60 protein-coding genes (1 of these 60 only partly in view) are annotated in these 53,724 nt (G+C 69.2%); 22 read left to right on the forward strand and 38 right to left on the reverse strand.

The window, feature by feature from the left end; genetic code table 11:
- A partial coding sequence (locus Q664_RS11395; protein WP_235216659.1) for an ankyrin repeat domain-containing protein occupies positions 1-677 on the forward strand: 677 nt, incomplete at its 5' end.
- A gap of 32 nt (positions 678-709) precedes the next feature.
- On the opposite strand, the gene Q664_RS11400 is transcribed toward Q664_RS11395, so the two are convergent.
- The 6 genes from Q664_RS11400 to glgC all read right to left on the reverse strand — a co-directional run bounded on the left by Q664_RS11400 (position 710) and on the right by glgC (position 4,953).
- Positions 710-1,588 carry an alpha/beta fold hydrolase gene (locus Q664_RS11400; protein ID WP_200883689.1) on the reverse strand — a complete coding sequence of 293 codons (879 nt, stop codon included), beginning with the start codon at positions 1,586-1,588 and terminating at the stop codon, positions 710-712.
- Between the two features lie 52 nt (positions 1,589-1,640).
- Positions 1,641-2,090: a hypothetical protein gene (locus tag Q664_RS11405; protein WP_043393512.1), complete on the reverse strand. Its 450-nt coding sequence runs from the start codon at positions 2,088-2,090 to the stop codon at positions 1,641-1,643.
- On the reverse strand, positions 2,080-2,610 hold the full coding sequence (locus Q664_RS11410; RefSeq protein WP_052517963.1) for a dioxygenase family protein: 531 nt from the start codon (positions 2,608-2,610) through the stop codon (positions 2,080-2,082). Before Q664_RS11410 ends, Q664_RS11405 begins: the two co-directional genes overlap by 11 nt.
- 117 nt (positions 2,611-2,727) lie before the next feature.
- Positions 2,728-2,961: a hypothetical protein gene (locus Q664_RS11415; protein WP_043393515.1), complete on the reverse strand. Its 234-nt coding sequence runs from the start codon at positions 2,959-2,961 to the stop codon at positions 2,728-2,730.
- The gene (locus Q664_RS11420; protein ID WP_043393518.1) at positions 2,958-3,479 is read right to left on the reverse strand and encodes a hypothetical protein; all 522 of its coding nucleotides are present in this window, start codon (positions 3,477-3,479) and stop codon (positions 2,958-2,960) included. Before Q664_RS11420 ends, Q664_RS11415 begins: the two co-directional genes overlap by 4 nt.
- Positions 3,480-3,699: 220 nt before the next feature.
- Positions 3,700-4,953, reverse strand: coding sequence for a glucose-1-phosphate adenylyltransferase (gene glgC / locus Q664_RS11425; protein WP_043393520.1), 1,254 nt, complete (start codon positions 4,951-4,953; stop codon positions 3,700-3,702).
- Positions 4,954-5,224: 271 nt separating this feature from the next.
- On the opposite strand from glgC, the gene Q664_RS11430 reads away from it, so the two are divergent.
- The 4 genes from Q664_RS11430 (at position 5,225) to Q664_RS11445 (ending at position 8,588) form a co-directional block, all read left to right on the forward strand.
- Entirely contained in the window at positions 5,225-5,815 is a 591-nt protein-coding gene (locus Q664_RS11430) for a hypothetical protein (RefSeq protein WP_043393523.1), read from the forward strand.
- 83 nt (positions 5,816-5,898) lie between these two features.
- On the forward strand, positions 5,899-7,536 hold the full coding sequence (gene pgm, locus Q664_RS11435; RefSeq protein WP_043393524.1) for a phosphoglucomutase (alpha-D-glucose-1,6-bisphosphate-dependent): 1,638 nt from the start codon (positions 5,899-5,901) through the stop codon (positions 7,534-7,536).
- A gap of 93 nt (positions 7,537-7,629) precedes the next feature.
- Positions 7,630-8,052, forward strand: coding sequence for a hypothetical protein (locus tag Q664_RS11440; protein ID WP_043393527.1), 423 nt, complete (start codon positions 7,630-7,632; stop codon positions 8,050-8,052).
- 272 nt (positions 8,053-8,324) lie between these two features.
- Entirely contained in the window at positions 8,325-8,588 is a 264-nt protein-coding gene (locus tag Q664_RS11445; protein WP_235216660.1) for an RpnC/YadD family protein, read from the forward strand.
- A 3-nt stretch (positions 8,589-8,591) separates the two neighbouring features.
- Here Q664_RS11445 and fdhD read toward each other — a convergent pair whose 3' ends face one another.
- The 3 genes from fdhD to Q664_RS11460 are packed head-to-tail and all read right to left on the reverse strand — an operon-like array spanning position 8,592 to position 11,217.
- Positions 8,592-9,476 carry a formate dehydrogenase accessory sulfurtransferase FdhD gene (fdhD, locus tag Q664_RS60770; protein WP_052517964.1) on the reverse strand — a complete coding sequence of 295 codons (885 nt, stop codon included), beginning with the start codon at positions 9,474-9,476 and terminating at the stop codon, positions 8,592-8,594.
- Positions 9,473-9,976 (reverse strand): molybdopterin-guanine dinucleotide biosynthesis protein B, encoded by a 504-nt coding sequence (mobB, locus tag Q664_RS60775; protein WP_043393530.1) that lies wholly within the window; start codon positions 9,974-9,976, stop codon positions 9,473-9,475. The genes fdhD and mobB overlap by 4 nt, the downstream gene beginning before the upstream one ends.
- A complete protein-coding gene (locus Q664_RS11460) occupies positions 9,976-11,217 on the reverse strand; it encodes a molybdopterin molybdotransferase MoeA (protein WP_043393534.1) in 1,242 nt (413 codons plus the stop codon). The genes mobB and Q664_RS11460 overlap by 1 nt, the downstream gene beginning before the upstream one ends.
- A 109-nt stretch (positions 11,218-11,326) precedes the next feature.
- Between Q664_RS11460 and mobA the strand changes: the two genes are divergently transcribed.
- Together mobA and ygiD are read left to right on the forward strand one after the other, a co-directional pair.
- Positions 11,327-12,034, forward strand: a complete 708-nt coding sequence (gene mobA, locus Q664_RS11465) for a molybdenum cofactor guanylyltransferase (RefSeq protein ID WP_084609752.1) — start codon at positions 11,327-11,329, stop codon at positions 12,032-12,034.
- A 262-nt stretch (positions 12,035-12,296) separates the two neighbouring features.
- Positions 12,297-13,094: a 4,5-DOPA-extradiol-dioxygenase gene (gene ygiD, locus Q664_RS11470; RefSeq protein ID WP_043393537.1), complete on the forward strand. Its 798-nt coding sequence runs from the start codon at positions 12,297-12,299 to the stop codon at positions 13,092-13,094.
- A 1-nt stretch (position 13,095) separates the two neighbouring features.
- Here the strand turns inward: ygiD and Q664_RS57590 are convergent, their stop codons facing one another.
- Positions 13,096-13,272 carry a hypothetical protein gene (locus tag Q664_RS57590; protein WP_152622038.1) on the reverse strand — a complete coding sequence of 59 codons (177 nt, stop codon included), beginning with the start codon at positions 13,270-13,272 and terminating at the stop codon, positions 13,096-13,098.
- On the reverse strand, positions 13,269-13,388 hold the full coding sequence (locus tag Q664_RS57595; RefSeq protein WP_152622039.1) for a LysR family transcriptional regulator: 120 nt from the start codon (positions 13,386-13,388) through the stop codon (positions 13,269-13,271). Before Q664_RS57595 ends, Q664_RS57590 begins: the two co-directional genes overlap by 4 nt.
- A gap of 113 nt (positions 13,389-13,501) precedes the next feature.
- On the opposite strand from Q664_RS57595, the gene Q664_RS11475 reads away from it, so the two are divergent.
- Complete coding sequence (locus Q664_RS11475) at positions 13,502-14,284, forward strand: SDR family NAD(P)-dependent oxidoreductase (RefSeq protein WP_043393542.1); 783 nt, start codon at positions 13,502-13,504, stop codon at positions 14,282-14,284.
- Here the strand turns inward: Q664_RS11475 and Q664_RS11480 are convergent.
- The 3 genes from Q664_RS11480 to Q664_RS62630 form a co-directional block, all read right to left on the reverse strand.
- Complete coding sequence (locus Q664_RS11480; RefSeq protein ID WP_043393545.1) at positions 14,281-15,342, reverse strand: hypothetical protein; 1,062 nt, start codon at positions 15,340-15,342, stop codon at positions 14,281-14,283. The two genes, Q664_RS11475 and Q664_RS11480, sit on opposite strands and share 4 nt — an antisense overlap.
- A gap of 102 nt (positions 15,343-15,444) precedes the next feature.
- Positions 15,445-16,548, reverse strand: coding sequence for an esterase/lipase family protein (locus Q664_RS11485; protein ID WP_043393549.1), 1,104 nt, complete (start codon positions 16,546-16,548; stop codon positions 15,445-15,447).
- Positions 16,549-16,937: 389 nt separating this feature from the next.
- On the reverse strand, positions 16,938-17,867 hold the full coding sequence (locus Q664_RS62630; RefSeq protein ID WP_043393551.1) for a peptidoglycan-binding protein: 930 nt from the start codon (positions 17,865-17,867) through the stop codon (positions 16,938-16,940).
- A 186-nt stretch (positions 17,868-18,053) separates the two neighbouring features.
- Here Q664_RS62630 and Q664_RS58970 point away from each other — a divergent pair, with 186 nt between their 5' ends.
- On the forward strand, positions 18,054-18,575 hold the full coding sequence (locus Q664_RS58970) for a hypothetical protein (RefSeq protein WP_160174385.1): 522 nt from the start codon (positions 18,054-18,056) through the stop codon (positions 18,573-18,575).
- A gap of 111 nt (positions 18,576-18,686) precedes the next feature.
- Here the strand turns inward: Q664_RS58970 and Q664_RS11500 are convergent, their stop codons facing one another.
- From Q664_RS11500 to Q664_RS11515, 4 genes are all read right to left on the reverse strand, one after another.
- Entirely contained in the window at positions 18,687-18,890 is a 204-nt protein-coding gene (locus Q664_RS11500) for a hypothetical protein (RefSeq protein WP_043393558.1), read from the reverse strand.
- A gap of 159 nt (positions 18,891-19,049) precedes the next feature.
- On the reverse strand, positions 19,050-19,772 hold the full coding sequence (locus Q664_RS11505; protein WP_043393562.1) for a hypothetical protein: 723 nt from the start codon (positions 19,770-19,772) through the stop codon (positions 19,050-19,052).
- A 73-nt stretch (positions 19,773-19,845) separates the two neighbouring features.
- A complete protein-coding gene (locus Q664_RS11510; protein ID WP_084609754.1) occupies positions 19,846-21,741 on the reverse strand; it encodes a serine/threonine-protein kinase in 1,896 nt (631 codons plus the stop codon).
- 248 nt (positions 21,742-21,989) lie between these two features.
- Entirely contained in the window at positions 21,990-23,597 is a 1,608-nt protein-coding gene (locus tag Q664_RS11515; RefSeq protein ID WP_043393565.1) for an FAD-binding oxidoreductase, read from the reverse strand.
- Positions 23,598-23,727: 130 nt separating this feature from the next.
- On the opposite strand from Q664_RS11515, the gene Q664_RS11520 reads away from it, so the two are divergent.
- The gene (locus tag Q664_RS11520) at positions 23,728-24,729 is read left to right on the forward strand and encodes a DUF2804 domain-containing protein (protein WP_043393568.1); all 1,002 of its coding nucleotides are present in this window, start codon (positions 23,728-23,730) and stop codon (positions 24,727-24,729) included.
- A 34-nt stretch (positions 24,730-24,763) separates the two neighbouring features.
- On the opposite strand, the gene nrfD is transcribed toward Q664_RS11520, so the two are convergent.
- From nrfD to Q664_RS57605, 14 genes are all read right to left on the reverse strand, one after another.
- On the reverse strand, positions 24,764-25,969 hold the full coding sequence (gene nrfD / locus Q664_RS11525; protein WP_063934683.1) for an NrfD/PsrC family molybdoenzyme membrane anchor subunit: 1,206 nt from the start codon (positions 25,967-25,969) through the stop codon (positions 24,764-24,766).
- Complete coding sequence (locus tag Q664_RS11530) at positions 25,962-26,762, reverse strand: 4Fe-4S dicluster domain-containing protein (protein WP_043393571.1); 801 nt, start codon at positions 26,760-26,762, stop codon at positions 25,962-25,964. Before Q664_RS11530 ends, nrfD begins: the two co-directional genes overlap by 8 nt.
- A 6-nt stretch (positions 26,763-26,768) precedes the next feature.
- Entirely contained in the window at positions 26,769-30,029 is a 3,261-nt protein-coding gene (fdh, locus tag Q664_RS11535) for a formate dehydrogenase (protein WP_084609756.1), read from the reverse strand.
- Positions 30,030-30,159: 130 nt separating this feature from the next.
- Positions 30,160-30,678 (reverse strand): hypothetical protein, encoded by a 519-nt coding sequence (locus Q664_RS11545; protein ID WP_043393580.1) that lies wholly within the window; start codon positions 30,676-30,678, stop codon positions 30,160-30,162.
- A gap of 92 nt (positions 30,679-30,770) precedes the next feature.
- Positions 30,771-31,298 (reverse strand): hypothetical protein, encoded by a 528-nt coding sequence (locus Q664_RS11550; protein WP_043393582.1) that lies wholly within the window; start codon positions 31,296-31,298, stop codon positions 30,771-30,773.
- Positions 31,299-31,349: 51 nt separating this feature from the next.
- Positions 31,350-32,342, reverse strand: a complete 993-nt coding sequence (locus tag Q664_RS11555) for a HEAT repeat domain-containing protein (RefSeq protein WP_043393586.1) — start codon at positions 32,340-32,342, stop codon at positions 31,350-31,352.
- Between the two features lie 14 nt (positions 32,343-32,356).
- Positions 32,357-33,580, reverse strand: a complete 1,224-nt coding sequence (locus Q664_RS11560; protein ID WP_235216661.1) for a hypothetical protein — start codon at positions 33,578-33,580, stop codon at positions 32,357-32,359.
- 149 nt (positions 33,581-33,729) lie between these two features.
- Positions 33,730-34,254: a hypothetical protein gene (locus tag Q664_RS11565; protein WP_043393592.1), complete on the reverse strand. Its 525-nt coding sequence runs from the start codon at positions 34,252-34,254 to the stop codon at positions 33,730-33,732.
- Between the two features lie 127 nt (positions 34,255-34,381).
- Entirely contained in the window at positions 34,382-34,906 is a 525-nt protein-coding gene (locus tag Q664_RS11570; RefSeq protein WP_043393596.1) for a hypothetical protein, read from the reverse strand.
- Positions 34,907-35,040: 134 nt separating this feature from the next.
- Positions 35,041-35,574: a M23 family metallopeptidase gene (locus Q664_RS11575; RefSeq protein WP_043393598.1), complete on the reverse strand. Its 534-nt coding sequence runs from the start codon at positions 35,572-35,574 to the stop codon at positions 35,041-35,043.
- Positions 35,575-35,624: 50 nt separating this feature from the next.
- The gene (locus Q664_RS11580) at positions 35,625-36,623 is read right to left on the reverse strand and encodes a HEAT repeat domain-containing protein (RefSeq protein ID WP_052517967.1); all 999 of its coding nucleotides are present in this window, start codon (positions 36,621-36,623) and stop codon (positions 35,625-35,627) included.
- 16 nt (positions 36,624-36,639) lie between these two features.
- Positions 36,640-37,854 (reverse strand): hypothetical protein, encoded by a 1,215-nt coding sequence (locus tag Q664_RS11585; RefSeq protein WP_043393603.1) that lies wholly within the window; start codon positions 37,852-37,854, stop codon positions 36,640-36,642.
- 472 nt (positions 37,855-38,326) lie between these two features.
- Positions 38,327-38,539: a hypothetical protein gene (locus tag Q664_RS59975; protein WP_043393612.1), complete on the reverse strand. Its 213-nt coding sequence runs from the start codon at positions 38,537-38,539 to the stop codon at positions 38,327-38,329.
- Positions 38,536-40,599: an AAA family ATPase gene (locus Q664_RS57605; RefSeq protein ID WP_160174386.1), complete on the reverse strand. Its 2,064-nt coding sequence runs from the start codon at positions 40,597-40,599 to the stop codon at positions 38,536-38,538. The genes Q664_RS59975 and Q664_RS57605 overlap by 4 nt, the downstream gene beginning before the upstream one ends.
- 272 nt (positions 40,600-40,871) lie before the next feature.
- Here Q664_RS57605 and Q664_RS58975 point away from each other — a divergent pair, with 272 nt between their 5' ends.
- The 3 genes from Q664_RS58975 (at position 40,872) to Q664_RS11615 (ending at position 42,459) form a co-directional block, all read left to right on the forward strand.
- Complete coding sequence (locus tag Q664_RS58975) at positions 40,872-41,039, forward strand: hypothetical protein (RefSeq protein ID WP_160174387.1); 168 nt, start codon at positions 40,872-40,874, stop codon at positions 41,037-41,039.
- Between the two features lie 394 nt (positions 41,040-41,433).
- On the forward strand, positions 41,434-41,913 hold the full coding sequence (locus Q664_RS11610; RefSeq protein ID WP_043393618.1) for a hypothetical protein: 480 nt from the start codon (positions 41,434-41,436) through the stop codon (positions 41,911-41,913).
- Between the two features lie 3 nt (positions 41,914-41,916).
- The gene (locus tag Q664_RS11615; protein WP_052517969.1) at positions 41,917-42,459 is read left to right on the forward strand and encodes a hypothetical protein; all 543 of its coding nucleotides are present in this window, start codon (positions 41,917-41,919) and stop codon (positions 42,457-42,459) included.
- 56 nt (positions 42,460-42,515) lie between these two features.
- On the opposite strand, the gene Q664_RS11620 is transcribed toward Q664_RS11615, so the two are convergent.
- The gene (locus tag Q664_RS11620; RefSeq protein WP_043393620.1) at positions 42,516-43,949 is read right to left on the reverse strand and encodes a phytoene desaturase family protein; all 1,434 of its coding nucleotides are present in this window, start codon (positions 43,947-43,949) and stop codon (positions 42,516-42,518) included.
- 224 nt (positions 43,950-44,173) lie between these two features.
- On the opposite strand from Q664_RS11620, the gene Q664_RS11625 reads away from it, so the two are divergent.
- Both Q664_RS11625 and Q664_RS11630 read left to right on the forward strand, forming a co-directional pair.
- Positions 44,174-45,157, forward strand: coding sequence for an SDR family NAD(P)-dependent oxidoreductase (locus Q664_RS11625; RefSeq protein ID WP_043393622.1), 984 nt, complete (start codon positions 44,174-44,176; stop codon positions 45,155-45,157).
- 84 nt (positions 45,158-45,241) lie between these two features.
- Complete coding sequence (locus tag Q664_RS11630) at positions 45,242-45,826, forward strand: Uma2 family endonuclease (RefSeq protein WP_043393624.1); 585 nt, start codon at positions 45,242-45,244, stop codon at positions 45,824-45,826.
- A gap of 370 nt (positions 45,827-46,196) precedes the next feature.
- Here Q664_RS11630 and Q664_RS11640 read toward each other — a convergent pair whose 3' ends face one another.
- Positions 46,197-46,574, reverse strand: coding sequence for a hypothetical protein (locus tag Q664_RS11640; protein ID WP_043393629.1), 378 nt, complete (start codon positions 46,572-46,574; stop codon positions 46,197-46,199).
- Positions 46,571-46,951: a hypothetical protein gene (locus Q664_RS11645; RefSeq protein WP_075207412.1), complete on the reverse strand. Its 381-nt coding sequence runs from the start codon at positions 46,949-46,951 to the stop codon at positions 46,571-46,573. Before Q664_RS11645 ends, Q664_RS11640 begins: the two co-directional genes overlap by 4 nt.
- A 50-nt stretch (positions 46,952-47,001) precedes the next feature.
- Between Q664_RS11645 and Q664_RS54715 the strand changes: the two genes are divergently transcribed.
- The 6 genes from Q664_RS54715 (at position 47,002) to Q664_RS11665 (ending at position 50,147) form a co-directional block, all read left to right on the forward strand.
- Positions 47,002-47,469: a metallophosphoesterase gene (locus Q664_RS54715; RefSeq protein WP_235216666.1), complete on the forward strand. Its 468-nt coding sequence runs from the start codon at positions 47,002-47,004 to the stop codon at positions 47,467-47,469.
- Between the two features lie 95 nt (positions 47,470-47,564).
- A complete protein-coding gene (locus tag Q664_RS62125) occupies positions 47,565-47,885 on the forward strand; it encodes a hypothetical protein (protein WP_200883693.1) in 321 nt (106 codons plus the stop codon).
- Positions 47,886-48,034: 149 nt separating this feature from the next.
- Positions 48,035-48,916, forward strand: a complete 882-nt coding sequence (locus Q664_RS11655) for a DUF2381 family protein (protein WP_160174388.1) — start codon at positions 48,035-48,037, stop codon at positions 48,914-48,916.
- A 178-nt stretch (positions 48,917-49,094) separates the two neighbouring features.
- Positions 49,095-49,532 (forward strand): hypothetical protein, encoded by a 438-nt coding sequence (locus Q664_RS11660; protein ID WP_052517970.1) that lies wholly within the window; start codon positions 49,095-49,097, stop codon positions 49,530-49,532.
- 10 nt (positions 49,533-49,542) lie between these two features.
- Entirely contained in the window at positions 49,543-49,695 is a 153-nt protein-coding gene (locus tag Q664_RS62905) for an HNH endonuclease (protein ID WP_084609758.1), read from the forward strand.
- Positions 49,692-50,147 carry a DUF4265 domain-containing protein gene (locus tag Q664_RS11665; protein WP_043393641.1) on the forward strand — a complete coding sequence of 152 codons (456 nt, stop codon included), beginning with the start codon at positions 49,692-49,694 and terminating at the stop codon, positions 50,145-50,147. Before Q664_RS62905 ends, Q664_RS11665 begins: the two co-directional genes overlap by 4 nt.
- Before the next feature lie 220 nt (positions 50,148-50,367).
- On the opposite strand, the gene Q664_RS11670 is transcribed toward Q664_RS11665, so the two are convergent.
- Positions 50,368-50,997, reverse strand: coding sequence for a YigZ family protein (locus Q664_RS11670; protein WP_043393643.1), 630 nt, complete (start codon positions 50,995-50,997; stop codon positions 50,368-50,370).
- A 117-nt stretch (positions 50,998-51,114) separates the two neighbouring features.
- Between Q664_RS11670 and Q664_RS11675 the strand changes: the two genes are divergently transcribed.
- Entirely contained in the window at positions 51,115-51,519 is a 405-nt protein-coding gene (locus Q664_RS11675) for a DUF6968 family protein (protein ID WP_425117417.1), read from the forward strand.
- A gap of 106 nt (positions 51,520-51,625) precedes the next feature.
- On the opposite strand, the gene Q664_RS51945 is transcribed toward Q664_RS11675, so the two are convergent.
- Both Q664_RS51945 and Q664_RS11685 read right to left on the reverse strand, forming a co-directional pair.
- A complete protein-coding gene (locus Q664_RS51945; protein WP_052517971.1) occupies positions 51,626-53,014 on the reverse strand; it encodes a hypothetical protein in 1,389 nt (462 codons plus the stop codon).
- An 82-nt stretch (positions 53,015-53,096) separates the two neighbouring features.
- Positions 53,097-53,724, reverse strand: the 3' portion of a protein-coding gene (locus Q664_RS11685; protein WP_200883690.1) for an NADP-dependent oxidoreductase. It continues 347 nt past the right edge of the window; only the last 628 of its 975 coding nucleotides appear in the window; the start codon falls outside the window, past its right edge — the gene reads right to left on this strand; it ends in the stop codon at positions 53,097-53,099.

Consider the following 53,724-nt stretch of genomic DNA (forward strand, 5'->3'; position numbering starts at 1 on the left):
TGCGCAACCCAATCAGGCTCTGGTTGTCCCCCGACGTGCTCGCACGGAGTGAATCGATGCTGCGCAAGGTGATGGTGTTTCTGGGTTCCGTGGCCCTGCTGCTGTTGTTGGGCACGGCGCTGGTGTTGGGCTACCTCTTCACGGGAGGGCGTCCCGCCGAGGGCCGGGTGCTGGCCGTGAGTGATGCGGAGCGCTACCTGCTGGCCGCGGCACGCGAGGGAGACGTGGAACTGGTACAGGGGCTGGTGAAGGCCGGGACGCCGGTGGACGTACAGAATGACCGGGGTTTCTCGCCGCTCATCCTCGCGGCGTACCACGGCCACACCGAGGCGGTGCGGGTGCTGCTATCGGCGGGGGCGGACGCGTGTGCGGGGGACTCGAGGGGGAACACGGCGCTGATGGGCGCGGCCTTCAAGGGGCACGCGGACATCGTCGAGCTGCTGCTGAAGCAGCCCTGTGCGGTGGACCAGTCCAACGGCGTGGGCCAGACGGCGCTGATGTTCGCCCGTCTCTTCGGCCGCGAGCAGGTGGCGGAGCGTCTGCGCGAGCACGGCGCCTCGGAGGCGAAGCGGGACGCGAGCGGACGCACCGCTGGGGACTGGGCGCGCACACAGTCCGCCCCAGCACCCATCGCCGCGCCGGCGTCCGTGGTGGGCTCGGCCTCCACGGTCCAGTGAGGACCCGGTCAGCTGCCGTGGGGTGACGCCGCCTACCCCGTGGCGTGGCTCCGGAGTCTCACGAGGATGTCCCGAGCACGAGTCCAGAGGATCGACCCGCCCTCCAGGGGCTCCAGGAAGCGGGTGGAGTGGGGCAGGCGCGTGGCGAGGGTGGCGCCGGAATCGGGCGAGTGGACGGTGCTGGTGTCCGCGCCGCCGTACCAGAGGTCCACGGGGACGGTGACGTGCTCGGGCTCCAGCAGCCAGGGACCCAGGGCGTTGACGAGGTCCCTCGCGTACCCCTGAGGGCCCTGGGAGAAACCCTCGCGCAGGGAGCGCTGGTATGCCGGGCCGAACGAGTCACTCAGGTAGAGCGCCCGGTCACGCTCACCACTCATTCCGATGATGAGCTGCCACAGGCCATCCCACGTGGCCATCCGTGAGAAGGACTGCTCGAAGCCGGCGGGGTCCTGGCGGGCGGCGCGGACCATCGCGGCGACATCGGGGTGCAGGCGTGGGGCGAGGGAGGGCCAGGCGAGGTCATCCTGCCCGGACACGAGGGCCACGGCCTTCACGAGCCCTCTGCCCGCGAGGGCCAGGGCGAACGGTGCACCCTGGGAGAAGCCCACGGCGGTGACGTCGCGCAGCGCATGCGCGGTGAGGAACTGGCGCACGTCCTCCACCCAGGAGGAGAAGGTCTTCTCCGGATGAGGGGTGGACGCGCCGAGGCCGGGCCGGTCGATGGCGAGGAGCCGCAGGCCGAGGTCCGCGAGCGCATCCGCGCCGAAGCCGAGCGAGCCGCTCATGGCGGCGCCGGTGCAGAACAGGACGGGGAGGCCGTGGACGGGTCCCCACTCGGACCAGGCGAGGGTGCGGCCGTCATGGAGCCGCAGGGTTGTCTGTCTTTCGGGAGGCGTGACACCCAGGTTCATGCGGGGGGGGATGATAGCGGCGTCCCCGAGGCACGGAGTGCGGGAAAGGGCGTCAGGTCCGCGTGTCCGCTCGCAGGACGGCGTCCTCCCGTTCTCCCGCGAGGTGCTCCCGGAGCTGCCGGCTGAAGAGCTCCAGCTCATGATAGGTCGTCTGGAGCTCGACCTCGGTCACGTGCTGGGACTGGGGGCGGTCGGAGGGACTGACCGTCGTCGCGACACGGACGCGGACGCCAATGTGGCCGGCGGAGTCGAGCGGGTAGGCGGAGATCGCCAGATGGACCTGCTCCAAGCGGTTGTCCCGCCAGTATCCACCGGCGAGACCTGCCCGGGCCTCCTCGGTCAGGGGATACGCCGCGAGCGCCGAGGCGAAGCGCTCGAGCTGCTCCGCGCCGAACCATGCGCTGCCCTGCCCGCTGAAGCCCTGGGAACGGACGCTGGCATGAAGCTCTCCGGTGCCGTCGTCATCCTGCTGGAACCGGAGACGCAGTCCATCACCCGTCATGAGCACACCCTTCCTTGAGCCCGGAGTAGCAGCCGGGGAAGATGGTGGTGAAGGTGACGGTGCCCTCGCTGTCCGTCTCCTGCACGCCGCGCAGGTCGTTCTGGCTGGTGAGGTTGTACATCGAGTACTTGCCATCGCGGTCGCAGTGCCAGAGGTAGATGGCATACCCGGCGAGCGGGCCGCAGCTGTCGTTGCCGTTGACGAGGGGCAGCTTGACGGTGAGTGGAACGCCCTCGGCGGTGCCGGTGGAGCCGGCGATGCTGGAGCGGATGTCATTGCGCACGATGCCCGCGAGCACGAGTGCGTTGGGCCCGTTGGAACCATCCCCGGGATAGGGGCCGGCGGTCTCCTCGGGAATCGTCGCGCACTCCGAGGAGCCACCGGTGCCACCACAGCCGACGAGCGGAAGGAGGGCCGCGCCCGCCATCCACCGCAGGAGCTGCCGGCGGTCCGTCATCCCCGCCAGGGTCTTCAAGTCGTGTTCGAGGCCCTTGTCGTGGTCATGCGTGTCGTCGTGCATGGTGTCTCCCAGTGATGGCTGGAAGGTACCCGGAAACTCCTTGAGCAATTCTGAAGAGCACGGCGCGGCCCGCCGGGGAGCCGCTCGTCCGGCTGCCCCTCGCGGGTCACCTCATGGCTACGGCGTGAAGACCGACACGCCGATGGCGTCACCGGGCACCAGGCCGATCAGCACCCAGTGCTCGCCGACCTTGCGAAGCGTGCCGGGCGCCCCCTTGAAGACCCAGGCACCATCCTTCTTCTCCAGGGGGTGGTTGGCGCTTTTCGACCACTGGGAGGTCCCGCTCTGGATGTAGCCGGGCAGCGTCACGTTCGCCTTCTGTCCCGCGAAGAAGGCCTCGTAGTCCTTCACCAGGTGGTGGTGGTCTCGGGATTGCGGAGGAGCCACCGGTTCAGGGCGATGAGGCGCTGCGTGGGCGACGAGGGATTGAGGATCTGCGGCCTCCTCAGCGACGTGGCTTCCCACCGGGGCCGGGTGTAGCGGACGGAGACGGCGGCTTGGCCGTTGCCATAATCCACCTCGCGTTCCACCGTGCACTCGACGAACCGGGACAGCGCGGCGTAGAGGCCGGGCCTGTCGAGGTCCGTCTCCGACAGGTACCAATGATGACGCCGGAGGAAGTCGAGGTCCTCCTGCCGGATGAGCTCGGAGGGGCGGTAGTGCTCCGGGAGGCGCGAGAGCACGGGGTCCGGCAGCAGCTGGTACTGACAGAGGACCCGCGCGATCTGGGACAGCGTCAGCTCCGGGTGCCGCGCCGGGAGGCGCTCGGGGCTACCGGTGACGGCGGTGCTTCCCACGGAAGCGGAGGGCGCCGCACACCCTCCGAGCAGAAGCACGAGCCAGGTCAGCCACGAGGAGGAGCGGAGCATGCGATGGAGCCTCGCCCGGCATTCTAGAGCGCCTCTGACCCCCCGCGCTGCCAACGCGGCCATTTCCCCTCGCCCTCCGGGAGAGGGACGGGGTGAGGGTGCCACGGATGCCGGGTTGAACCCCTGTCCACCCTGTGGGCCACGGGTTGAATCACGGGGGCAGGCACCCTCACCCTGACCCTCTCCCGAGGGGAGAGGGAATATCCGCGGCCCGTCCCTCTCAGTCGAACTTGTAGCCCTTGGGCACCACGACGATGCCGTTGTCGGTGACGGTGAAGCCGCGCGCCTTGTCGGCCGCCAGGTCGTAGCCGATGCGGGCGTTGGGCGGCACGCGCACGTCCTTGTCGATGATGGCGTTGCGCACCTTGGCGTGCCGGCCGATGTCCACCTCGTCGAAGATGACGGAGCGCTCCACCGTCGAGTACGAGTTCACCCGCACCCGGCGGAAGAGGATGCTCTCGCGCACCGTGCCGCCCGAGATGATGCAGCCACCGGCCACCATGGAGTTGAGCGCCCGGCCCACGCGCTCGCCCGCCTCGTGGACGAACTTGGCCGGCGGGCTGTACTCCACCGCCGTGCGCAGCGGCCACTCCGGGTTGAAGACGTCGAACTCCGGATCCACCGACACCAGGTCCATCGAGGCCTCGTGGTACGCCTCGAGCGTCCCCACGTCGCGCCAGTACGTGTTGGCGCGCGTCTGGCCGGGGATGGGGTTGGAGTGAAAGTCATACGCGTGGATGTGGTAGCCATCGCGCAGCGCCCGCGGCAGCACGTCCTTGCCGAAGTCGTGCTGCGAGCCCTCGGTGCGCGAGTCCACCTCCAGCAGCTCGCTGAGCACCCGGCGGCTGAAGATGTAGTTGCCCATGCTGCACAGGGCCATGTTCGGCTTGCCCGGCATGGCCAGGGGCTCCTTGGGCTTCTCCTGGAACCCGGTGACGCGCCCGCGCTCGTCCACCTGCATCACGCCGAAGCGCGAGGCGTCCGCCAGCGGCGTGGGGTAGGCGGCGATGGTGATGTCGGCGCGGTGGGCCTCGTGCTGCTCCAGCATGTGCGCCACGTTCATCTTGTAGATGTGGTCGCCGGAGAAGATGGCCACGTCGTCGGCGCGGTAGTTCTCCACCAGGTGGAGGTTCTGGTAGATGGCGTCCGCCGTGCCCCGGTACCACACGTTGCCCAGCTGCTCGTAGAGGTACATCTGCGCGGGCGCGAGCGTGATGAAGTAGTCGGCCAGCAGGCCCGAGCCGAAGCGCCAGCCTCGCTGGATGTGCTCGGTGAGCGACTGGGCCTTGAACTGCGTCAGCACGTAGGTGGCGTAGACGCCCGAGTTGAGGAAGTTGCTGAGGGCGAAGTCGATGATGCGGAACTTGGAGCCGAACGGGACGGCCGGCTTGGAGCGCTTGGACGTCAGGGGCGCCAGGCGTGTGCCCTGACCCCCCGCGAGAATCATCCCGAGGACGCGTTTGCGACTGCTCATGTGGTGGAGAACCCCCTGCCGGCGACCAGTATAGGAGGCTTCCCGGGAAAGGCGCGGTTTCGGCCGAAGCGCCTCGCGATGGTGGTGCAGTGTTGAGAAGCCAACCCTGGCGCGGGTGGCCGCCGGGTTCATCGAAGTGACAGTCGGTGTGCGGCAAGGGTTTTGACGCGCCGCCCCGATGAGCGGCCGGTCAGGAAGGCGCTCCCTGCGGGAAGGCCGATGGCTCCCCACGTTCCCGGCGAGCAGCGGCTTTCTCGAAGGGAGACAATCCATGACCCGGAGCAAGTTCATCCTGGCGGGCCTCATCGCTGGCGCCATGGCGTTCGGCACCGCGTGCAAGTCGGACAAGGCGGCGGAGATGCCGCCGGCGGATCCCTCCACCACGGAGAGCACCCCGCCTCCAGCCACGGACGAGGGAGGTACCACGATGCCTCCTGCCGGCACGGGTGGAGCCGGTATGGAATCCGGCGTCGCCGCGCCCATTCCCGATACGGGCGTCATGGTTCCGGAGGACTACGGCGGTTCGGGCGAGATGAACCCGGAGAACCCGGGGACGGGCGGCTCCGGCGACATCATCCAGGACGACGAGGTCCGCCAGGATGACGTCACCCTTCCCGACAGCATGGGGGGCTCCGGCCTGCAGGACGACGAGGCGGCGGGCGGTGCCGGCACCCCGGACCCGGACGCCACGCAGCGCCAGGACGAGGACACCCAGGACAAGGCGAAGGACAACAGCGGCACGGGCGGCTCGGGCCTCGAGGACGACCAGCGCTTCGAGGGTGACAGCTTCCCGAGCGACAGCGAGCGGGTGAACGAGCCCGTGGCTCCGCCGCCCGCGGGGGCTCCGGTTCCGACTCCGTAACGCGCCGCGCGAGGGGCGTGAAAGAGGCGACATCGGCACAAACAAGTGCCTGGGACGGGGCCACGTGGCGGTAGATTCGCCGCGTGGCCCATCCTCTTGCTGGCAAGCTCCCTCCCGAGTCCCTCCTCATCAACCCCGAGACGCTGCGCTCCCAGTACTACTCGGAGCGTCCGGACGTGAACGTGGCCGAGCAGCGCGTGGCCTTCGGCACCTCCGGCCACCGTGGCTCGGCCGCACGCCGGGCCTTCAACGAGGCGCACATCCTCGCGGTGACGCAGGCCGTCTGTGAGTACCGCGAGCAGCAGGGCATCGACGGCCCGCTCTTCCTCGGCATGGACACGCATGCGCTGTCCGAGCCGGCGCAGCGCACGGCGCTCGAGGTGCTCGCGGCCCACGGGGTGCAGGTGCGCTTCACCGACGGGGCCACGCCCACGCCGGTCATCTCGCACGCCATCCTCACCTACAACCGCGGGCGCGGGCAGGGGCTGGCCGATGGCATCGTCATCACGCCCTCGCACAACCCGCCCGAGGATGGTGGCATCAAGTACAACCCGCCCAACGGCGGCCCCGCCGACACGAACATCACCGGGTGGGTGGAGAAGCGCGCCAATGAATTGCTCGCCGCGGGCAACACCGGCGTGCAGCGCATTCCCTACGAGCGTGCTCGCACCTCCTCCACCGTGAAGACGTATGACTTCATCACCCCGTACGTCGAGGATCTCGGCAACGTGGTGGACCTGGAGGTGGTGCGTGGGGCGAAGCTGTCCATCGGCGCGGATCCGCTGGGCGGCTCGAACCTCGCGTACTGGGAGCCCATCGCCGCGCGTTATGGCCTGTCCATCCAGGTGGTGAACAAGACGGTGGACCCGACCTTCCGCTTCATGCGCGTGGACCATGACGGGAAGATCCGCATGGACTGCTCGTCGCCCTACGCCATGGCGGGCCTGGTCGAGCTCAAGGACCGCTACGACATCGCCTTCGGTAACGACACGGACTCGGACCGGCACGGCATCGTCACCCGCGGCGCGGGGCTGCTGAATCCCAACCACTACCTGGCGGTGGCCATCCACTACCTCTACCAGAATCGTCCTGGCTGGAAGCCCGGCACGGGCGTGGGCAAGACGCTGGTGAGCAGCAGCATGATCGACCGCGTGGCGAAGGACCTCGGCCGCCGCGTGGTCGAGGTGCCCGTGGGCTTCAAGTGGTTCGTGGACGGGCTGCTGGATGGCTCGCTCGGCTTTGGCGGCGAGGAGAGCGCGGGCGCCTCGTTCCTGCGCCGCGACGGCACCGTGTGGTCCACCGACAAGGACGGCATCATCCTGGACCTGCTGGCCACGGAGATTCTGGCGCGCACGGGCAAGGATCCGGGCGTGCACTACCAGGAGCTGACGCGGAAGTTCGGCGCGCCGCTGTACACGCGCATCGACCAGCCGGCCACGGCGGCGCAGAAGTCGGCGCTCAAGAAGCTGTCGCCGGAGGCGGTGCGAGCCACGACGCTGGCGGGCGAGTCCATCCTCCAGCGGCTCACGAAGGCGCCCGGCAACAACGCGGACATCGGCGGGCTCAAGGTGGTGACGGAGAATGGCTGGTTCGCCGCGCGGCCCTCGGGGACCGAGGACGTGTACAAGATCTACGCGGAGAGCTTCCGGGACGCGAAGCACCTGGACGCCATCGTGGACGAGGCGCGCCAGATCGTCAGCGACGCCTTCGCGCGAGGCTGAGAGGAGGAGCCGTGGACAATCCCCTCTCCCTTTGGGAGAGGGTCGGGGTGAGGGTCTTCCCCGCTTGGAGCGGGTGCCCGCGCCGGAGGTGCCATGGCTCAATCGCTGACTCCCGGGGAGACCGGAGCGCTGCTGGAGCGTTTCGGCTACTGCTACGACAGCGTCATCCGCCGCATCGAGCTCGTGCTGCCCCGGGGGCAGCCCCTTGCCCAGGTGCACATCGACATCGAGACGCGGGACGGCCAGGAGTCCTGGCGGTGGGGCCTGCTGTGCATGTCCGTCGTGGACCTCCAGCACTACCGCGTGATGCAGGCCCCGCGGATGGAACTCGGGGTTGTCTATGACGGCATGTACATCGGGTGGAAGGAGGACGGGACCGTGCGGCTCGACCTCCTGCCGGGGACGGACTACCGGAACGGACCGAACGGGAACGAGCCGCCTTCGCCGGACCACGAGTCCCCCTGCTACTTCGTGGGGCGGGAGCTCTCCTGGGAGTTCCAGCCGTACGCGGCGTGATTCACCATCCGTGGCCCCGGGGATGCTCTACAACCCCTGAGCCGCAGTCAGAGGAGGGCCGGTCTGGGAGCGCTTCGGGCCGACCGTTCTCGTGAGGCGCGAGGCGCCGTGGGCCGGGTGACGAGCAGGGAGCGCATGTTCCCGGAACCCATATCGTGGGGAGAAGTCCCCACGCCTGTGCCGGGCCGGGATGTCTCGCATTCGGGGCCGTCCACGCAGCGGCGAGGCAGGTGTTACATTCGGTGCTGGATGAGCAACGAGCGGAGGAGCTGATGGGAACCTGGGCCGAGGACATGATGGAGCGGGGAGTCCAGAAGGGTTTGGAAAAGGGTCTGGAGAAGGGTCTGGCACAGGGCCGGCTCCAGGAGCGCGCCGAGGTGGTACTCCGGATTCTCACCGCGCGGGGCGTGCCCACGGACGAGGCGGCCCGGCAGCGCATCCTCTCCTGCACGGATGGGGAGACCCTGGACCGCTGGTTCGATCGTGCCTTGAACGCCACCACGCTCCGCGACGTGCTGGAAGACCTGCCCCAGTAGCACTCAACCTTCGCGAAGGCGCTCGGGGTGGGTGTACACGTTGAATCGCCCGTTGCGCACGAAGGTGGCGAGCGTGATGCCCGCGCGCTCGGCCAGGTCGATGGCGAGCGAGCTGGCGGCGGAGACGCTGGCCACGAAGGGGCAGCGGGCCATGGCGGCCTTCTGGACGATCTCGAAGCTGACGCGGCCGCTGACCACGAGCACGGTGGGGCGCGAGTCGGCCGGTCGTGAGGCGCGCGCCGAGCGCAACCCCTGCTCGAGCACCAGCGCGCCCACCACCTTGTCCACGGCGTTGTGGCGGCCCACGTCCTCGAAGGCCGCGAGCACCTTGCCGTGTTCATCGAGCGCGGCGGCGGCATGGACTCCGCCGGTGCGGGCGAAGTTGGGCTGAACGGAGCGCAGGTGCTCGGTGGCGTGGGCGAGCACGGAGGCGGGGAGCTCGGGGCCCGGGGGAACGGGGCTGCACGAGGCCATCAAATCCTCCACGCTGCGCCGGCCGCACACGCCACAGGCCGCGGTGGTGAGCGTGCCGCGCTTCGTGGCGCCCATGTGCTCCAGGTCGATGACGAGCCCGGGAGCGGGTGTCACCTCGACGGTGTTGCCGTACCCCTCCTCGCCGGGCCTGCCGCAGTGGGCGAGTCCGCCGATGTCGTCGGCCGAGTGGATGAGGCCCTCGGCGAAGAGGAAGCCGGTGACGAGGTAGCGGTCCGCGCCCGGGGTGCGCATGGTGACGGCCACCGTGTCGCCGCTGATGCGGATGTCGAGCGGCTCCTCGAGGGCCACGGTGTCCTGTTCCTCGGGCGCGAGCTTGCCGTCCGCGGTGTAGCGCCGCACGGGCCGCCGGGTGACGCCGGGAGGCAGGGGGGCCAGGTGTCTGTCTTCGCTCATCGCGAGAGCACTCCATCGCGCAGGCACTGCTGGAGGAAGGTGGCAATCCCTTGCACCTCCTCCGGGCCGAAGCGTGTCATGCCCTCGGGCACCGGGGCCTCGCCCACCACGGCGAGCACGTCCCGCCGCTCCGCCGCGAGCAGGGGCCCCAATCCCTCGCGCCACACCTCCAGCTTGGGCAGGGGCCCGTGCTTCCACCCCTCGACGAGCACCAGGTCCACGGTGCCGGCGAAGCGCTCGAGCAGGGCCAGCACCTGTTCGGGAGGCTCGGGGAAGGAGAGCTGCACACCCGCGGGGTTGGCGAAGGCGACGAAGGCGGCACCGGACTCCGCGTAGCGGGCGGTGTCACTGCCCTCGCGGTGCAGCGGATGCGCATGAGACGAGTGCTTCACCACGCCCACGCGCAGGCCGCGCTGGTGCAGCTCGGGCACGAGCCGGGTGAGGAGCGTCGTCTTCCCCGAGCCGGACCAACCCACCACGGAGAGCGCGGGCGGACGCATCAGGGCACCACGGGGAGGAAGCGGGGCCGGTCGAAGCGCTCGAAGTCCACCTCGTCGCCCACGGCGAAGTCGGCGCGGCCCGGGGGAAGGACGGCATGGCCCTCGGCGCCGATGTTCTGCAGGTGCTGCCCGGCGCCCTGCGAGCGGATGCGGGCCCACACCTGGCCGTCCTCGCGGGTCTCCAGGGTACCGCTGACGAGGTAGGTGAAGCCGGCCTGCTTGTGCCGCGCGTCATCGAGCCGGACGCGCAGGCGCTGACGCTCCTCGGAGACGCCCTGGAAGCGCAGGAGGAGGGGCCGGGCGAACTGGTCGAAGGCGACGGTGGCGGCGCCGGGGTTGCCGGGGAGCACGACGACGGTGGTGGTGCCGAGCCTCGCGACGGCCACGGGCTTGCCGGGCTTGAGGGCCACGCCATCCACGAGGAAGGAGGCGCCGAGGCCGGCGAGGAGACTCTTCACGCGGTCCTTGTCACCCACGGAGGCGCCGCCGGTGGTGACGAGCACATCGGCCTCACCGGCCAGCCGCCGCAGGGCGGAGCGCAACACCTCGTCGTCGTCGCGGGCGCGCTCCTGGGCGACGACGAGGGCACCAGCCTCGCGAGCCAGGGCGGCGACGAGGATGAGGTTGCTCTCGTACACCTGGTGGGGCAGAGCGGGCGCGCCGGGAGGCACGAGCTCATCGCCGGTGGCGAGCACGGCGACGCGGGGGAGGGGACGCACGAGGGCGTGGGTATCGCCCAGGGAGGCGAGCACGCCGAGCATGGAGGCATCGATGCGCTGACCGGCGCGGAGCAGGGGCGTGCCGGCGAGGAGGTCCTCTCCGGTGGGGCGGATGTCCTTGCCGGGAGGAACGCCGACGCAGACATCGACGAGCCCCTCGCTGGGGACGATGGTGGCCTCCTGGCGGACGATGGCGTTGGAGCCCTCGGGGAGGGGGGCGCCGGTGAAGATGCGCGAGGCCTCGCCGGGCTGGAGGGAGCGTGAGGGGAGGTGGCCTGCGTAGACGGTGTCGACGACGCGCAGACGGGCGGGACGGTCGCGATTGGAGCCGGAGGTGTCGTCGGCGCGGACGGCGTAGCCATCCATGGCGGACACGGGGCAGCCGGGGAGGGAGCGCGAGGCGACGACCTCCTGGGCGAGGAAGCGGCCGAGGGCGTCGAGGAGGGGAACGCGGGTAGGGGACGCGGGTTGGAGCGCGTCGAGGGAGGCCGTCCGGGCGGTGGCGAGCGGAGAGAGGGACATGCGAGGAGACGTCGTCCGGAGAGCTTTAGCGCAAGGGCGGGGCGAGCGGGGGCTGGAGTGGAGGTAGCCTTCACCAGAGGACGGAGCACGGGGCGCGAGGAGGCCTGGCGTGAGCGATAGGGAACGAAGCGGGCCGGAGTCCGCGGACGTGACACTGGCGGTGATCGCGGGCGGCAAGGGCGAGCGGCTGGGCGGGGTGGCGAAGGGCCTGCTGGAGGTCGAGGGCCGGACGGTGCTGGAGCGGGTGTTGGAGTTGGGGCGGCGATGCGGAGACGTATTGCTGGTGACGAACGAGCCGGGGCCCTACGCGCGCTTCCATCTGCGGACGGTGGAGGACGTGGTGAAGGGGAGGGGCGCGCCGGGAGGGGTGCACGCGGCGCTGGTGGGGGCGAGGACGGAATGGGTGCTGGCGGTGGCCTGCGACATGCCGTTCGTGTCGGAGGTGGCGGTGCGGGTGCTGTTGGACGCGCGAGCCCCCGAGGTGGACGCGGTGTGCTTCACGGTGGGAGGCCGGGTGGAGCCATTGCTAGCCCTGTACCGGAGCGCCCTGGCGGACGAATGGGGAGAGGCGCTGAAGAAGGAAGAGCCCTCCCTGCGAGCCCTGCTCTCCCGCTGCCGGACGAAACTGCTCCCAGAGGAGTCACTGAGAGCCGTGGATGCGGAGTTGAAATCCGTGGTGAGCGTGAACACGCCAGAAGACCTCGCGCGCCACGGGGTCGCACGTCCACCGGCTTCAGAGGGTCCACAGGGTCCACAGGGTACCCCCGCCACCACTCCGCCCAATCTCCCCTCGCCCCCCGGGAGAGGGACGGGGTGAGGGTATCCGGGCCCCGGGTTGAGCCCCTCCACCGTGTCACATGGGCATTCCTCCACTGTTCCACCCGGGGAACAGTGATTTGCCCGGAGGGCCTCTAGTGGAACAGGGGCACACGGAGCATCCTTACCCCATGTCTTCGTCCCGACCAGACCGGCGCACGCTCCTGAAGGCCGCTGTGCTCGGTGTGGCCTCGACCCTGCCACTGGTGGGCTGCCGCGATTCAGCCCGTACCGCGCGTCCATCCCAGGAGGGAACCTCCGCCATGACCCCTGCTTCCACCGAGCCGCGCATGCCGGTGCTCTTCATCGGGCACGGCTCGCCGATGAACGCCATCGAGGAGAACACCTGGACACAGGGCTTCCGCTCGCTCGCCCGGCAGTTGCCCAGGCCCAAGGCCATCCTCTCCATCTCCGCGCACTGGTTCCTGCCTGGCACGCATGTCACGGGGAACGAGCACCCGCCCACCATCCACGATTTCGGCGGCTTCCCCCGGGCCCTCTACGAGATGCAGTACCCGGCGCGAGGCAGCGTGGAGCTCGCGAATCGCGTGGTGGGGTTGCTCGGAGCCTCGAGGGCCTCGGTGCAGCACGACTGGGGCCTGGACCACGGCACGTGGACGGTGCTCCACCACCTGCGGCCCGAGGCGGACGTCCCGGTGGTGCAACTGAGCATCGACGCGCGGCTCGCCCCCTCCGAGCACTTCACTCTCGGCCGGGCGCTGGCCGGGCTGCGGGACGAGGGCGTACTGGTGATGGGCAGTGGCAACGTGACGCACAACCTGCGTCACGCCTTCACGAGCATGCGCTCGGGGGACACCACCACCCCGGCGTGGGCCGAGCGCTTCGATCAGGACGTGGCCCGTGCGCTCGAGCAGCGGGACGGAGCCTTCCTGGCGCGCGTCATCGAGACGGACGCGGGCCGGATGTCGCACCCGAGCATCGACCACTACCTCCCGCTGCTGTACGCGGCGGGGGCGGCGGGGGACGGGGGCACGGTGCGTTTCCCGGTGAGCGGATTCGATCTCGGCTCGCTGTCGATGCGCTCGGTCCTCTACAGCTGACTCAGCCGCCGGAGGACGGAGACGCGGAGAGGGGCCGTCCCTTGAGGAACTCGAGCAGGAAGTCGCGGAAGGCGGACACCTTCCGGGGGACGTGCTGGGTGCGCGGGTACAGCATCACGAGGGACGTGGACGGCTGCGTATAGCGGGGCAGCACGCGGACGAGCTGCCCGGAGCTCACATCCGCCTGGGCGAGGAAGGTGGGGAGGACTTGGGCAGCCCGAGCCCGCGGGCCGCCTCCGAGAAGCTGCCCGTCTCCGCGACGGCGATGAAGAGGCCCAGCAGGTTCAAATCCATTGAAACTCCAGTCCCTCTCGAAAATTACACAGTCAGAAAGGTCCGCAAGTCGGGTAACGTGCGTTTCAACCCGGACGTCCCTCCGGGTGGAGAGGGCAGGTGGTGCGGCCTCTATGAGTCGATTGAAGGACAAGGTGGCCCTCGTGACGGGGGCGGCTTCGGGAATCGGTCGTGCCACGGCGCTCCTGTTCGGCCGGGAGGGCGCGCGGGTGGTGGTGACGGACATCTCTCCGGCGGGCGAGCAGGTGGCGCAGGAGATACGGGCGGCTGGAGGGCTGGCCTTCTTCGTGGTGCACGACGTCACGGATGAAGTCACCTGGCAGAAGGTGATGGCGCGCACGCTGGATGTGTATGGCCGGCTGGACGTGCTGGTGAACAACGCGGGCATCGCCATTTCGCGCTCGGTGGCGGAGATGAGCATGGCCGAGTGGCGCGAGCAGATGGCGGTGAACCTGGACGCCGTCTTCCTGGGCACCAAGTACGCGGTGCGCACCATGCGGCTGGGCAAGCGCGGGGGCTCCATCATCAACGTGGCCTCGGTGTCCGGGCTCGTGGGCAGTCCGGGGACGGCGGCCTACTCGGCGAGCAAGGGCGGGGTGCGCATGTTGAGCAAGGCGGTGGCCATGGAGTGCGCGCCGGACAGCATCCGCGTCAACTCGGTGTTCCCGGGCGGGGTGCGCACGCCCATCTGGCAGAACGCGGACTGGTGGGAGGGCTTCGTCCAGCAGGTGGGCAGCGAGGACGAGGCGTGGAACAAGCTCGAGGGGGCCTCGCCGCTGGGCCGCATGGGCGAGCCCGAGGACATCGCCGAGGCCATCCTCTACCTGGCCTCGGACGCCTCGCGCTACGTCACCGGCGCCGAGCTCGTGGTGGACGGCGGCTACACCGCGCGCTAGTTGCGGCCCCACTGCCGGGGGCGGGTGAAGCGGTAGAAGCCGCTCTGCTCCTCCTCGGCGATGGTTCGCGCCTCGTCGGAGAAGTAGCGCGCGCGCAGCTCCGTCAGCCGCGCCTCCAGCTCCGGCCCCGCGTACTGCTGGGCCAGCGCCTCGCGCTCGGACATGTACTGCGAGCCCAGCTCCCAGCGCGCGTCCCGCATCCGGTCCAGCTCGTCCCAGCGCTGGAGGGCCTCCTCGTCCAGGCCCATCTCCTGGCGGATGGTGCGCAGGTTCTGCGCGCGCTGCTCGGGCGCCATCGCCATCAGGTCCTTCTGCACCGAGCCCAGGTCCAGGAAGCGGTTCATCAGCTCCTGCTGGTGGGCCTGCACGTAGGCCTGCGACTTGTCACCGTACGTCTTCTCCAGGCTCTGCTTGTACTGCGCCATCCGGTCGCTCACGGTGGCGTTGGGGAGCGTGTCGATGCTCTTGAGCGCATCGGTCACGGCGGTGTTGCGCAGCTCGGCCACCCAGAGCTTCTCCGCCACCTCCTTGCCGAACAGCCGGTTGCGCTCCTCCCAGATGGCGGCGCGGCGCTCGGCCTCCGGCTTGTCCTTGAGCTCGGCGCGGTGCTCCTTCACCCACGACTCGTAGTCCAGGCGCTGGCGCAGCCGCTGGGCGAGCTCGTCATACAGCTCGGGGAAGGCCTGCTCGAGCAGGGCGAGCAGCTCCGCCTCCCAGCCGGTGGGGTTGAGCTTCTGGAAGTGGCGCATGAGCTGCTCGAGCATGCGCATCTGCGTATGGGGCTCCCGGATGCGCGAGCCGTAGCGCGAGCGCAGGTAGGAGACGAGGTCCCCGGTGGGCGGTTCCATGCCCTCCGCGCCCTCGGGGGCTCCGGCGGTGGGGGCCGCCCGGTTCCTGGCCGCGAGGGCCTGGGCCTCGGGAGTGGCCGCGGCCCGGGCGCGCGCCGGGTCCGAGTCGGGCGCGGCGTCGCCGCCGGGACGCGCCTTGAAGACGAGCAGGGCGGAGCCGGCCAACAGCAGGGCGAGCGCCACCAGGAGGGGGGCCTTCCGACGGTTCATGGGCGGCATCATCTCGGGGAGGGGGGGCGGAAGCAGGGCAAGGCTACCCCCGGAAGGCCCTCGCGCGCGATGGGGGGCCCTCCGGGGGGGGAGGCGGGGGCGTCAGTCGTAGGTGGCGATGTACTGGAAGATGGCGGCGTAGAACTCGGGCTCGTCGAAGGTGTCCGGGCCCACGCCGATCACGTCGATGTGGTCCTGGTTGATGACGCTCGAGGTGGAGGTCATCTGCGCCGAGGTGGGCGCGTTGATGTTGCCCAGGTAGGCCACGGCGGTGTCGTTGGTGACGGAGTCGAAGCCGAAGGTGGACTCGGAGTAGCGCAGCCGGTAGCCCATCTGCTGCGAGTTGATGCCCACCAGGCCGTCGTCATCGGTCTCGTTGGCGTAGCCGTCGCCCTTGCCCGCGGCGCCGTCGTTGTCGCAGTCGTCCACGCAGTAGCCGTCGCCGTCGATGTCGTAGAAGAACTCGCTCACCAGGTAGAGGGCGGGGTTCACGCTGGCGCCGTTCTGCGCGGTGATGAGCGACACGTAGCGGGAGGCGTAGCGCGAGTCGATGGGGTTGTTGACGTTGAAGTTCTTGGCGCCGGTGGTGAGGCCGTCGGTGGCGCTGTAGTCGTTGTAGACGAGCTGCTTGGCGGCGCCGAAGGCGTCATTGCCCGACTTGTAGATGACGTTGCCGTAGATCTCCGCCAGGGCGGCGATGACGCTGGAGACGCCGGGCTTCAGGTCGAGGATGTACTTGGCCACGGGCGAGCCGCGGTGGGGCGAGGACACGCTGACGAGCACGCTCACCACGGTGTAGCCCTTGCGGGTGTAGAGCACCTTGGCCGCCTTGCGCGCGTCCAGGCCGCCCTGCGAGTGGCCGATCAGGTTCACGCGCGTGGCGCCCGAGCTCGCCATGTACCCCTCGATGTCGTTGGCCAGGTCCAGGCCACGCACCTCGGAGTTGTGGAAGGGCTGCACCTGGCCCACGAAGCTCTTCTGGCCGCCGTCGATGTCCTCGTTGCAGGGCACCTCGAAGAGGCTGCAGGTGTCGCCGACGAACATGCCGTAGTCGTCGCCCCAGTAGTCGTAGCCGAGGATGTCGTCGAAGCCGGCCATGCCGTGGGCGAACACCACGGGGTAGGTCGTCTTCGCGGCGCCGGCGTTCGCCTGGGTGGTGAGCCCGAGCGCGCACAGCGCCATCAAGAGGGTGTGCAGCTTCTTCATGGGGACTCCTTGGGTGTCCCTGCCGGGAGCCCGGTCAGGGCAGTGGGGGTATGGCGGAGCAACCCTCAGCAATCCTCGCGCCAGACCCGTTGCGTCATCGCTTCGGGGATGACGCGTTGCGTCGTGTAGGGGAAGTGGAGCATTGATGCTCCAGTCAACCACGCGCCCCGAGCATCCCAGGGGCCTCTCGGAGGCCAAGAATCCAGGAGTCTCCGGGGGTTACACCGAGACCTCACCAACTGTCCTGATTGAGGACAGTAGATGACGTGGTTTCGGACAAGGGAGCGAGGGGCCCGGAGGGGGGAAAACGAAAACCCCCGCGCCTCGGGGAGAGGGGCGGGGGTCCGTGGGGGGGGGCCGCGGTGGGGGTCAGTGAGGCAGGGCCGGAATCACGGCCGGTACTCCCAGTGCCAGGGCTCGGAGGGGACGGTGCGGGCGAAGCCGAAGCGGCTCGCGTTGTTGGCCAGCCACTTATAGGTGGAGGTGCCGGTGCCGCCCACGTTGATGTCCACGGCGATGCCGCCCTGGTGGTTGGAGTATCCGGGCCTGGCGGCGAGGTTGCCGGTGCCGTTGAGGTACTTCTGGTAGAGGATGCGCTGCTCCTCCATGGAGCGGAAGCCGCTGTTGACGTGGAGGTTGATGCCGGCGGCCCTGGCGGCGGCGTGCATGCGGTTGAAGGCGGCGGCGGCGTCCGAGCGCATCTCCTTGCCGTTGGGGATGGAGGAGAGCTTGATCTGCCGGGGCGAGCCGTTGACGTAGCCGGTGACGGTGCGGCCGCCACCGCCGCCGGACGGGTTGGTGACGGAGCCGGTCACCTTGATGCCGAGCTTGTCCCACGTCTTGGGGCCCACGACGCCATCGGCGGTGAGGCCCTTGGCCTTCTGGAAGGCCTTCACGGCGGCCTCGGTCTTGGGGCCGAAGGCGCCATCGGCGGTGCCGGCGTTGAAGCCGAGCTGGTTGAGGCGCTTCTGCAGGGCGCGGACGGGCTCACCGCGGGCGCCCTCGCGCAGGGTGGGGCCGGAGCCACCGGAGGTGGGGGTGGAGGGCTTGGGGGCGGTGGCCTTGTTGAGGGCGTTCCACGTCTTGGGGCCCACGACGCCATCGGCCTCGAGGCCCTTGGCCTTCTGGAAGGCCTTCACGGCGGCGAGCGTCTTGGGGCCGAACTGGCCGTCGACGGAGCCGGGGTTGAAGCCGGCGGCCTTGAGCTTGTTCTGGAGGGTGGTCACCGCGGCGCCCTTCGCGTTCAGGCGCAGCGTGGGGGGCGCGGCGGCGGCGGCTCGGGGGGCGAGGGCGGCGGAGGAGCGGGCGATGGCGACCATGGCGGGGGCCTTGGGGGGTTCGAAGGGGGGAAACGTGCTCCTATTTTCGTAGGTGCCGGGAAGAAGTTTCCTGACACCTGACGATTGTTGATGAGCCACGGGAATGGAGGAAAGCGCTGCCACCTGGGGCCGGGGGCCGGTACGCTGGAGGGACGCGGGTTCCGGGAGGGGAACGTGGCGATGAGGATGAGACTCGACACGATGGCGGGGGAGACGTTCCTCCGGTTGGAGGATGGGGTGGTGCGCCAGGAGGACGGGCCGAGGCTCGCGCTGGTGACGCGAGGGGAGGAGCTGGCGCGGCTGCTGGAGGGGGCGATGGCGTGCTCCTTCTCGCACGAGGTGCCGGAGCGGGCGGAGGAGAGCGCGGTGGTGGAGCGCTTCCTGAGGGACTGCTCGGAGTACAGCGACGTGCGCGGGCTGCCGGACTCGTTGCGCGAGGAGATGGAGGAGCACTTCGCGGGGCTGTTGGACGCGCTGTGGAAGCTGGACTGGCTGGTGTTCGGCGAGGCGCGCGAGACGACGCTGGTGCCTGGGGAGGACCCGGTGCGGGGGCGAGCGGTGACGTTGTGCCTGGCGCGCTACGACAGTCCGTCGGTGCAACTGGGGGAGAAGCTGCGCCGGTACGTGGAGAGCTTCAAGGAAGCGGTGGTGCGCATCGAGGGCCGCTCCGACGCCAACGAGGGCGGAGCCGGCAATCTGTTGCACTGAACTCCCTCTCCCTCTGGGAGAGGGTCGGGGTGAGGGTTTGCCACCACTCCGGGCAGTAGGGCGAAGGCGGTGACACGAGCGGCACCGCCTCCGCCCCGGTACCACGGACTGCTACAGCCAGCAGGCGTCGGGGCTGTCACCGGTGCGGGTGGTGAGGCCCTTGGAAAGCTTCTGGCGCTGGACGACGGGGGACTGCTGGGTGCCCGTCTCGGGGGGCGAGGTGGGCTCGGACTCGAGACCACCACCGCAGGCGGCGAGCAACGGCAGCAGGGCGAGGGCGCGCGGGCCACAGCGCTTCGCGGACGGGGGGAGCATGGAATTCCTTCCGGAGGGGGGACGTCCGGACCTTATCCGGTAGTTTCCGGAGTTCCACGTTCAAGTCAATACGCTGGAATGTTACAGAATGTTTTGTCTGGCAAATGACCCTGTCCCGTGACGGGCGCGCGAGGTGGCCGTCACGGAGGGGGGAGGCGGTCAGCGGGCCTGGAAGTGCCTGGAGTAGAGGGACTCGAGGGACTGGAAGTAGCCGCGCTCTTCCCACATGGCGGTGGCGAGCCGTTCGGCGAGGGAGGCGACTTCCTGCTCCTCGCCCTCGAGGGGAGTGCGGGGAGCGCCGTTCCACGACTCGAGGGCCTTGGTGAGCTCGGAGAGGAGGAGTCGGCTGCCGGCGAAGAGACGGCGGAGGGCCTGGTTGACGGGGCGGGCGTCCAGCTCCTTGCAGGCGGCGTCGATGGCGGCGTGGACGCGGCGGGGGACGTCCTCGGTGGCGAGGGTGGTGGCGTCGAGATCTCCCCGCTCGAGGGCATGCTGGAGGAGGTAGCCGTGGTGGAGGGAGACGGAGGCCATGTCCACGCAGTCCTTCACCCAGATGGCGGTGGCCAGACGCCTGTAGGCCTTGCGCCAGGTGAGGCGCAGGGAGAAGAGGGCCGTCTTGCTGGCGAACTGCTGGAGGCGGCTGCCCTCGCGGGGGTGGAGGCCGGCGAGCACGGTGACGGTGCGATCCGGCGGGGAGAAGGAGCGCTCGCGGAGGATGGAGCGGACCATGCCCTCGCGGACGCGGCGCAGGGCGTACTCGTCGAGGAAGGGGACGGGGATGAGGGGAGTGAGGCCGGAGGCCACGGCGTACAGCGCCACACGCTGCACCTGGGGGGACACGGCGGAGGGCTGCGGCTCGGAGCCGGATGTCTGGGAGGACATAGAGGAGTCAGCGGGGAATTAGCACGGACGGGTGCGCGCCGTGAGGCTCACCGCGTGGCGGGGGCCGCGAGCGTCAGATGAGATTCACCTTGCCACCGGAGCCGGGGCCCGGACGTCCCGAGGTGCCCAGGGCCCGGCACACGGCGAGGTACTGCTTGTGCAACTCGAGCGACAGCGGATCCAGGATGAGCGCCCGCTCATAGGCCTCGCGCGCGTGGGAGAGCAGCCCGGCCTGCTGGTGCGCCTGGGCGGTGGCGAGGTGCACCCGCAGCGGCCCCTGCGCATGCGGACGCCGGGCGAGGAAGTCCCGGCGCAGCTCCTCCAACTGGGTGGCGGTGAGCCCCGCGGCCAGGCAACGCGCCACGCCCTGGAAGTTGCCCCGCTCGGCGTCGTAGGCGGCCCGGCGCTGCGGATGGCTGAGCGTCTCGGCCGCCTTGCGCACCCGGTCCAGCACCGTCTCCACCTTGGCGCGCAGCGCGGGCGAGATGGGGCGCTCGCGCAGCCGCTCCAGCGCACTGCAGGCCCGGCGCGCGCGCACCCGCAGCTCCTCGCAACCCGAGTCCGGCGGCAGCGCGAGGAAGACGTAGAGGTCCTCCGTCCCACGCTCGCGGTAGGGGGCGAGCACCTGCTCCACCTCGGCCTCGGCGGCCGGGTCCATCGGGGGGCGCAGCGTGTGGATCGGCTGTCCCAACATCAGGTGCGCCACCGCCGCCTTGAAGGAGACGGAGGGCTCCACGAATTGCACGCCGAAACCGGCGGACATGCCCCAGGCCCGCGCCTCCTCGGGCTGCACGTGCCGCACCACCTCGCACTCGCACGTGAGCTCCCCATCCGGGTGCTCCAGCGCCACCACCACGCGGGAGAGCAGCGGCGGCAGCAACGGGTCCATGCACAGGAACATGCCTCCGCGCGTCAGGTCCGTGCACGTGAGCTGCTCGGCCGCGGCCCCGGGGTGCGCCGTCATCAGCACGGGCAGGGCCAGGGCGGGGCGCACGGAGAAGGGGCCCATGGGCGGCGGCGTGCGCGCGGGGCCGGCCGGTGAGCGCACCATGTCGAGCGCCACCTGGAGCGCCCCGCGCATCGTCGAGGCGCTCTGGAAGCGGTCCCCGGGCTCCTTGGCGAGCGCGCGGAGGATGACGCTGGAGAGCGCGGGCGGCACGTCGGGGCACAGCGAGGTGGGGGGAATGGGCTGCTTCGTCTGGTGGGCGAGCAGCAGCGCGGTGAGGGAGCGCTCGACGAAGGGCAGCCGCCCGGTGACGAGCTGGTAGGCGATGACGCCCAGGGCGTAGATGTCGGCGCGGCCATCCAGGGACTCGCCGCGCGACTGCTCCGGGGCCATGTAGTCGGCCGAGCCGATGATGGCGCCCTCCTGGGTGTCGGTGCCGCGCTCGTCGCTGTCGAGCAGCTTGGCGATGCCGAAGTCGAGCACCTTGACGAAGGCGGGGCCGTGGCCGCGCTGGAGCAGGAAGAGGTTCTCGGGCTTGAGGTCCCTGTGGACGATGCCGCGCGCGTGCGTGGCCTGCAGGGCATCACACACCTGGGCGAGCAGGGCCACGGCGACCTCGGCGCGCACGGGCCCGCGGCCGAGGAGCGCGGAGAGCGGCTCGCCCTCGAGGTACTCCATGACGAGGTAGGGCCGGGGCGGCGCGGGGTTGATGTCGATGATGTTGACGATGTTCTCGTGGCCGATGAGGTTGACGGCGCGCGCCTCCATGTGGAAGCGGCGCAGCACCTGGGGCGAGTTGGCCAGGCGTCCGTGCAGCAACTTGATGGCCACGCGGCTGCCGATGTCCACGTGCTCGCCGAGGTACACCGCGCCCATGCCGCCGCGGCCCAGCAGGCGGGTGAGCTGGAAGCTGCCGATGCTCATCCCCAGCAGCGACTCCGGCCCCGCCTCCCGGCGTTGAGCCGAGGGCTCGAGGGTCGTGCGCGGATCGGCGGACTTGTCTGGGCCTGCTTCGCTGGACATGGGTCGGACGACGCTGAGGGCGTGCTGGGATGGTCCCACGAAATGTCCCCCCCGGGACATCCCCCAACCGCCTGGGTTTGGAACTCGGAAGCCATTGTCTCCCACCCGCCCGTGTAGGCGCAGTGAGCCGGGCTGTAATGATTCACTCCGGGTGCGGACTTGTGCTCGCTAGCCGACAGTGGAGGGAAGAGGCGGAGGGAGGAGCAGTAGGGTGGTGAGCACTCACCGGCGGGGCGAGGGTCAGCCGATCACGGCCCCACGAGGACGCCCGGATTGAGAATCCCCCGCGGATCCAACGCGCCCTTCACGGCCTTCAAGGCGAGAGCGAACGGCTCGGGGCGCTCGCGGTCATACCAGGGGCGATGGAGCCGGCCCACGGCGTGGTGGTGGGTGATGGTGCCGCCGTGCGCCGAGATGGCCTCACTGGCGGCCTGCTTGAGCGCCATCCACTGCTCCAGCTCGCCGCCGCGCTTCGCGGGGCCGAGGAACGTGTAATAGGGCGCGGGCCCATCCGGGTAGACGTGGGTGAAGCGGCAGCTCACGGTCCCGCCGCCGCAGAAGCGCTCGAGGGCTCCTCGTACGGCATCCAGGATGGCGCCATGGAGCGAGTCGAACCTGTCCCAGGTGCAAGCGGTCTCGAAGGTATCCGCGATGACGCCGAGGCTCACCATGACGTTCTGCAGATACGGAGCCTCGATGAAGGCCGAGCGCCAGCTCTCGGCGGCGCCACTGGCGCGCGGCTGTACCCCCGGCTCATCGGAGCGGTAGCGGGCACCTTCGCGGCACTCGCCACCGTGGGAGGCGGTGATGGCGAGCGCTCTCTCCATCCAGGCGTGCAGCGGATGATCGGCGGACTCGAAGGCGAGCACGAGCACGCTGGAACCATCCCCGGCGACGCCATTGAGGAAGGACTCCTGCGCGTCGAGGAGCCTGCAATTGGAGGGATGAAGCCCGGACTGTGAGAGCTCGCGGACGGCGCGCACGGCGGCATCGAACTCGGAGAAGTGGACGCTGGCGCTGGCGCGGAAGCGGGGGCGGGACTGGAGCCGTACCCATGCCTCGGTGATGACACCGAGCGTGCCCTCGGAGCCGAGCACGAGCCTGTCCGGAGAGGGGCCGGCGCCCGAGGCGGGAAGGCGGCGCGTCTCGTAGAGCCCGCGCGGGGTGAGCATGCGGGTGGACTGCACCAGGTCGTCGATGTGCGTGTAGAGCGTGGCGAAGTGGCCACCGGCGCGTGTGGCGATCCACCCGCCGAGCGTGGAGAACTCGAAGGACTGGGGGAAGTGGCGCAGGGTGAATCCATGCGGGGCGAGCTGGGACTCGAGCACGGGCCCGGTGGCACCGGCCTGGATGCGAGCCGAGCGCGAGATGGGGTCCACCTCGACGACACGGTCCAGGCGGCGCAGGTCCATGGACACGGCGCCACGGAAACCATTCCCGATGGCGGCCTCGACACCGCGCACGACGCTGGTGCCTCCGCCGAAGGGGATGAGGGCCACGTGGTGGTCTCCGCACCAGTCCATGAGGGCGCGCACGTCCTCCTCGGAGCGGGGGCGGGCGACGAAGTCGGGCGCGGAGGAGAAGTCGCCGTGGAAGCCGCGCACGAGGTCCCCATAGCCCTTGCCATAGGTGTGCGCGGCGCGGTCCGCCTCATCCACCGAGCACAGGGTGGAGAGGGATGGGGGCGGAGCGACACGGGGGCTCGGGAGCCGCGGGGCCGAGGCGGGCTCATGGGGCTCCAGGGAGGGGCCGCCGAGGAGCGGGGAGACCTGTTCGGCGAGGGCTCTGCGTGCCTCGGTATCGGGGAACTTGTCCGCGTAACCCCAGCCCCAGATGCTCGTCGCGCGAGTGCTCATGGGGCGCGAGCGTACGCGGATCTTCTTCCGATAGCGCGTGTCTGCTCGCGGAACTCCCGTGGCATCCGGTCTGGATTCGAACACCGTGGATTGACGATGGGCCCGGCCTCGCTGCCGTTATGGTGGTGGCATGTCGTCATCGCCGCCGGCCAGTTGCCCCGAGCTCACCACGCCCGTCGACCTGTGCCTCACCAACGGCCGCCTCAACCCGGCCGCCATCGGGTACAGCCGGCGCCCGCTGCATCGCACCCACCTCTCGGGATGGGGCCGCACCAAGCGCTGGGAGTATTGGGGCATCGTGACTCCCACCCATGTCATTGGGGTCACCGTGTCGAGCCTCGACTATGCCGGCGTGCTCCAATTCTATCTGCTCGATCGCACCACGGGCGTAAACCGCGAAGAGGGCGCGCTCGTGCCACTCGCCATCGGCGTGACGCTGCCGGATGACGAGCCGCCGCTCACCGTGACCGCGAAGGCCCGGCATCTCGACTTCGAGTTCACCGACGAGGCCGGTGGCACCCGGCTGCGAGCGCGCCTCGGGGGCCTCGAGCTGGACGTGTTCGCACAGCATGCCGGCGAGTCGCTGAGCGTCGTCGTGCCGTGGAGCGATACCCGGTTCCAGTACACCGTCAAGGATCTGTCCCGCCCCGTATCGGGCGTGCTGCGAATCGACGGGGTCGAGCATCCGATTCCCGCGGCTGGCTCGTGGGCCGTGCTCGATCGCGGCCGCGGCAAATGGCCCTACCGCATGACCTGGAACTGGGCGGCCGGCTCCGGAGTGGTCGACGGGCATCGTCTGGGATTGCAACTCGGCGGCAAGTGGACCGATGGCACGGGCAGCACCGAGAACGCGCTCATCGTCGATGGCGTGTTGCATTTCATTCCCGAGCAGCTGTGCTGGGAGTACGACACCGGTCTCTGGTCCGCGCCGTGGCGGATCCACGGCGAGCGTGTCGATGCCACCCTTACCCCGTTCCATGTCCGGCACGCGGCCACCAATGCGATCGTGATCGCGTCCTCGACGCAGCAGGCCTTTGGCGTGTGGTCGGGCTGGGCGACCGATACCGCCGGCAACCGGTTCAGCGTCGATGGCCTCGTGGGCTGGGCGGAGCAGGCCGCGAATCGGTGGTAGCCGGAGCGGCATCCCCGGATGGCGGGTGAATGCCTCAGGGCACGGGAATCTCCGGCTCCCAGGCCCCGCTGGCCGCCTCGGGCCGCTCTGGCCTCCTCGGTGTCTCGCGCAGCACCGGCAGCGGGAACTTGAATGGCTTCCCATCCGACGCGTGCGTGTGCCCCGTCACCTCCGCGGCGCCCATTGCCTCGCGCTGCGGCTGGAACGTGGCCTGCGGATCCCTCGCCGACGCCTTGCCCGCGTGGAACATCGCGAAGCGCGTGGCAATCGCTCCCGCCGTGCCGAGCAGCGCCCCCGCCACCTTCATCCACCGGGTCCGCCTCGGCCACAGCCCCAACGCCAGTGACGCCGCGGCGCACACCCGGGCCGCCTTCCACAGCGTCCCCGAGACTCCCTGCTTCAGCGGCCGCTCCAGCACCTCCAGGCCCGAGGCCTCGTGCCGCACCGCGACGCCCGTCATCAGCTCGCCCACCTTGCCCATCGTGCTGAACAGGTGGAGCACCTTCGCCTCGTGGCTCGAGTGCGGCAGCAACTCCAGCAGGCTTCCCGCGCTCGCCACCGCCGAGGACATGAACAACAACGGCAAGGACTTGCGCGTGGCCTGCCACACCGGCACCGCCGTATTCGCGAGCAGCACCGCCGTGTACCCCGCGAGCGGCAGCCCGAGCAGCCCCGCCGCCACCGCCGCTCCATCTCCCACTCGCCCCAGCCACCCGCGCCGGCTCGCGAACAGCACGGCCGCCGAGTTCATCGCCCCCGAGCCCACCATCACCCACGAGCCCACGCTCATCGGCGACGTGGGACGGAACACCCGCAACATGTTCAGTAAGCGCTCGGGCCGCCCCAGGTCATGGATGAGCAGCCCCGAGCTCACGATGTCTCCCACCGCTCCCACCCACCGGCACCGGTACCCCAGCTTCCTCAATCCCTCTCCACCCACCGCCTCCGCCGCCACGCCCAGCACGCTCGCCGCGCCCGCCACGCCACCCACGTAGAAGTACAGCGGGATGCTCCAGATCCACACCGGCTCCTTGAGGGCCGGTTGTCCGTAGTAGCTCGGCTCTTCCGCGTTCACCCCCGACACCGAGGGCCTCGTCCGCAACAGCGCGCGAGAGGGATTGGCCTCATCCGTGTCCTTCACCCGCTGTTGCGCGCCCTCGCCGGACAAATCGCCCAACCGCGAGTCGATGTTGCGGCCGTCCTGCCGCTTCTCCAGATCCTCGGGCCGGATGTCACCCACGCACCACCTCCCGTCCCAGCAGCACCGCCCCGAGCGCCACCACCGCCATCCCCAGCGCTCCCCATCCCGCCGACACCCACGCCTCCCGGCCCTTCATCGTCGGCACCACCGGATCCGGCGGCAGGTTGTAGACCTCGGGCTTGTCCACCAGGAGGAAGAAGGCATTCAGCCCGCCCGTGCCCGGTTGGTTCTCCGCGTCCGCGCCATACAGATACGCCTGCTCCAATCCCTTCTCATGCAACTGCTCCACCCGGCGTTGGGCCCGCTCGCGCAGCTCGTCCACGTCGCCGAACTGGATGGACGCCGTGGGGCATGCCTTGGCGCACGCGGGCGTCATGTCCTCGCCCAGCCGGTCGTAACAGAGCGTGCACTTCCACGCGCGCCCATCATCCTCGCGCCGGTCCACCACGCCGAAGGGACACGCCGCCACGCAGTAGCCGCAGCCGTTGCACACGTCCGGTTGCACGTACACGGTGTCGAACTCCGTGCGGATGATGGCGCCCGTGGGACATGCCTCCAGGCACCCGGCCCGCTGGCAGTGCTTGCACACGTCCGAGGCCATCAACCACGAGAAGTCCAACAGCCCCACCGTCTGCGTGGGCAGCGGCACCGGCCGCTCGACGAAGGCCACGTGCCTCCACGTCGACGAGCCCAGGTGCCCCGTGTTGTCGTACGACATGCCGGTGAGCTGGAAGCCATCATCCGGCAACTGGTTCCACTGTTTGCAGGCCACCTCACACGCCTTGCAGCCGATGCACAGCGTGGTGTCGGTGAAGAATCCCTTCTGTCCCATGGGGCGTTACTCCTTGTCCTGCGGCGGTTGCTCGGGCGGGCCGACGCCTTCCAAATCCCTCGGCACCTCCACCACGCCCGGGGGCAGCGGCCAGGGTTCCCAGCCAAACGCCGCGCGCCGGTCGTGGCTCCTCCTCCCGGGCAGGAGGTTGCACGTGAAGGCCTTGGACTCCTGGATGGAGACGTTCGGATCCGCCGTGAAGCCAATCAGGTCATTCGTGCTGTCACCGTGCACACGTCCCGTGTAGCCCCAGTGGTACGGCAGGCCCACCTGGTGCACCCGCCTGCCGCCGAGCCGCAGCGGCCGCATGCGCTCCGTCACCAGCACCCGGCATTCGATTTCCCCGCGTGCCGTGTACACCGTGCACCACCCTCCGTTCTCCAGCTCGGCTTCCTCGGCCAGCTCCGGAGACACCTCGACGAACAGCTCCGGCTGCAACTCGCTCAGCCAGGACAGCCAGCGCGACATGCCGCCCGCCGTGTGATGCTCGGTGAGCCGGTACGTGGTGACCACATACGGGTAGCGCGGATCCCCCCACGCCCGGTGCATGGGATTGTCCTTACGCCGCCACTCGTGCCGCGCCGGATTGCACTGCTGCCCGTAGAGGAAGTTGGGGACCGGTGACTCCAGTGGCTCGTAGTGCGTGGGCAGCGGGCCGTCCATCATCCCGCTCGGTGCGAACAGCCAGCCCTTCCCGTCCGCCTGCATGAGGAACGGATCATCCCCGGAGATGACATCCAGTCCCCGGTCGCCCTTGTCCGCCCGGTACGAGGGTGGACGGTCCGCGATGAAGTCCGGTACGTCCTCGCCCGTCCATCTGCCCCGCTGCGCGTCCCACCAGACGTACTTCTTCCGCTCGCTCCAGGGGCGGCCCTCGAGGTCCGCCGAGGCCCGGTTGTAGAGGAGGCGCCGGTTGGCCGGCCACGCCCAGCCCCACTCGGAGGCCACCCATGTCTGCTCGCGGCCCGGCTTGCGGCGCGCCGGCTGGTTCACCCCGTCCGCGTAGCACCCCGAGTACAGCCAGCAGCCGCATGCCGTGGAGCCATCGTCCTTCAGCTCCGTGAAGCCAGACACCGGCTTGCCGTCCGCCACGGTGCAGCCGTTGATCTCCCTCAGCACGGCCTCGGCCTCGGGCTCCTCGCGCGGGCCCTTCGTCGGGTAGTCCCACGTCAGGGCCTGGATGGCCCGGTCCTTCTCCTCCCTCGAGTCCGCGTAGAGCTTCTTGAGCCGCCGCCCGAGCTCGTAGAGGAAGGACAAGTCACTGCGCGCCTCGCCGGGAGCCTCCACGGCCTTGTGGTGCCATTGCAGCAGGCGCTGGGTGTTGGTGAAGGTGCCCTCCTTCTCCGTGTGCGCGGCGGCCGGGATGAAGAAGACCTCGGTTTGAATGTCCTGGGGCCGCACGTCGCCGCGGAGCACCTCGGGGGCGGAGCGCCAGAACTCGGCCGTCTCGGTGAGGGTGAGGTCGCTCACCACCAGCCACTCCAGCTTCTGCAACCCCTTGCGCTGGAGGGCGCCGTTCATCGAGCCCACCACGGGGTTCTCGCCCATGACGAAGTAGCCCTTCACCTGGCCGTCGGCCATGTTGGCCACCGTGGACATGTGCGAGTGGTCCCCGGTGAGCTTCGGTATCCAGTGGAAGCCCCACTCGTTCTTCTTCGTCGCGGCGTCGCCGTAGTACGCCTTGAGGAGCGAGACGATGTACTTGGGGAACTGGCTCCACCAGCCGCTGGCGGACTCGTTGTTGTGGATGTACTGGGCGAGCCGCTGCGCGTCCGGCGCGTGCGGCATGGGGATGTAGCCGGGCAGCAGGTTGTAGAGGGTGGGGATGTCGCTGGAGCCCTGGATGGAGGCGTGGCCTCGCAGGGCCATGATGCCGCCGCCGGGCCGGCCGATGTTGCCGAGCAGCAACTGCACGATGGCGGCGGCGCGGATGTACTGCACGCCCACCGAGTGTTGCGTCCAGCCCACCGCGTAGCAGAAGGCGCTGGTGCGCTCGCGCCCCGAGTTGTCGCAGAGCGTCTTCGCCACCTTCAGGAACAGCTCCTTCGGCACGCCGCAGATGCGCGAGACGACGTCCGGCGTGTAGCGCGCGTAGTGGCGCTTGAGCACCTGGAAGACACAGCGCGGGTGCTGGAGCGTCTTGTCCCGGGGCACCTCGGTGATGTGTTTGCCGCGCACCTTGCCGTGTCCACCCGCGCCCGGCTCGGAGAAGACCTCCTTGTGGCCCGCGGCGGGCACCACACCGTCCATGCCCTCGTACTGCCAGGTGTGCGGCCCGTACTTGCCCGTCTCCGGGTCATAGCCGCTGAAGAGGCCGTCCAGGTCCTCGGTGTCCTGGAAGTCCTCGCGGAGGATGGCGGGCGCGTTGGTGTAGTGGACGACGTAGTCGTGGAAGTAGCGCTCGTTCTCCAGGAGGTAGTGGATGAGGCCGCCCAGGAACGCGATGTCCGAGCCCGCGCGCAGCGGCACGTACGTGTCCGCCATGGCGCTGGTGCGCGTGAAGCGCGGATCCACGTGGATGAGCGTGGCGCCGCGCTCACGGGCCTCCATCACCCACTGGAAGCCCACCGGGTGACACTCGGCCATGTTGCTGCCCATGATGACGATGCAATCCGCGTTCGCCAGGTCCTGCTGGAACGTGGTGGCACCGCCCCGGCCGAACGAGATGCCCAGACCGGGCACCGTGGACGAGTGTCATATTCGGGCCTGGTTCTCCACCTGGACGATGCCGAGCCCGCCGGTGAAGAGCTTCTTGATGAGGTAGTTCTCCTCGTTGTCGAGCGTGGCGCCGCCCAGGTGGGCAATCCCCAGGGTGCGGTTGAGCGTCCTCCCCTTGTCGTCGTGAGACTCCCAGGTGGAGTCACGTGCCTGCTTCACGCGCTCGGCGATCATGTCGAGCGCCTTGTGCAGGGGGATGCGTTCCCACTGCATGGCGCGGGGACGCCGGTAGAGGACATCCGTGACGCGGTGGGTGCCGGTGACGAGCTGGAAGGAGGCGGCGCCCTTGGGGCAGAGCCGGCCACGGGAGATGGGCGAGTCCTCGTCGCCCTCGATGTCGAGAATCCTGCCGTCCTTGACGTAGACCTTCTGCCCGCAGCCCACGGCACAGTAGGGGCAGATGGAGCGGACGACCTTGTCGGCCTGGACGGTGCGCGGCGCGAGCTTCTCGCTGCGCGCGGACATCGCCGTCTCACCGAGCGCGGTGGAGTCCTTGTTCCGCAGCTGACGGAGGAGCGGCCAGCGGGAGAACAGAGCGAAGAGTCCCAAGACATGCCTCCGGAGAAGACGTGACTCCGAAGGCAAGGTGGGGCTTCAGGCACCGGGAAGCGAGAGGGTGCGAGCCTGTACCGCGGGCCCATCTCCCCTCGTCTCCAGGGCAACCAGCCAGGCTCGAATCCTAGAGGACGCCGATGACCTCGCCGCGGGTGATGAACTCACCCCGGACGGTGTAACCCGAGTACCACGCGGTGTTCCGGGTGCCGTTCTTGTCCACCTGGAAGTGGGTGAGCGCCTGGGTGACAGCGCCGGTCCCGCCGACGTTGCCGAGCGAGCACCGGTCACACGTCCTGTCGGTGGAGTTGGCGGTCCTGTTGAAGTGCCACATGCGGAACACGTTGCCATCCGCGAAGGTATGCGACACCGCGTTCTGGTTGCCGCTGCCACTGCCGGTGCAGACGGCGCTGGTGGTCCGGATGGTGAAGTTCCAGTACATGGAGCCCGCGAACATGGCGTCGACCGGGTCCAGGTTGCATCGGCCGGTGAGGTCCACCGCGCCGTGGAACGCGCCGCTCGAGTAGTACGTGGTGTCCGTCACCGTTCCGTCGTGGGGTGCGCGCACCTCGAGTGCGATCGCCACCGTGGGAATGAGCGCCAGGGACGCCAGCGCCGCGAGGGAATGCTTCAGGGTGTGAGGCATGGTTGGTTCCTTTCGTGCCACCGGCCGGAGAGCGGAACCGGACGGCTCCGCTCCCTGGCCCGGTGCCGGGCTCGAGATACGGCCCGCTCGAATCAGTCGAGGACGCCGAGCGTCTCGGTGCGGTCCACGGCCTCGCCCTTGGTGGTGTAGCCGGAGTACCAGGAGGTGTCGTACGTGCCGCTCTTGGTCTGCTGCATGTGCGTGTGGGCGCCGGTGGAGTTACCCGTGGAGCCCTCGTCGCCGACCTGGCAGCGGTCGCAGGTCTTGTCCACCGAGGCGGCCGTCTTGTTGAAGTGCCAGATGCGGAACTGCCAGCCGTCCGCCCAGGTGTGCAGCGCCTCGTTCTGGTTGCCGCTGCCGTTGCCCGAGTTGCAGTAGTGGGCGGTGGTGCGGATGGACACGTTCCAGTAGACCGAGCCCACCACGCCCGTCTCCACGCCCCAGTAGTCGCAGGTGCCGCTGGACACGTCGATGGCGCCGTGGAACGAGCCGCTCGAGTAGTAGGTGGTGGTGGTGACGGTGGCGGGGTACGGCGCCTTGACGGTGTGGGCGGTCACGGCCGCGGGGACGAGAGCCAGGGAAGCCAGGGCCGCCAGGGACAGCTTCATCGTGTTGCGCATCGTTTTTTCCTCTCGAGCCGGTGCACGGCCCTCGTGAGGGGGGGTGGACGTCTACGGAACCTGCTGCATCCGCTGCTTCTCCCTCAGGATCAGGTTCCACTCCTGAAGGTCCAGACCGAGAACTCGAATCCACGCGTCGATCTCCGGCGCCAGGCTGGGGTCGGTGCTCCGCAGCCGCTGCAGCTCGGGAATCGCTCCAATGAAGCCCAACTGGGCGATGCTCTGCAGCAGCGCCTTGCGCACCCCGGCATCCTGCTCGTCGCGGTACATGGCGAGCACGGACTGCCGGGCGCTGGCCATCTGCTCCGCGGGCACGCCGCCCAGCGCGAGCGCCGCCGCCTTGCGCACCTCGGCATCCTCGCTGCGCAGCAGGGATTGAATCTTCCCGGCCGACTCGGCGCTGATCATCTGCGTGTTCATGTTGCCGAGGATCTTCGCCGTCACCTTGGGATCGGTGGAGGCGGTGGCGGCGGACACGGCGGCATCCGAGGCCGGGCCGTGGTAGCCCGCGTAGACCTCCTGGATGTCCTCGACGATGTTCTGGGCCGCTTCCTGGCGCACCTCGGGGGAGGCGTCGCGCACCAGCTTCTCGTACGCGCCATCCGTGCTCTCCAGGGCGCTGGTGCGGCGCATGGAGCGCACGGCGGCGGCGCGCAGGGCCGGGTCACGCTCCTCGATGGCCCGCTTCGCCACGGCCTTGATGGCCTCGGGGTCCGCGCCGCGCTCGGTGCGCGCCACCAGGGCGGCCGCGAGGTGCTCGGACATGACGGGGTCCGTCTCCCGCTCGAACGCGGCGCGGAGCTCGCTGTCCGGCAGGGTGACGGCGGCCTCGCGCAGCAGCGTCCGCATGTACTTCTTGTACGCCGCGGAGTTCGACTCGAGCCCCTGGCGGATGGAGTCCATCAGGCCCTGCACCGAGCAGCGCTCGCCCTCGAGCGCGGGGCCGGGGGCGACCACCTGGGCCGCGGCCACGCCAGGCAGCAGCGCGCACAGCGTGAGCGCCAGCAGGAGGGGACGGGTGGAAAAGGAAGGGGTGCGTGTCATGGTCGTTCCCGGGCTCACTCGTGGCGGTCGAGGCAGCTGAAGGGATCCTGGTTGGGCAGGCTGTTGTAGAGCCGCACGAAGTCCAGGATGCCGCTCGCGTAGAGGCGCTCGAAGTCCTGGTAGATGGGCTGGAAGCGCGGATCCATCGTGGCCATGTTCGCCATGACGGGCAGGGCGCGCTTGCCGGCGGTGCGCGCGGAGAAGCGGAAGAGGGCCCACTTCACGCACAGCGATTGCTCGGTCTCGAAGGTCTTGGCGAACAGGTCCAACACCTTGCCCTTGTCCAGGGACAGGGAGAGGTTGTGCGCGGCCGCGTCCCGGCCCTCCTCGCTGCCCTCGCCCACGAGAATCCTGGCGAAGCGCTCGGTCTCCTCCGCGCTGAGCAGGGGCGCGGCGTGCATGGGCATCATCTGCCCCAGGTAGCGGATCTGCTCGTCGGGCGACTGGGCGCCGATGGTGAGCAGCTTGTCCATGTAGGGGCCGATGTTCTCGTTCTGCTTGAACTCGCGCTTCATGACGCGCGCGATGGTGCGGGCCGCGGCCCAGCCCGCCTCACCGGACACGGGGTCATTGGCGAAGGTGGTGAGCTTGTCGAGCGCCGCCGGCGCCAGCCGCTTCTGCGTGTCCAGCGCGGAGAGGATGCCCGCGCGCCGCTCGGTGGGGAGGGCGTTGTCCAGGCCCATGTCCAGCAGCTTCGTGGCCACCTGGGGCTGGTGGACGGCCTCGGAGTCCCGCACCGCCGTCAGGTACACCCCGAAAGGCTTGCCCGGGGCGTCGAGCGACCAGCTCAGCACCTGGAGCGCGTTGGCCGGGTCCTTGCCAATGAGCTCCGTGAGGCGCTCCCTCAGGAAGTCCCGGACGAGCCCGTCCCGCGAGTTGAGCAGCGGCTCGGCCCACTGGCGGAAGTTGTGGATCGTCACGCCCTCGTTGAAGCGCTCCAGCTCCTTCCAGCAGAGGGTCTCCTGGAAGCGCGGGGCCTTGGCCTCCTCGCCCGGGAGCGAGGGGGCGCCGGTGGGACTGGGAGTGTTCGTCTTCCGGGCCGGGCCCTGCTTCGCGGACGCCTGAGCGGCGGCGGGGCCCGTCTCCACCGGCCCTTCCTTCGCCTCACCTCCGCGGCCAATCAGCGCCACACCGGCCAGCACGGCGACGAGGCCGGCTCCGGCGGCGAGCAGCGGCTTGCGCCGGCTGGAGGTGCCTGGAGGGGAAGAGGAGGGGGGCGGCGGAGAAGTGGGAGTCATGGCGGTGGGCCCGGTCTGGGGTTCCATCTCTAGAGAGACCCCGGACCTCACCGCCATCTCACAAAAATGAATAAAACGAGAATTTCTCGGGAATTTGGAGCCTCCTGGTTTTCCCGCCAGGAGGCCGGAGGGCGGAGGAAGGCCCCCGCTCAGTCGAGGACGCCGAGCGTCTCGCTGCGGTCCACGGCCTCACCGCGGGTGGTGTAGCCGGAGTACCAGGAGGTGTCCTTGGTGCCGTTCTTCTCCTGCATGAGGTGGGCGTGGGGGCCGGTGGCCTGGCCGGTGCCGCCTTCATTGCCCACCTGGCAGCGGTCGCACGTGCGGTCATACGAGTCGCTGGTCTTGATGAAGTGCTTCTGGTGGAACTTCCAGCCGTCCGCCCAGGTGTGCACCGCCATGTTGGCGTTCTCGTAGCCGTTGCCGTTGCAGACGACGCCGGAGGTATTGATGGTCACGTTCCAGTGGACGGAGCCCACCACGGCCGTCTCGGCGCCCCAGTAGTTGCAGCGGCCGCTGGAGACGTCGATGGCGCCGTGGTACCCGCCGCTCGGGTAGTAGGTGAGGGCGGTGATGGTGCCGGGGAAGGGGGCCTTGACGGTGTGGGCCGTCACGGCCGCGGGGACGAGCGCCAGGGAAGCGAGCGCGGCCAGGGTCATCTTCATCGTGTGACGCATCGTGTTTCCTTTCGGGCCGGCTTCACCGGCCCGCGTGGGGGGACTTCACTCATTGAAGAGGGTGCTGCCGCGCCGCCATCCCAGGAAAAACAGACAGGCCATGGGATGTCTGGCTTTGACGGGGAACTCAGTCCAGCACACCGACGAGCTCGCCCAGCGAGAGGGCCTCGCCCACGGTGGAGTAGCCCGCGTACCAGGAGGTGTCCTTGGTGCCGGACTTGTCGCGCTGAAGGTGCAGGGAGTTGGCGGGAATGCCCTTGTCTCCCGCCGCGCCGATGTTGCAGCGGTCGCACGTGCGGTCAAACGTCTGGCCCGTCTTGTTGAAGTCCATCAGGCGGAAGGTGAAGCCGTCGGCGAAGGTGTGCTTCGCCACGTTCTGCGGGCCCGTCATGGCCGTGCCGCAGAGGGTGCTCGGAGTGTTGATGACCACGTTCCACGCCAGCGAGCCGGCGACGCCCGTGGTGATGGGGGTGGTGCCACACGTGCCGCCGTCGATGTCCACGGCGCCGTGGAACGCGCCGCTCGAGGAGTAGGTGGTGGCCGCCACGGTGCCAGCCAGCGGGGCGCCGACGTTGCGCGCGGCGGGAGAGGCGGCGGGGACGAGCGCGGCCAGCGCGGTGAGCGCCAGCAGGGACTTCATCGTTCGAGGCATGGCGGAGTCCTCCCGGGCCGTGCCTGCCGCCCGGGTCATGGCTGTGAAGAAGGGGGGAGGAGACGGGCTGGGAGGCCCCGGACAGGCGCGCCTCCCAGTGCACACGAGGCCCGGACAGGCCTGGTGACTACTGGTTACGTGGCGATGTTTCCGACGGTCTCGCCGCGGCTGAGGAACTCACCCCGGGTGGTGGTGCCGTCGTACCAGCCGGTGAGGTTGCTGCCGTTGCGGTCGACCTGCATGTGGGTGTGGGGGCCGGTGACGTTGCCCGTGCCGCCCTCGTCGCCGATCTGGCAGCGGTCGCACGTCTTGTCCACCGAGGCGCCGGTCTTGAGGAAGTGCCACTGGCGGAGGATCTTGCCGTTGGCGAAGGTGTGCTTCACCTCGTTCTGGTTGCCGCTGCCGTTGCCGTAGCACACGGTGCCGGTGGTCCGGATGGTGACGTTCCAGTGGAACGAGCCGTACGCGCCCGTCTCCACGCCCCAGTAGCCGCAGGCGTTGGCGCTGGAGATGTCCACCGCGCCGTGGAAGCTGCCGCTGGAGTAGTACGTGGTGGCCGTCACGGTGCCCGGGAAGGGCGAGCCGACCCGGACGTCGGCGGTCGCGGCCGCGGGGATGAACGCCAGGGAAGCCAGGACTGCCAGCGTCGTCTTCATCGTCTTACGCATCGTTGTTCCTCTGGACCGGTGGACCGGCCCCAGTGGGGGGGGGGTGTTCGCTACCGAGCCTGTTGCTGCCGCTGCTTCTCCCTCAGGATCAGGCTCCAATCCTGGTGGTTCATGTTGAGGACTCGAATCCAGCTGTCGATCTCCGACGTCATGCTCGGGTCGACAGCGCGCAACCGCTGGAGCTCGGGCACCGCGCCGGAGAAGCCGAGCCGGGCGATGCTCTGGAGGATGGCCTTGCGGACGGTGGGGTCCTTCTCGTCGCGGTACATGCCGGTCAGCGACTGACGGGCGTTGGCCATCTCCGCCACGGGCACGCCGCCGAGCGCGGTGGACGCCGCGGCGCGGACCTCGGCGGAGTCGCTGCCCAGCAGCCGCTCGAGCTTGCGCGCCGAGTCGGAGCTGATCTCCCCCGTCATGAGCTGGCCGAGCACCTTCGCCGTCACCTTCGGGTCGTCCGAGGCCGCGGCCGCCGACACCGCGGTATCCGCCGCCGGGCCATGGTGCCCGCCGTAGACGTAATGGGTGTCCTCGACGAGGTTGGTCGCCGCTTCCATGCGCACCTCGGGCGAGGGATCTCTCACCAGGCGCTCGAACATCTCCCCGCTGCGCCCCAGCGCGCCGGTGCGGCGCATGGCGCGGACCGTGGCGGCGCGCAGGCCGGGGTCCCGGTCCTCCAGCGCCCGCTTCGCCACCACCTGGAAGGCATCGTCCTCCAGGCCGCGCTCGGTGCGCGCCACCAGGGCCGCCGCCAGGTGCTCCACCATCACGGGGTCGTACTCGCGCTCGAAGGCGGCCTGGAGCTCGGCGCGCGGCAGGTTGACGGCGGACTCGCGCAGCAGCGTGCGCAGGTAGAGCTTGTAGGCCTCGGACCTGGACTTCATCCCGCGGCGGATGGAGTCCATCAGCCCCTCGACCGAGCACGTCGTGGGCTGGAGGGCGGGGGCCTCGCTCGAGGCGGACTGCCGCGCGGAAGCCAGGGCCGGCGCGAGCAGGCACACGGTGAGCGTCAGGGTGGGGAGCACGTTCATACGAAGGAAGGCGCGTGTCATGGGTGGGCTCCGGAGCTCATTCCTCGTGGCGGTCCAGGCAGCCGAAGGGATCGTCCGTGGGCAGGGAGAACCAGATGCGGTCGAAGTCGACGATGCCGCTGGCGTAGAGCTTCTCGAACTCCTGGTAGATGCCCTGGAAGCGCGGGTCCGTCATGGCCATGTCCGCCATGACCGGGAGCGCGTCCTTGCCCGCGGTGCGCGCCGCGAAGCGGAACAGGGCCCAGCGCACGCAGAGCTCCTTCTCGATTTGGAAGTTCTTGCCGTAGAGCTCCAGCGCCTGGGCCTTGTCCTCGGACATGGACAGCTCGTGCGCGGCCATCATGCGGACGTCCTCGCTGCCCTCGGTGGCCAGCAGCTTGCCGAGCCGCTCCGTGGCCTTCGTGTCGAGCGGCGCATCGGCGTCCATCCCCATCTCGGCCGCGAGGTAGCGCACCTGCTCGTCCGCCGACTGGCTGCTGATGGTGAGGAGCTTGTCGAGGTAGGGCTTGAAGTTGCCGGACTTCTTGAAGTCCTCCTTCATCACCCGGCCGATGGCGCGCGTGGTGACCCAGCCGGCCTCGCCCGAGGCGGCGTCCTGCGCGAAGGTGGCCAGCTTGTCGAGCGCCGCCGGCTCCAGCCGGGGCATGCGCTGCAGCTCGTCCAGGAAGCCCGCGCGCCGGCCCAGGTCCATCTTCTCGTCCAGCCCGAGCTCGGTGAGCCGCGCGGCCATCTTGGGCAGGGCCTTGGAGCCCCGCAGGCCGCCCATGAACAGCTTGAACTCGGCGGGCGAGGCCTCGCGCGCCCAGTCCAGCACCTCGCTGGCGCGGCCCGCGTCATCGCCGATGAGCTCGCCCAGGCGCGCCTTGAGGTAGTCGAGGACGAGCGGATCCTTCACGGCCAGCAGCGGCCTGGCCCACTCGCGGAACGTCTCCAGCGTCACCGACTCGTTGAAGCGCTCCAGGTCCTCCCAGCAGACGGTGGTGTTGAACTGCTGGGGCTTCGACTCGGCCTGCACGGGCGCGTTCTGGCCGGCGGGCCCGCCCTTGGAAGCGGAGGGGCCGGTGGACGAGGGCTGGGGCGCGGCGGCCTGGGAGGCCTCGGGCTTGCCGCCCTCCTCGGAGGCGCCACGGGAGAGGAGCGCCACCGCGGACAGCAGGGCCACGGCACCGAGCGCGATCGCCACCTTCGGGCCGCGGCGGGCCGTGTCATTCACCGGAAGGGACGCGGAGCGATGGGAGGATTCTGGAGTCATGGGTCCTTATCTGGAAGAGGCCCTGAATCCTCGCGCATCCCAAAAAAGTGAAAAATCCCGGTAAAGAAGGAAGCACTGGAAGTGAATGAGACCTGATTCCAGGGGGTTACGTGCCGGGGGCGGGGGCGGCGGAAGGGCGAGCCGGGATAATTCACGGGAAATTCAGGAGCCCCAGGCGCATCGACAGCTGGGTGCCCTCCCTGGCGCCGCCGGAGATGTCACCGCCGATGAGGTGGGGGTTGTCGGCCTCGTACTGCTTACGAGGTGTGGCTTGCCGGAGGGGTCTGCTTTTCGACGGCCGCGGCAATCAGAGGTGCCATGACGCGCAGCCCCTCCAAGGAGAGCCGGCCGGCCTGATATTGGGCATACCAAGCCCGTCGTTGGCGCAGGACTCTCTCATCATGGACGATGGGGAGGGCTCGCAGCGTGGCCTCCGCGAGGGGCCGTGCTTCCAGGGGCACCTTGCTGGTCATCACGAGCGGAAGTGATCGACCGTGCCGTTGAGGTCCCACATCGCGGTGTAGCCACAGCGGTTCTTGAAACCGTCCATGAGCTGGCCCCGGAAGGGGGACCACAGGTCGCGAGGACGCTCGGCGTGGGGGTTTCGCGAGAGCCAGTCTTGACCCGGCCGGCGGGCCCTGGCGTTGAAGTCCGGTGGTTCCGGAACGCGTGCGACGGGAATCATCGCACCGCACCGCTCGCGACCAGCCAGCGGGGCCAGAAGGGATCGTTCCCTGGGAGCGTCTCCTGGAGCTTCTGGTTGATCTTTCCGGGTGACTCGTAACCGGGCAGCGCCTCGTTGCGCATGTACGCCTCCGCGGCTTCGATGGCCTGCTCTGCTTCCTGGGAGCGTGCCTGCTTGAGGCCAAAGGTCTCGGAGACGAGCCAGTTGACCGCATCTCCCTGCATGGCCCAGGGTTGCTCCTCGACGAGGATGCGGCCCTGCTCGAGGCCGAAGTGGAAGACCTTGTCCCGCTCCGTATCGAAGTGGCGCTCCAATGAGGCCATCACCAGCGGTGAATGCGTGCTGGCGACCACCTGTACCTGGACTTCTCCCGTCAGCCGCTGGATGACGCGGAGCAGGGCGGGGAGGAACAACCGCTGCCACTTGGGGTGCAGGTGTGATTCCACCTCGTCGATGAGGAGGAGCAGTCGGTGGGTAACGGGCTGCCCGGCGAGGCGTGCGGCCTCACGGTGCTCGTTCCAGGACCAGACCAGCAGATAGGCGAGACCCAGAACGCGCCTCACCGCGGCCGATGCGTGGATGACCGGTACGGTGCCGTAGGACATCTCCAGCGTGGGGATGTCCAGGGCCTGGTGGATTGAAACACGGGCCGGGCTGCCGGGACGCAGGGGCTCGTCCGGCAGTGACAGCCCCGCGAGGACCTCCTTCAATGAATCGAAGAGGCCGGTGCGCCGGTACTGCCAATGCACCCAGTCGCGCACCAGTCCGTTGCACCAGGTGGTGCCGTGCTCGTCCAGCCCGTTCCACAGGGTCTCCGGCGTGAAGCGGTACATGGACAGTGCGTCGGCGCGGCCATTGCCGGAAGGCACGGCGTTGCGGATGGGATCCCAGACGGAGAAACCTCCATCGGCCCGGGCGTAGAGGGCGAGGGTGTGGGAGGCGGGCCACCGCGGAGGGCGCACCCACTGCTCCCTGACCGCATCGAAGTGGCCCTCCACGTCGGGGTCCGCTTTCGCGCCCACGAGAATGGCCGCCCTGGCTCGTCCCTCCTTGATTTCCGCCGACCAGCTTCCAAGGGAAACTCCATGGGTGGCCTTCAGCTCCTCGTCGCTCAGCGAGAGCCGGACGATGGACTCGGCAAGGCCCTCGCGCAGTGCGCTCGAATGGCGCAGGGTCTTGTCCTGAATGGCCGCATAGACACGCTCCTCCTTGGGCATGTCGTATTGGGGATCCAACTCCCCCAGCACTTCGAGAGCCACGTCAACGAAGGTTCGGAGCTGGGTGTCGGTGAGCTTCCCCGCCAGCCGTTTCCAGGCCTCAGCGGAAGAAGCCCATCTCCAGGACTTGCCTCCCCATCGCTCGGTGTCGGCCACGATGGGCATACCAGGCTCGCGGCTCCTGGCGGCGCACAGTTGCTCCACCTCCTTCGGGTCCGCTCCGAGCCGCCGGAGCGCCTCCTGATCAGCCTCGTTCGACGGCGTCCATGCGCCAGCCAGCAGCATGACGAGCAGTGCGGCCTCGTCCTCCCTTCCTGGGCGAGAGGGGGCCCGGTAGCCCGCCAGGGTCTGATAGGCGGACACCCGCCCTCCCGCCTCCCGGGCCAGCCGCTCCGCGTCGGCTTCTCGTACACCCGCATGGACGAGCACCTCGGCGAAGGACTTGAACGGGATGGGCTCGAGCAGGACATGGGGACGTCCACTTCCCGAGGCATCTTCCGGCACCACGACGAACGCGTTGCTCGTGACCGCTTCTCCCGGGTCGAAGTCCTCGAAGCCAGGAAGGAGGACGAGCGGCTGGGCCTGATGCGCACGCACGGCCCAACGCCATGCTTCCCGGCTCTCCACGACCAGGGCCCTCGCCAACCACTGCTCCCGCTCGGTTCGTGGGGACGTCGCCAGGGATGCGGCGACGAAGAGCAGCGCCTCCTCTCGTGTCCCGCCCCGTACATGCAGTGGCTGGGGACGAGCCCCCTTGAGCCAGTCCCGCACGAACTGCGCCGCCTTCTGTCGCTCCCGTCCCGCCACGACCAGTTCGGGGGGGCAGGGGTTGGGTCCTGCCACGACCGCTCCAGCGGTGGAGGAAGTCCTCCACATCCGTGAGCTCCGCCGCGGGTTGTTTCAGGGCGGAAGTGGAGAACCAGCATGCCACGGCCGGGGTCTGCGCCAGCCAGGCCGCGAGGTCATCCGCATCGTAGACGCGCACGTCGGCCCAGATGCCCTGGCGTCGCTTCTCGGTGACCCAGGCCTCCTTCTCCGGCTGCCCGAAACGTCGCGCGGTGACCGCGACATAGGTCGTGCGAGAGGCGTCGATGGAAGAGGCGGAGGCCTGCTGCGTGCGCTTGGTGAAGTCTTCCTCCAGCTTCGGACGGACCCTCTTCTCCACCGAGAGCTCCCAGACCGATGGGCCGGCTGGCCAGAACGGCCCGGCCCTGGCCGAGATCACGATGCCGTCCCACCCCTTCAGCCGTACGCCGCTGTCGGCGGGCATGCTGATGGATTGAAGGGGGCGCTCGCCAGCAACAACCTCCGCACCAACTCGGGTAGCATGGGCGGCGCGTCGGTGCGCTCGGCCCACTGAACGAGTGCCTCTCCTTTGATATCCCTCAATGAGGCCATGGCTTCTGCCTACCATGGCCTCCACATCCGGGGCAGTTCATGTTCCGGGGCCTGGCAGCATCCAGCATGCGCTCCTGCATCCCCGGCCGGGGAGCAAGCCCGGCGCTCCCCGGAGCAACGGACTGAAGTACTGGACCGCCACCCGCTGTGGCTCGCCCGGCACCGTCCAACCCGGAATGTTCATGGCTCTCCATTTCTGGGCGCGGGAGGGGATGGGGCCACCCGCTCCAAGGTACGATGAGCCCAGAGGCGCTCGGCGGTGGCCACAGTGGAGGGCTCATGCGGATCTGGAGATTTGTCGCCGTGGTGGCCGGGGTACTCGCCGCTGGGTGTGCCCACTCCACGGACAGCACGGCGGACGCATCCAGCAGTCGGTACCTGGAACGTCTCGAGGCCGACGCTCGAGCCGGATGCAGTTCAGTGGGTGCACGCATCAATGCGCTGATCGCGAGGGGGCAGTTCGCCGAGGCGGAAGTATTGATCGCCGAGGCGACCGCTGGAGGGCTGATTTCGCAACCGCAGGCCGCGGAGAAGCTGCAAAAGATTGCGCAGCTGAGCACCAAGGTCGGGCAGCTTTCGGCATCCCTCCAACGCGCGAAGGATTTCCCCTCGCAGCTCAAGGACCATACCCTGTTCGAGGTGAAGCAGATGCTGGAGAACAAGAACTTCAGCCTCGCGACGGAAGCTCAGTTGAAGATGGTGAAGAAGCTGCTCGAGGATCCAGAGCGGGTCATGGAGAAGATGGGCACGGTGAGGTGAATCATGGCGCACCCTGGATTGGAGGACCTGGTGGAGCGATTCCGGGAGGCCCGGCGCGAGGCCGAGGCCGACCCGGGCAACCCCGGGCAACTCGAGTTGCACAGGAGACTGGCCGAGGACTGCCCCGCATTCACCCAGAACCTCCTCTTCCTGGCCTGGCGGCTCCTCCGGTTCGAAGGTCCCGAGCGGCCGCTCGAGGACCGGCTCGCTGAAGTCCAACGTCTGTTGGAAATGGCCGTCCTGGGCTCGTACCGGAGTGCTCCCGCCGTCGTGGAGCTCGGCTTCTTCCTGGACACCTACCGCGATGCTCCCCACGAGGCCGCCCGCCTCTACGAGGAGGCCGGCGCCAGGGCCCTCGAGACGGTCAGGGAGTCCTGGCGCGGATTGATTCGATACTGGAACGACGAGCGCACGAAAGAGACGCTGGAGAAGGCGCTGAAGCTCGGTGAGCTGGCGGAGAAGCTGTTCCCGGACCACACGCCGCTCATGCTCGAGGTGCTCACGACCCGGCGGTACGCGGCCCTCGACGGGCTCCTCTCGCCGTAGCCCCCGCCGGTGCTCCCCGGTGACGTGGCCCATTGGGACGCCCATGACGAGGCCTCTCACCCCTTGCGCCACACCTCGCTGGCGAGCAGCGCGCGGGCGGCGAGGAAGCCACACAGCCCGTGCACGCCGGGCCCCGGAGGCGTGGAGGCCGAGCACAGGTAGAGGCGTGGGTCCGGCGTGGCGTAGGGGACGAGCCGCGCCACGGGCCGGGCGAAGAGCTGCGAGCCCTCCATGGCGCCGCCGGAGATGTCACCGCCGATGAAGTTGGGGTTGTAGGCCTCGTACTGCGCGGGCGAGCGCGTGTGCCGGGCGAGGATGCGCTCGCGGAAACCGGGAGCGCCGCGCTCCACCTGGGCCTCTATCCGCTCCGTCATGTCCTCGGTGCAGCCGTGGGGGACGTGGCAGTACGCCCAGCCGGTGTGCTGGCCCGAGGGGGCGCGGCTCGGGTCGAAGAGCGTGTGCTGGGCGAGCAGCACGTAGGGGCGCTCGGGAATCTCCCCGCGCGAGACGGCGGCCTCGCTGGCGGAGATCTCCTCCAGGGTGCCGCCGAGGTGCACGGTGCCGGCGCGGGCACACGCGGGGGCGCGCCAGGGAATGGGGCCGGAGAGGGCCCAGTCCACCTTGAAGACACCGGGCCCGTAGCGGAAGCGCTGGAGCTTCTCCACGTAGGACGGAGGCAGCCGGTGGCCGGCGAGCTTCACGAGCTGCCGGGGCGTCACGTCGAGCAGCACGGCGCGCGAGCGGGGCAGCTCGTCCACGTTGAGCACGCGGTGCCCCGTCTCCACCTCGCCGCCGAGCGCGCGCAGGTAGCTGACGAGCGCGTCCACGAGCTTCTGCGTGCCACCGCGGGGGAAGGGCCAGCCCACGGCGTGGCCGGAGGCGAGCAGCAGAATCCCGAAGGCGGAGGTGAAGGGCTTCTCCAGGGCGGAGAAGGAGTGCGCGGCGGAGCCGGCGAAGAGGGCGCGCGCGAGGGGCCCCTGGAAGGCCCGCGAGGCGAGCGAGTGCGCGGGACGCAGGGCGCGCAGGCCGAAGCGGGCGAGGCGGATGGGACGGCGGGGGAGGCGCAGCGGGTCACCGAGCTGGGCCATGACGTCGTCGAAGGCGCGCACCATGGGGCGCATCCACTTCACATAGCGCTCGGCGTCGGGGCCGAGCCCCTGGGCGGTGGCCTCGAGGGAGCGCTCGAGGAGGGCGGCGGTGCCGTTGTCGAGCGGATGGGCGAGGGGGGCCTCGGGGTGGACCCATTCGAGGCCATGGGAGGCGAGGGGCAACTGGCGGAAGAAGGGCGAGGCGGCGGCGAGCGGGTGGATGGCGGAGCAGACGTCGTGGACGAAGCCGGGGAGGGTGAGCTCGGCCGAGCGGGCGCCACCGCCGGGAGTGGGGCCGGCCTCGAAGACACGCACGGAGCGGCCCGCGCGCGCCAGGGAGATGGCGGCGGCGAGCCCGTTGGGACCGGCGCCCACCACGACGGCATCGAGCATGGAGCTCATGGGTCGTGGAGCTTCACCCGACCTGATGGGGACAGGAGGGAGATGTCACCGGGTTGCGTTCACCAGTGGACGTCCGAGGTCGTCTGGCACCATGGCACCCGGGCGGGCAGGCGGGGGACGAGGGGGCGCGAGGTGCGCGGAGGGGGCGGGAATTCCCATCCTTCGGGGCGGGAGTGCGGCTCGAGCGAGTCCCGGCGCGGGGCCCGGGAGACAGGGGAGAGGACATGGCTCGCCAGGACCTGAAGGGCAAGGTCGCCATCGTGACGGGGGCGTCGAGCGGAGTGGGCTGGCAGGCGGCGGTGCGCCTGGGCGAGGCGGGGGTGAAGCTGTGCATCACCGCGCGCCGGGTGGAGGCGCTGGAGAAACTGCGCCACGAATTGGAGTCGAAGGGCGTGGAATGTATTTCAGTGCCTGGAGACGTGACGGTGCAGGCGGACGTGGAGCAGGTGGTGCGCGAGTGCCTGACGCACCATGGCCGGGTGGACATCCTGGTGAACGACGCGGGAGTGCAGTCGTACGGCTTCTTCGACGAGCTGCCGTGGGAGCACCTCACGCGCACCTTCGACATCAACGTGTTTGGCTTCATGCGCTTCGCGCGGGCGGTGCTGCCGCATTTCAAGGCGCAGGGCAGCGGCCACATCCTGAATGTGCAGTCGATGCTGTCGAAGGGCTCGGCGCCACTGCTGGCGGCGTACAGCGCGAGCAAGCACGCGACACTGGGGTGGGCGAAGTGCCTGGAGATGGAGTTGGTGGGCACGGGGATACAGGTGTCGAACGTGCTGGTGCCCTCGGTGGCGACGAACATGTTCGCGCACGCGCCGACGATGTTCGGCCTGGCGCCGAAGCCGGTGCCGCCGACGTATGACCCGGACGTGGCGGCGCGAGCGGTGGTGCGGTGCGCGACGTGGCCGGGGAGGACGGTGGTGCCTGTGTTCCTCGGAGGGCGGCTGCTGTTGTGGGTGAACGCGCTCTTCCCGAGGGTGGGCAAGGCGTTGATGGGCCGGTTCGGCGCGCGGATGCAGATGATGGACGAGCCCCTTCATCGGCCCGAGGGCAATCTCTTCCGGCCGATGGCGCAGGGCGTGGGCCCGTACGGGCCGGTGCCTCCGACGCCACTGTGGAAGCGGTTGTCGGCGACGGCGGGCCTCGCCGCGCTGTTGGGGGGCGTGGTGCTGGGCGTGGCGGGACTGGCCCGCGCGGCGCGCTGAGAGGACTCGGGACCCTACCTCTCCCGTCAGACCTTCCTGTAGGATGTGAGCAGTCAGGCGGGAAGGCCTGCGGGAGGAGCGCGGATGGGCAAGGGAAAGCGTCCAGCCACCTACGAGGACATCGAGGCGTTACCACCGGGGTGGGTGGGGGAGAGCATCGACGACGAGCTCTATGCCTTTCCCCGCCCATCGACGTGGAACCTGTGGGCGATGTCGGTGCTCGGTGCACGACTGGGGCGCACCTTTGGTGTTGGGCACGGCGGGCGGGGTGGCTGGTGGCTCGTGAGGGAGCCGGAGTGGCACTTCGGCCGGCAGGTGCTGGTGCCGGATCTGGCGGGCTGGCGTTACGAACGGGCTCCCGGGTTGTTCGAGCAGGATGCGCCCTTCTTCGACCTGACGCCCGATTGGGTCTGTGAGGTGCTCTCCCCATCCACGGAGGCGTTGGACCGGGAACACAAGCTGCGGCTCTACCATCAAGAGGGCGTGAGCCACGCGTGGTTGGTGGACCCGCGGGCGCACACGCTGGAGGTCTACCGGCGGGGGGCTCGAGGTTGGCGGCTCACACGGTACGGAGGCGGGGAAGTGGTCCACGCCGAGCCATTCGACGCCGAGCCACTGGACCTGGGGCGCCTCTGGGCGCCGGGTTCCATGCCCGCGCCCGGGCCTTGATGCTCATGGTCTACGAAGGAGGCGCGCCCAGGGTTCGGAGGAAATCCTCCACGGTGGTGGTGGGGTGAAGCACGAGGAAGTGCCCTTCGCTGGAGACGGAGACCTGCTCGGCCAGCAGGACGGAGCGGCACCAGAGGGCAAGCTCGGCACAGTCATGCGCATCTCCCGTGAAGTCGAGTGATGGGACCGGGCGGCAGAGGGACCCGGTGACGGAAGCGTGCACCATGGGTACCTGGAAGGAGAGGGTGCGGTGCGGGTTCGTGTCCGGCTCCAGTTTGACGTGGGCGGAGGGCCAGTGCTGGCGGAGGCTCTGGGCGAAATCGCTGGGAGGCAGGCTCCACCGAGGCCTGGCGGTGAGGCTGTAGTTCCTCTATCCAGGGGGAGGAGGGGAGTAGTCGAAGAGACGGAAGAGATCGGCGGGAGAGGTGTCGGCCGTCAGGTCGAGCTGTGCGCTGGCGCCCTTGTCACAGAAGTGGAGGCGCTCGGCCGAGGGGACGAAGGAGCGGACCCAGAGAGCGAACTCGGCGACATCGCGGAGGTCGCCGTCCAAGGCAATGCCCGAGCCATCGCGGCGCAGAGCGCCCTCCAGCCTGGAGTGGACCATGGGAAGCGTGAACTCGAAGCGGTCGAGACTCCCGGGGCCCGTGTCCTCCTCGAGCGTGGCGTTGGACCAGCGTGTCAGCAGCCGGTGTTTGAAGTCCCGGGCGGAGAAACGCCAGCCCGAGAGCATGACGAGGAAGTAGTTCACTCCTCCGAGTTCTCCATCGCATCCAACTCTTCGATGGAGGGGAAGCGGATGAAGACCCACTCACCGTCGCGCATGCGTGTGACGTTGTGGCGAGTACCCGCGATGACAATGACCGCCTCATAGGGCACAGCCACCTGGGCCCGCAGCCAGGCCAGGGCCTCATCCCTGGTGCCGAAGGAACGTAGGGGCTTCGGCCAGGCTTCTTCTGTGTTGAAAACCCTGACGTACTCCCAGAAATCCTTCATCCGGCCGATGTGCTGGACGAAGTGAAGCGCCAGTGCTGCGGTCTTGATGGTGGCGACCGTCTCCGGCTCGTGCGCGTGCTGTTCGTCCAGCGTTCCGAGGGAGTTCATGAGGTCTTCCAGCTTGGAATCCATGCTCCCCGCATACATGGCGGAACATCGACGAGCTGCTGAAGGACGGGCCCATCGACCTCGTCTGTTTCACCGGCGATGTGGCCGACTGGGGCAAGCCCGAGGAGTACGGGCCCGCCACCGATTTCATCCAAGCGCTTCTCGAGCGCCTCTCCCTTCCTGTCGAGCGACTCTTCCTCGTCCCTGGCAACCACGACATCGACCGCACGCAGGGCAAGAGCGCCTGGTCGAAGCTGAGAGGCAAGAAGGGTCTGCTCTTCCAGGTGAATCCGCTCGACCTGTCGCGCTGGATGGCGGGAGGACGGCCACCGCTCGGTCTGGAAAAGGTCAAGCGCGAGGTGGCTCTCCCGGCAGGGTGCCTATCGCGAGTGGGTCTCCACGAAGCTGGGGCGGAAGGAGCTCGTCCCGTCCGAGAAGTCGCCCCACCCCTTCCTGGGCTACCGCCAGACACTCCGGCTTCCAGGCCAGCCATTCGACATGCATATCGTGGGCCTCGACTCCGCGTGGCTCGCGGGCGATGACGACGACAAGGGGAAGTTGCTCCTCACGACGAACCAGGTAGGGCGGCTGACCACCGATGCCCAAGGGGAGCGCCTGTCGGGCTTCCGCCTCGCCCTTGTCCACCACCCTGGGGGACGTGCGGTCGCGGGCGGTGGCGATGGGGAAGGTGGCGGACATCCTCCAGGCAAGAGGGGAGATGGAGGAGGCGCTGAGGATACGGCGGGAGGAGGAGTTGCCCGTCTACGAGCGGCTGGGGGACGTGCGGTCGTTGCTGGTTGGCCGCGCCAATCTGGCGCTGCTCTACTTGCAGCGAGGTCGACCAGAAGACCGGAACCTGGCCGCCGAGCTTCTTCGGCTGGCGCTAACGTCAGCGGAAGCCCTCCGGCTTCCCGAAGCCGTACAGATTCGGGATATCCAACGTCACTTTGGCCTGTAGAGGCTCGGAACCCGAGTTGCACGGGTGTGAATGCGGCGGTGCCTATTCCGCGAGTTGGATTCGAAAGGCTACCGGCAGGGTCACGTATGGAATAGGATGCACCGGGCATGCATGTCCGCCCTCCCGCCCTGGTCTCCAGGGTCGTTGTCGTGCTTCTGGCCCTCCTGCTGCCACATGTCACGCAGGCGGATCCGTCATCGTGGCGCCCCATCGTGCTCTCCGAGCTACCACCGGGCCACATGGCCGAAATCCGGGTCGCCGCCGACGTTCCCACGTTGGTGCGCTTCGAATCCGAGCTCGATCCGGCGGGGACGCGGCTCCAAGAGCAGAACTCGTCTCCCTTCGAGTCGCTGGACGTCTCCGGTCGCTTGTTGTTGCTCCACCCCTCGGCCAGCGCATGGCTCCTGCCACGCATGCACCTTCAGGTCCGTCGGATGGACGGCACGAGCCTGATCCTCGTGCTCGTCCCCAGTCCTCCCGCCCTGGCGGATGCGCAGGTGGACGTCTTCCTCCACCCGTTCTCACCCGGGGCGCTGCGGGCTGCTCTGGAGAGGGTGGGCGCCGAGCATGAGGCGCTGAAGCTCCAGTACGCTTCGTCCCAGGCCGAACTCGCGCGTTATCGCGATGACGAGTTCAATGCCGATGTCGCCATCGCGGTGTTGCTGCTCGACGACGAAGCTTCCTCCCATCTGGTGAAGGACAACGTCCTCGAGGTCAAGAACGCGGATGTGCGGGCAAGTGCCTGGTTCGTGCGTCTCGCCGGGCGCTCGGCCTACGTCTTCCTCGTGATGAACCGCCACCGCACGGAGAACTGGACTCTGGGGCAGGGGTTGATTCTCAACGACAGGACCCGGGAGTCTCTCCCCGTCATCGTCCGGGCCCGTCCATCCATCATTCCACCCGGCGGAAGTGGGCGTGTCGTGCTCGTCACTCGAACTCCGCCCTCGGCGGGCAAGGCACGCTATGAAGTCCAACTCCAGGGGCCGGACGGTCCCAGATGGCAGCTCTGCTATTATGGGGCGGAGCTCTGAGCTTCGCGGGCCAGGGCTTCATTCCCCACAGAGGTTCATGGACATGTCCCCGAGGAGAAGGCTTTACCTGCTCGCACTGGGAGCCCTGGCGTTTCTTTTCACCGCCTGCTCCGGTGTCCGCTTGCGGCCCGATGGAACTCCCGAGCCTCAGGACTGCCCACGTGAGGCCCTCGACGCCATGGCTCGGCTGGGAATCCATCCCAAGGACTCCCTCACGGTGCTCGTGGATGAGCGGTGGGGCGATCGCGGCGCGACACGGCTGGAGGAGGGTCCTGTCGTCGGCTACCTGGACTCGTCCCATGAGCAACTGCCCGAGAGGACCCGGCTGTTCGGGCAGGTCTGGACAGCGGGAGAGATGGTCACCGTGAGGTATTACGAGGCCGAGGTTCCTGGGCGGAGCCGGATGCCTTTCTGTGCCGAGGTCGACGACAGTGGTGGGCAGGTGAAGGATCCGTCATCGCCCCGAGGCGTGGCCATCATCCAGGACAATGTCGCCAATGCGAGGGTGGTCGCGCGTTATGGCGAGGTCGATCCTTCCCGGCCGAAAGGCCGGTTGTACATCTACGGGGACGTCGAGGAATTGCCGCCGGATGTGCGGGATTCGTTGAAGAAGTGAGGCTGTTTGGGTGCAATGCCCTCCGCGGAATGAAACCCAGGTCGACCACAAAACGCCCAAGGCCAAGGGCGGCTCTGGCGATGTGGACAATGCCCAGGTGCTCTGTAGGGACTACAACCTCAAGAAGGGGAGCAAGGAGCCACAGAAGGAGGAAACGCCATGACTTCATCCAGCGCGGATGGACGGATCAAGGTCGTCGTCAAGCTGGAGAAAGATGAAGACGACTACCCTCCCGTTGACTACGAGGGGCTGTGGGCGCTCCCCATTGGCGAGGGGTTGTTCCAGATTGACAACGTTCCCTTCTTCGCCAGGGGCATCGCCCATGGCGACATCGTTTCCGCTACGTTCGAGCAGCAGGAGCTTCGTTTCCGGGATGTCGTGCGCCCCTCGGGCCACAGCACCCTTCGCCTCATCATCTATGACGAGAAGGACATTCCTTCCGTCAGGGCTCTGCTCGAGGAGATGGGTTGCTCCATTGAGCAAAGCCACATCCCGGGGCTGATCTCCGTGGACGTTCCCCCCACTGTCTCCCTGGCGGTGTTGAGGACGTCCCTGGACGAAGGCGAGGCCCAGGAGCGATGGGGTTACGAAGAGGCCTGTCTCGCCTCGATTTGACCCCATCGGCTCATGGTTTCACCGGGTGCATCCCATTGCGTGGTCGCGCACGATGGCGAGAGCGATTCCTTCCGGCTGCCGGGGCGGGTATCTACCGGAACGTCGATGAGCTGCCGCAGGATGTGCGGGATTCGTTGAAGTCTCCTGAGCAGCGAACGCGGCTCGCGAGGCCTGGCTCGAACGGATGCTGTCCCGCAGGTGAGTCCTGGACCTGCCGCCGTCACTCTCCGGGGTCGAGCACTTCCATCAGGGCCTGCCCGTTGGTCAGGTCGAGCAGCGCGGTCTGGAAGGACTCCACGCGGGTGACGGGGAGTAGGAGTTGATAGCCCACGGTGGCGGAGTACTCCTCGGAGACGACTTCCGCCTCGTGGGCCGGGAGCATCCGGCGGAAGCCGTCGACGCTCGCGTACTCGATTTCCACGGAGAGGCGGGCCTTGCTCACGCGCTCGGTGGTGGGCAGGTGCTCGAGTCCCTGCTGGACGCAGCCGGTATAGGCCCGTACCAGCCCACCCTTGCCCAGGAGCGTTCCGCCGAAGTAGCGGGTGACGACGACGGCCACGTCTCCCACCTTGCCGTGGAGCAAGGCCGTCAGCATCGGCCGGCCCGCGGTCCCGTGCGGCTCGCCGTCATCGCTCATCCCCGCCATGCCCGTGGAGCCGGGAGGGCCCACCACGTACGCCCAGCAGTTGTGGTTGGCGTCGGGGAACTCCTCGCGGACGCGGGCGATGAACGCCTTGGCCTCCTCCACTGTGGGCGCGGGCGCCACCGTGGTGATGAAGCGGCTGCGCTCGATCTCCTGCTCCACCCGGTGGAGACGTGCCGGGATGGGGTAACGCGAGTTCTTCGCCATGGACCCGCTTTCTTGGCAGTGTCGGGGCTTTTGTTCCAACTACTTCGGGAGCTGAGAAGTGAAGCCATGCCCACGGTGACTCGACTGATGCGTGGTACCAAACCCTCTGGGCCCATCATGGCGGAGCGCCGGTTCGAGAGCACGGGTGGCTCTGGTCCGCGTGCCTCCATCCGTGTCCGTGCACCGGCCAGGGATTCGCGAACCGGTCACTACAGGTGCACCGTGGAGTGGGTCCACTCGGGGGAGAAGGAGCTGTTCGAACTCTGGGGAATCGACTCGCTGCAGGCGCTGCAACTCGCCATCCGAGCTGCCGGAGACCTGGTGAATGGGGGCGAGGAGGCGCTCCAGTGGGTGGGGAGTGATGAGGGCTACCTGGGATTTCCCAGGACATATCCCGGGTTTCTTCCCAAGGCGCTGCTGCGCAAGCTGGACCGGATGATCGACCGGGAGCTCCTCGCCCATACGCGCAAGAGCGAAGCGGAGCGCAAGCGGCGGCAGCGGGCCCGCGCCGCGCTGCCGTAAAGGCTCCGCGGGAAGAGCGTGAGCTTGTGGCTCTGGCTGCACCACCTCCCAGCGCTGCTCGCGCCGTGCGATGTCCCGCCTCAGGTGATTCCTCCAGCGGAGGCTTCTATGCCGGGGTTGACGAGAGGCCCTCGCGCACCTCGTCCGCGAGCGCCGGGTCGTCCGCGTCGTCGGCAAGCCACTCGGGCAAGCGCGCCAGCACCTGTCGCAGCAGGTCGTTCCACCCGGCCAGCTCCGCGTCCTCCATCAGGCCGAGCCCGTGCAGGAATCCTCCCCAGGGCCGCAGCGCCAGGGCCGTGGCGGCATGGACATGCGGATGCAGGTAGCGCCTCTCGGAGCCCTCGCTCGCCCACTCCTCCAGCGTGTCCCGCGCGGGCAACAACAGGTTCGTGCTCCGGGCCTCCTGCCCGCGCCTGGGCACTCCCTTGAGTGGGCCCTCGGGCAGCAGCCATCCCAGCTCCGGATGGATGAGCTGGGTGCGCCCTCGCGGCCAGCCCCACCGCGTCAGCAACTCCCACTCGAAGGCCATCATCAGCGCCCACTGCTCCTGGCGCCGCTCCCCTCGCCGCATCCCGGCGAGCCCCTCGCGCGTGCCCCGCCAGGGCTCCCGGCCCGTGCGCCGCGTCAGGGCCTCGTGAATCCACCGCGAATTGGGACGCAGCTCCTCGAAGGGCGCCAGCTTCTCGCGCAGCCGCTCCGGGGGCAGCTCCGGTTCCTCCAGCAGCGCGGCATCCAGCGCCGTGAGTATGGCCCGGGTGCCGCGTTGCTCCAGGGCCGCGGGCAACAGGGACTCGTGACTCGTCTCCTCCCAGGCCCTCAGGAGGGCGGGGTGGGTTTGCTTCACGAGGCCCCGGTAGAGGCACCACTCGGCACGCGCCTGGAGGATGGAGTCGCGCGGCGCCCGTTCCGCCAGCGTGGCCAGGGCCGCGCCGACATCCTTGCCCGGCAGCCGCAAGGCGAGCGCCACGCGCCAGGCGAGCACCCAGGGCTCGGCGTCATGCACCTCTGGCGCGTGCTCCTTCCAGGCGTCGAGCACGCCCTCCAGCTCCGCGAACCGGCCGGCCTCCTCGAGCACCTCCGCCAGATGCATGCTGAGCTCGAAGGCCAGGTCCACGTCGAAGTCCGGCTGGGCGGCGGCCTCGCGGGCCAGGACGAGCTTCTCGTCGAGCGGGGCCTTCGCGAGCGGGCCCAGGAAGGGAGCCTCGGGCACCGCGGGCTTCTCCAACTCCGCGGGAGGTGGGGCCTCCGGGAGGCCGAGCCGCTTCCACAGCTCCCGGGCCGCCGCGCGGGGCAGTTCCTTGAAGGGACCGGTGCCTTTCCACTCGCGCGTCCACCGGTTCTCCAGGGCCCAGACCTGCTCCTCGGAGGACACCCGCCGCAGCTGCTCCTCGTCCACGGTGGCGCCGTAGTGGCGCAGTGTCCCGAGGAGGGCCTCGGTGGAGTAGGCCGCCAGTCCCCGCTCCCGCCAGTGCCTGTCCAGTCGCTCGTTTCCCATGCGCGGCCAGCATGGACATGACCGCGCGGGTTGTCACGGGGTTCCTACCGGAAATGTAGGGAACATCCCACGTCTGGACGGCTCAGTGGATCCGCAGGGTCAGCTTGCCCAGGTGGTGCTGGAGCACCTCCTTCTGCGCCCGGGCGGCCTCCTCCATCGCGTACACGTGGCCGATCTCCAGGTGGAACGGCCCCGCTTCGATGAGCTCGTTGAGCCGCTCCAGCGTCTTCTGGTTGGGGACGCCGTCGTAGGCGATGAGCTCGACGCCCTCGGGGCCCCGCGGTACTGGCTCCACGCCATTCGGGTGGGCGATGCGGCCGCCCTGACGCACGTGCTTCAGCGCGCTCAGGCAGCGGTCATTGCATGCCAGCACCAGCGCCGCGTCGAGCCCCTCCGGTGCGAAGTCGCGGCAGGCCTTCTCCACATCCCCGTGGTGCCCCTCGACGACCGCCTCCGCGCCGAGCCGGCGGGCCAGCTCCACCCCGTCCTCGCCCGAGGCCACCGCCAGCACCCGGGCGCCCAGCCGGCGGGCGAGCTGCAGCGCGATGTGTCCCACTCCTCCGCTGGCGCCGAAGATGAGCAGGCGTTGTCCCTTCTGGAGCCTCAAGTGCTCCTCGAGCCCTTGCAGCCCGGTGAGGCCATCCGCCGCCAGCGCCGCCGCCTGTTCCACCTTCATTCCCTTGGGAATCCGCGCCGCGTGCTTCTCCTTC

Origin of the sequence: Archangium violaceum Cb vi76 (assembly GCF_000733295.1) — a bacterium.
Classification (GTDB): domain Bacteria; phylum Myxococcota; class Myxococcia; order Myxococcales; family Myxococcaceae; genus Archangium; species Archangium violaceum.

What these genes read in the sequence shown, in the direction of transcription:
- Q664_RS11620 (WP_043393620.1), bottom strand. Translation starts at nt 43,949, where the DNA reads ATGAGCTCCATGCTCGATGCCGTCGTGGTGGGCGCCGGTCCCAACGGG.
- Q664_RS11530 (WP_043393571.1), bottom strand. Translation starts at nt 26,762, where the DNA reads ATGGGACAGAAGGGATTCTTCACCGACACCACGCTGTGCATCGGCTGC.
- Q664_RS51945 (WP_052517971.1), bottom strand. Translation starts at nt 53,014, where the DNA reads ATGGGAAACGAGCGACTGGACAGGCACTGGCGGGAGCGGGGACTGGCG.
- Q664_RS11405 (WP_043393512.1), bottom strand. Translation starts at nt 2,090, where the DNA reads ATGACGGGTGATGGACTGCGTCTCCGGTTCCAGCAGGATGACGACGGC.
- Q664_RS11500 (WP_043393558.1), bottom strand. Translation starts at nt 18,890, where the DNA reads ATGCTCCCCCCGTCCGCGAAGCGCTGTGGCCCGCGCGCCCTCGCCCTG.
- Q664_RS11560 (WP_235216661.1), bottom strand. Translation starts at nt 33,580, where the DNA reads ATGACTCCCACTTCTCCGCCGCCCCCCTCCTCTTCCCCTCCAGGCACC.
- glgC (WP_043393520.1), bottom strand. Translation starts at nt 4,953, where the DNA reads ATGAGCAGTCGCAAACGCGTCCTCGGGATGATTCTCGCGGGGGGTCAG.
- Q664_RS11615 (WP_052517969.1), top strand. Translation starts at nt 41,917, where the DNA reads ATGGCGCACCCTGGATTGGAGGACCTGGTGGAGCGATTCCGGGAGGCC.
- Q664_RS11670 (WP_043393643.1), bottom strand. Translation starts at nt 50,997, where the DNA reads ATGGCGAAGAACTCGCGTTACCCCATCCCGGCACGTCTCCACCGGGTG.
- Q664_RS11610 (WP_043393618.1), top strand. Translation starts at nt 41,434, where the DNA reads ATGCGGATCTGGAGATTTGTCGCCGTGGTGGCCGGGGTACTCGCCGCT.
- Q664_RS11420 (WP_043393518.1), bottom strand. Translation starts at nt 3,479, where the DNA reads ATGCTCCGCTCCTCCTCGTGGCTGACCTGGCTCGTGCTTCTGCTCGGA.
- Q664_RS11545 (WP_043393580.1), bottom strand. Translation starts at nt 30,678, where the DNA reads ATGCCTCACACCCTGAAGCATTCCCTCGCGGCGCTGGCGTCCCTGGCG.
- Q664_RS11550 (WP_043393582.1), bottom strand. Translation starts at nt 31,298, where the DNA reads ATGCGCAACACGATGAAGCTGTCCCTGGCGGCCCTGGCTTCCCTGGCT.
- Q664_RS11505 (WP_043393562.1), bottom strand. Translation starts at nt 19,772, where the DNA reads ATGTCCTCCCAGACATCCGGCTCCGAGCCGCAGCCCTCCGCCGTGTCC.
- Q664_RS58970 (WP_160174385.1), top strand. Translation starts at nt 18,054, where the DNA reads ATGAGACTCGACACGATGGCGGGGGAGACGTTCCTCCGGTTGGAGGAT.
- Q664_RS11575 (WP_043393598.1), bottom strand. Translation starts at nt 35,574, where the DNA reads ATGCGTAAGACGATGAAGACGACGCTGGCAGTCCTGGCTTCCCTGGCG.
- Q664_RS11630 (WP_043393624.1), top strand. Translation starts at nt 45,242, where the DNA reads ATGGGCAAGGGAAAGCGTCCAGCCACCTACGAGGACATCGAGGCGTTA.
- Q664_RS11400 (WP_200883689.1), bottom strand. Translation starts at nt 1,588, where the DNA reads ATGAACCTGGGTGTCACGCCTCCCGAAAGACAGACAACCCTGCGGCTC.
- Q664_RS11475 (WP_043393542.1), top strand. Translation starts at nt 13,502, where the DNA reads ATGAGTCGATTGAAGGACAAGGTGGCCCTCGTGACGGGGGCGGCTTCG.
- Q664_RS11580 (WP_052517967.1), bottom strand. Translation starts at nt 36,623, where the DNA reads ATGACACGCGCCTTCCTTCGTATGAACGTGCTCCCCACCCTGACGCTC.
- Q664_RS11520 (WP_043393568.1), top strand. Translation starts at nt 23,728, where the DNA reads ATGTCGTCATCGCCGCCGGCCAGTTGCCCCGAGCTCACCACGCCCGTC.
- Q664_RS11645 (WP_075207412.1), bottom strand. Translation starts at nt 46,951, where the DNA reads ATGGATTCCAAGCTGGAAGACCTCATGAACTCCCTCGGAACGCTGGAC.
- Q664_RS11410 (WP_052517963.1), bottom strand. Translation starts at nt 2,610, where the DNA reads ATGCACGACGACACGCATGACCACGACAAGGGCCTCGAACACGACTTG.
- Q664_RS11460 (WP_043393534.1), bottom strand. Translation starts at nt 11,217, where the DNA reads ATGTCCCTCTCTCCGCTCGCCACCGCCCGGACGGCCTCCCTCGACGCG.
- Q664_RS11665 (WP_043393641.1), top strand. Translation starts at nt 49,692, where the DNA reads ATGACTTCATCCAGCGCGGATGGACGGATCAAGGTCGTCGTCAAGCTG.
- Q664_RS11430 (WP_043393523.1), top strand. Translation starts at nt 5,225, where the DNA reads ATGACCCGGAGCAAGTTCATCCTGGCGGGCCTCATCGCTGGCGCCATG.
- Q664_RS62630 (WP_043393551.1), bottom strand. Translation starts at nt 17,867, where the DNA reads ATGGTCGCCATCGCCCGCTCCTCCGCCGCCCTCGCCCCCCGAGCCGCC.
- Q664_RS11485 (WP_043393549.1), bottom strand. Translation starts at nt 16,548, where the DNA reads ATGAAGAAGCTGCACACCCTCTTGATGGCGCTGTGCGCGCTCGGGCTC.
- Q664_RS11515 (WP_043393565.1), bottom strand. Translation starts at nt 23,597, where the DNA reads ATGAGCACTCGCGCGACGAGCATCTGGGGCTGGGGTTACGCGGACAAG.
- Q664_RS11675 (WP_425117417.1), top strand. Translation starts at nt 51,115, where the DNA reads ATGGCGGAGCGCCGGTTCGAGAGCACGGGTGGCTCTGGTCCGCGTGCC.
- Q664_RS11555 (WP_043393586.1), bottom strand. Translation starts at nt 32,342, where the DNA reads ATGACACGCACCCCTTCCTTTTCCACCCGTCCCCTCCTGCTGGCGCTC.
- Q664_RS11565 (WP_043393592.1), bottom strand. Translation starts at nt 34,254, where the DNA reads ATGCGTCACACGATGAAGATGACCCTGGCCGCGCTCGCTTCCCTGGCG.
- Q664_RS11440 (WP_043393527.1), top strand. Translation starts at nt 7,630, where the DNA reads ATGGCTCAATCGCTGACTCCCGGGGAGACCGGAGCGCTGCTGGAGCGT.
- Q664_RS11445 (WP_235216660.1), top strand. Translation starts at nt 8,325, where the DNA reads ATGGGAACCTGGGCCGAGGACATGATGGAGCGGGGAGTCCAGAAGGGT.
- Q664_RS57595 (WP_152622039.1), bottom strand. Translation starts at nt 13,388, where the DNA reads ATGGATTTGAACCTGCTGGGCCTCTTCATCGCCGTCGCGGAGACGGGC.
- ygiD (WP_043393537.1), top strand. Translation starts at nt 12,297, where the DNA reads ATGACCCCTGCTTCCACCGAGCCGCGCATGCCGGTGCTCTTCATCGGG.
- Q664_RS11570 (WP_043393596.1), bottom strand. Translation starts at nt 34,906, where the DNA reads ATGCCTCGAACGATGAAGTCCCTGCTGGCGCTCACCGCGCTGGCCGCG.
- Q664_RS59975 (WP_043393612.1), bottom strand. Translation starts at nt 38,539, where the DNA reads ATGATTCCCGTCGCACGCGTTCCGGAACCACCGGACTTCAACGCCAGG.
- Q664_RS11480 (WP_043393545.1), bottom strand. Translation starts at nt 15,342, where the DNA reads ATGAACCGTCGGAAGGCCCCCCTCCTGGTGGCGCTCGCCCTGCTGTTG.
- fdhD (WP_052517964.1), bottom strand. Translation starts at nt 9,476, where the DNA reads ATGAGCGAAGACAGACACCTGGCCCCCCTGCCTCCCGGCGTCACCCGG.
- Q664_RS11660 (WP_052517970.1), top strand. Translation starts at nt 49,095, where the DNA reads ATGGCTCGGCTGGGAATCCATCCCAAGGACTCCCTCACGGTGCTCGTG.
- Q664_RS11625 (WP_043393622.1), top strand. Translation starts at nt 44,174, where the DNA reads ATGGCTCGCCAGGACCTGAAGGGCAAGGTCGCCATCGTGACGGGGGCG.
- Q664_RS11585 (WP_043393603.1), bottom strand. Translation starts at nt 37,854, where the DNA reads ATGACTCCAGAATCCTCCCATCGCTCCGCGTCCCTTCCGGTGAATGAC.
- Q664_RS11510 (WP_084609754.1), bottom strand. Translation starts at nt 21,741, where the DNA reads ATGTCCAGCGAAGCAGGCCCAGACAAGTCCGCCGATCCGCGCACGACC.
- mobB (WP_043393530.1), bottom strand. Translation starts at nt 9,976, where the DNA reads ATGCGTCCGCCCGCGCTCTCCGTGGTGGGTTGGTCCGGCTCGGGGAAG.